46 protein-coding genes, 1 tRNA gene and 2 pseudogenes (2 of these 49 running past the window's edge) are annotated in these 57,671 nt (G+C 49.5%); 33 read left to right on the top strand and 16 right to left on the bottom strand.

Translation table 11 applies throughout. The annotated features are described in order from the left end of the window. A protein-coding gene (gene allD / locus SAQUA_RS17685; protein WP_380674851.1) for an ureidoglycolate dehydrogenase crosses the window boundary here: on the bottom strand, nt 1-174 show its 5' portion. It extends 876 nt beyond the left edge of the window; only the first 174 of its 1,050 coding nucleotides appear in the window; its start codon is at nt 172-174; its stop codon lies off the left edge, out of view. A gap of 377 nt (nt 175-551) precedes the next feature. Between allD and SAQUA_RS17680 the strand changes: the two genes are divergently transcribed. Genes SAQUA_RS17680 through SAQUA_RS17665 form a run of 4 tightly spaced genes read left to right on the top strand, consistent with a single transcriptional unit; the run spans nt 552 to nt 5,282 of the window. After that, the gene (locus tag SAQUA_RS17680) at nt 552-2,219 is read left to right on the top strand and encodes an acyl-CoA synthetase FdrA (protein WP_380674853.1); all 1,668 of its coding nucleotides are present in this window, start codon (nt 552-554) and stop codon (nt 2,217-2,219) included. Between the two features lie 9 nt (nt 2,220-2,228). Continuing rightward, nucleotides 2,229-3,494 (top strand): DUF1116 domain-containing protein, encoded by a 1,266-nt coding sequence (locus tag SAQUA_RS17675; RefSeq protein WP_380674855.1) that lies wholly within the window; start codon nt 2,229-2,231, stop codon nt 3,492-3,494. Between the two features lie 42 nt (nt 3,495-3,536). Next, entirely contained in the window at nt 3,537-4,355 is an 819-nt protein-coding gene (locus SAQUA_RS17670) for a DUF2877 domain-containing protein (RefSeq protein WP_380675065.1), read from the top strand. 24 nt (nt 4,356-4,379) lie between these two features. Beyond that, nucleotides 4,380-5,282, top strand: a complete 903-nt coding sequence (locus tag SAQUA_RS17665; RefSeq protein WP_380674857.1) for a carbamate kinase — start codon at nt 4,380-4,382, stop codon at nt 5,280-5,282. 50 nt (nt 5,283-5,332) lie between these two features. On the opposite strand, the gene SAQUA_RS17660 is transcribed toward SAQUA_RS17665, so the two are convergent. The 3 genes from SAQUA_RS17660 to tesA all read right to left on the bottom strand — a co-directional run bounded on the left by SAQUA_RS17660 (nt 5,333) and on the right by tesA (nt 7,710). Further along, on the bottom strand, nt 5,333-6,187 hold the full coding sequence (locus tag SAQUA_RS17660) for a co-chaperone YbbN (protein WP_380674859.1): 855 nt from the start codon (nt 6,185-6,187) through the stop codon (nt 5,333-5,335). Between the two features lie 82 nt (nt 6,188-6,269). Beyond that, complete coding sequence (locus SAQUA_RS17655) at nt 6,270-7,046, bottom strand: SDR family oxidoreductase (RefSeq protein ID WP_380674861.1); 777 nt, start codon at nt 7,044-7,046, stop codon at nt 6,270-6,272. 25 nt (nt 7,047-7,071) lie between these two features. Then, the gene (gene tesA / locus SAQUA_RS17650; protein WP_380675067.1) at nt 7,072-7,710 is read right to left on the bottom strand and encodes a multifunctional acyl-CoA thioesterase I/protease I/lysophospholipase L1; all 639 of its coding nucleotides are present in this window, start codon (nt 7,708-7,710) and stop codon (nt 7,072-7,074) included. On the opposite strand from tesA, the gene ybbA reads away from it, so the two are divergent. Next, nucleotides 7,681-8,367, top strand: a complete 687-nt coding sequence (gene ybbA / locus SAQUA_RS17645) for a putative ABC transporter ATP-binding protein YbbA (protein ID WP_380675069.1) — start codon at nt 7,681-7,683, stop codon at nt 8,365-8,367. The genes tesA and ybbA overlap by 30 nt on opposite strands. Next, a complete protein-coding gene (gene ybbP, locus SAQUA_RS17640) occupies nt 8,364-10,796 on the top strand; it encodes a putative ABC transporter permease subunit YbbP (RefSeq protein ID WP_380674863.1) in 2,433 nt (810 codons plus the stop codon). Before ybbA ends, ybbP begins: the two co-directional genes overlap by 4 nt. 57 nt (nt 10,797-10,853) lie before the next feature. On the opposite strand, the gene purK is transcribed toward ybbP, so the two are convergent. The 4 genes from purK to ppiB all read right to left on the bottom strand — a co-directional run bounded on the left by purK (nt 10,854) and on the right by ppiB (nt 13,825). Then, nucleotides 10,854-11,921: a 5-(carboxyamino)imidazole ribonucleotide synthase gene (gene purK, locus SAQUA_RS17635; protein ID WP_380674865.1), complete on the bottom strand. Its 1,068-nt coding sequence runs from the start codon at nt 11,919-11,921 to the stop codon at nt 10,854-10,856. Further along, on the bottom strand, nt 11,918-12,442 hold the full coding sequence (purE, locus tag SAQUA_RS17630) for a 5-(carboxyamino)imidazole ribonucleotide mutase (RefSeq protein ID WP_380674867.1): 525 nt from the start codon (nt 12,440-12,442) through the stop codon (nt 11,918-11,920). The genes purK and purE overlap by 4 nt, the downstream gene beginning before the upstream one ends. 155 nt (nt 12,443-12,597) lie before the next feature. Beyond that, complete coding sequence (locus SAQUA_RS17625; protein ID WP_380674869.1) at nt 12,598-13,320, bottom strand: UDP-2,3-diacylglucosamine diphosphatase; 723 nt, start codon at nt 13,318-13,320, stop codon at nt 12,598-12,600. Between the two features lie 10 nt (nt 13,321-13,330). Beyond that, nucleotides 13,331-13,825, bottom strand: coding sequence for a peptidylprolyl isomerase B (gene ppiB, locus SAQUA_RS17620; RefSeq protein ID WP_380674871.1), 495 nt, complete (start codon nt 13,823-13,825; stop codon nt 13,331-13,333). 298 nt (nt 13,826-14,123) lie between these two features. Here ppiB and cysS point away from each other — a divergent pair, with 298 nt between their 5' ends. Beyond that, complete coding sequence (gene cysS, locus SAQUA_RS17615) at nt 14,124-15,509, top strand: cysteine--tRNA ligase (RefSeq protein ID WP_380674873.1); 1,386 nt, start codon at nt 14,124-14,126, stop codon at nt 15,507-15,509. Nucleotides 15,510-15,557: 48 nt separating this feature from the next. On the opposite strand, the gene SAQUA_RS17610 is transcribed toward cysS, so the two are convergent. Further along, nucleotides 15,558-17,735: an extracellular solute-binding protein gene (locus SAQUA_RS17610; protein WP_380674875.1), complete on the bottom strand. Its 2,178-nt coding sequence runs from the start codon at nt 17,733-17,735 to the stop codon at nt 15,558-15,560. A 364-nt stretch (nt 17,736-18,099) separates the two neighbouring features. Here SAQUA_RS17610 and SAQUA_RS17605 point away from each other — a divergent pair, with 364 nt between their 5' ends. The 3 genes from SAQUA_RS17605 to SAQUA_RS17595 are packed head-to-tail and all read left to right on the top strand — an operon-like array spanning nt 18,100 to nt 20,908. Continuing rightward, a complete protein-coding gene (locus tag SAQUA_RS17605; protein WP_380674877.1) occupies nt 18,100-18,921 on the top strand; it encodes an MBL fold metallo-hydrolase in 822 nt (273 codons plus the stop codon). Between the two features lie 12 nt (nt 18,922-18,933). Further along, complete coding sequence (locus SAQUA_RS17600) at nt 18,934-20,169, top strand: MFS transporter (RefSeq protein WP_380674879.1); 1,236 nt, start codon at nt 18,934-18,936, stop codon at nt 20,167-20,169. A gap of 25 nt (nt 20,170-20,194) precedes the next feature. Further along, nucleotides 20,195-20,908, top strand: coding sequence for an MgtC/SapB family protein (locus tag SAQUA_RS17595; RefSeq protein WP_380674881.1), 714 nt, complete (start codon nt 20,195-20,197; stop codon nt 20,906-20,908). Nucleotides 20,909-20,974: 66 nt separating this feature from the next. Here the strand turns inward: SAQUA_RS17595 and ybcJ are convergent, their stop codons facing one another. The 3 genes from ybcJ to SAQUA_RS17580 all read right to left on the bottom strand — a co-directional run bounded on the left by ybcJ (nt 20,975) and on the right by SAQUA_RS17580 (nt 22,805). Continuing rightward, entirely contained in the window at nt 20,975-21,187 is a 213-nt protein-coding gene (ybcJ, locus tag SAQUA_RS17590; RefSeq protein WP_380674883.1) for a ribosome-associated protein YbcJ, read from the bottom strand. A gap of 11 nt (nt 21,188-21,198) precedes the next feature. Beyond that, entirely contained in the window at nt 21,199-22,065 is an 867-nt protein-coding gene (gene folD, locus SAQUA_RS17585) for a bifunctional methylenetetrahydrofolate dehydrogenase/methenyltetrahydrofolate cyclohydrolase FolD (protein WP_380674885.1), read from the bottom strand. A 491-nt stretch (nt 22,066-22,556) separates the two neighbouring features. Continuing rightward, entirely contained in the window at nt 22,557-22,805 is a 249-nt protein-coding gene (locus SAQUA_RS17580; protein WP_380674887.1) for a GlsB/YeaQ/YmgE family stress response membrane protein, read from the bottom strand. A 463-nt stretch (nt 22,806-23,268) separates the two neighbouring features. On the opposite strand from SAQUA_RS17580, the gene SAQUA_RS17575 reads away from it, so the two are divergent. Further along, a tRNA-Arg gene (locus SAQUA_RS17575) sits at nt 23,269-23,345 on the top strand. A 156-nt stretch (nt 23,346-23,501) separates the two neighbouring features. Then, a pseudogene (locus SAQUA_RS17570) lies at nt 23,502-24,190 on the top strand (tyrosine-type recombinase/integrase); the annotation flags it as partial. Here the strand turns inward: SAQUA_RS17570 and SAQUA_RS17565 are convergent. Then, nucleotides 24,155-24,570, bottom strand: a pseudogene (locus SAQUA_RS17565) (IS5 family transposase); the annotation flags it as partial. The pseudogenes SAQUA_RS17570 and SAQUA_RS17565 sit on opposite strands and share 36 nt — an antisense overlap. Nucleotides 24,571-24,767: 197 nt before the next feature. On the opposite strand from SAQUA_RS17565, the gene SAQUA_RS17560 reads away from it, so the two are divergent. Both SAQUA_RS17560 and SAQUA_RS17555 read left to right on the top strand, forming a co-directional pair. After that, nucleotides 24,768-25,475: a DUF1266 domain-containing protein gene (locus tag SAQUA_RS17560; protein WP_380674889.1), complete on the top strand. Its 708-nt coding sequence runs from the start codon at nt 24,768-24,770 to the stop codon at nt 25,473-25,475. Next, nucleotides 25,472-28,168, top strand: coding sequence for a hypothetical protein (locus SAQUA_RS17555; RefSeq protein ID WP_380674891.1), 2,697 nt, complete (start codon nt 25,472-25,474; stop codon nt 28,166-28,168). Before SAQUA_RS17560 ends, SAQUA_RS17555 begins: the two co-directional genes overlap by 4 nt. A 47-nt stretch (nt 28,169-28,215) precedes the next feature. On the opposite strand, the gene SAQUA_RS17550 is transcribed toward SAQUA_RS17555, so the two are convergent. Together SAQUA_RS17550 and SAQUA_RS17545 are read right to left on the bottom strand one after the other, a co-directional pair. Then, entirely contained in the window at nt 28,216-29,913 is a 1,698-nt protein-coding gene (locus SAQUA_RS17550) for an Hsp70 family protein (protein ID WP_380674893.1), read from the bottom strand. A 328-nt stretch (nt 29,914-30,241) separates the two neighbouring features. Continuing rightward, nucleotides 30,242-30,646 (bottom strand): hypothetical protein, encoded by a 405-nt coding sequence (locus SAQUA_RS17545; RefSeq protein WP_380674895.1) that lies wholly within the window; start codon nt 30,644-30,646, stop codon nt 30,242-30,244. Between the two features lie 415 nt (nt 30,647-31,061). On the opposite strand from SAQUA_RS17545, the gene evgA reads away from it, so the two are divergent. From evgA to SAQUA_RS17530, 3 genes are all read left to right on the top strand, one after another. After that, nucleotides 31,062-31,688: an acid-sensing system DNA-binding response regulator EvgA gene (gene evgA, locus SAQUA_RS17540; RefSeq protein WP_380675071.1), complete on the top strand. Its 627-nt coding sequence runs from the start codon at nt 31,062-31,064 to the stop codon at nt 31,686-31,688. Beyond that, nucleotides 31,685-35,263 (top strand): response regulator, encoded by a 3,579-nt coding sequence (locus SAQUA_RS17535; RefSeq protein ID WP_380674897.1) that lies wholly within the window; start codon nt 31,685-31,687, stop codon nt 35,261-35,263. The genes evgA and SAQUA_RS17535 overlap by 4 nt, the downstream gene beginning before the upstream one ends. 773 nt (nt 35,264-36,036) lie before the next feature. Then, nucleotides 36,037-36,570, top strand: coding sequence for a LuxR C-terminal-related transcriptional regulator (locus SAQUA_RS17530; RefSeq protein WP_380674899.1), 534 nt, complete (start codon nt 36,037-36,039; stop codon nt 36,568-36,570). 343 nt (nt 36,571-36,913) lie between these two features. Here the strand turns inward: SAQUA_RS17530 and SAQUA_RS17525 are convergent, their stop codons facing one another. Continuing rightward, nucleotides 36,914-39,532, bottom strand: a complete 2,619-nt coding sequence (locus SAQUA_RS17525; protein ID WP_380674901.1) for a YdbH family protein — start codon at nt 39,530-39,532, stop codon at nt 36,914-36,916. Nucleotides 39,533-40,152: 620 nt separating this feature from the next. Here SAQUA_RS17525 and hdeA point away from each other — a divergent pair. The 16 genes from hdeA to SAQUA_RS17445 all read left to right on the top strand — a co-directional run. Continuing rightward, nucleotides 40,153-40,470 carry an acid-activated periplasmic chaperone HdeA gene (hdeA, locus tag SAQUA_RS17520; protein WP_380674903.1) on the top strand — a complete coding sequence of 106 codons (318 nt, stop codon included), beginning with the start codon at nt 40,153-40,155 and terminating at the stop codon, nt 40,468-40,470. A 106-nt stretch (nt 40,471-40,576) separates the two neighbouring features. After that, nucleotides 40,577-40,879, top strand: a complete 303-nt coding sequence (locus tag SAQUA_RS17515; RefSeq protein ID WP_380674905.1) for an urease subunit gamma — start codon at nt 40,577-40,579, stop codon at nt 40,877-40,879. A gap of 36 nt (nt 40,880-40,915) precedes the next feature. Beyond that, on the top strand, nt 40,916-41,347 hold the full coding sequence (ureB, locus tag SAQUA_RS17510; protein WP_380674907.1) for an urease subunit beta: 432 nt from the start codon (nt 40,916-40,918) through the stop codon (nt 41,345-41,347). A 21-nt stretch (nt 41,348-41,368) separates the two neighbouring features. Beyond that, nucleotides 41,369-43,087 (top strand): urease subunit alpha, encoded by a 1,719-nt coding sequence (locus SAQUA_RS17505; protein WP_380674909.1) that lies wholly within the window; start codon nt 41,369-41,371, stop codon nt 43,085-43,087. Between the two features lie 36 nt (nt 43,088-43,123). Then, the gene (gene ureE, locus SAQUA_RS17500) at nt 43,124-43,744 is read left to right on the top strand and encodes an urease accessory protein UreE (RefSeq protein ID WP_380674911.1); all 621 of its coding nucleotides are present in this window, start codon (nt 43,124-43,126) and stop codon (nt 43,742-43,744) included. After that, nucleotides 43,728-44,429, top strand: coding sequence for an urease accessory protein UreF (locus SAQUA_RS17495; RefSeq protein WP_380674913.1), 702 nt, complete (start codon nt 43,728-43,730; stop codon nt 44,427-44,429). Before ureE ends, SAQUA_RS17495 begins: the two co-directional genes overlap by 17 nt. A 16-nt stretch (nt 44,430-44,445) precedes the next feature. Beyond that, complete coding sequence (gene ureG, locus SAQUA_RS17490) at nt 44,446-45,072, top strand: urease accessory protein UreG (protein ID WP_380674915.1); 627 nt, start codon at nt 44,446-44,448, stop codon at nt 45,070-45,072. Nucleotides 45,073-45,082: 10 nt separating this feature from the next. Continuing rightward, nucleotides 45,083-46,033: an urease accessory protein UreD gene (locus tag SAQUA_RS17485; RefSeq protein WP_380674917.1), complete on the top strand. Its 951-nt coding sequence runs from the start codon at nt 45,083-45,085 to the stop codon at nt 46,031-46,033. Nucleotides 46,034-46,126: 93 nt separating this feature from the next. Next, the gene (gene yut, locus SAQUA_RS17480; RefSeq protein ID WP_380674919.1) at nt 46,127-47,122 is read left to right on the top strand and encodes an urea transporter; all 996 of its coding nucleotides are present in this window, start codon (nt 46,127-46,129) and stop codon (nt 47,120-47,122) included. Between the two features lie 36 nt (nt 47,123-47,158). Beyond that, the gene (locus tag SAQUA_RS17475) at nt 47,159-48,217 is read left to right on the top strand and encodes a HoxN/HupN/NixA family nickel/cobalt transporter (protein WP_380674921.1); all 1,059 of its coding nucleotides are present in this window, start codon (nt 47,159-47,161) and stop codon (nt 48,215-48,217) included. A 155-nt stretch (nt 48,218-48,372) separates the two neighbouring features. Further along, nucleotides 48,373-49,557 carry a voltage-gated potassium channel protein gene (kch, locus tag SAQUA_RS17470; RefSeq protein WP_380674923.1) on the top strand — a complete coding sequence of 395 codons (1,185 nt, stop codon included), beginning with the start codon at nt 48,373-48,375 and terminating at the stop codon, nt 49,555-49,557. 1,854 nt (nt 49,558-51,411) lie between these two features. Continuing rightward, nucleotides 51,412-51,942 (top strand): fimbrial protein, encoded by a 531-nt coding sequence (locus SAQUA_RS17465; RefSeq protein ID WP_380674925.1) that lies wholly within the window; start codon nt 51,412-51,414, stop codon nt 51,940-51,942. A 268-nt stretch (nt 51,943-52,210) separates the two neighbouring features. Beyond that, on the top strand, nt 52,211-54,817 hold the full coding sequence (locus tag SAQUA_RS17460) for a fimbria/pilus outer membrane usher protein (protein ID WP_380674927.1): 2,607 nt from the start codon (nt 52,211-52,213) through the stop codon (nt 54,815-54,817). A gap of 143 nt (nt 54,818-54,960) precedes the next feature. Continuing rightward, complete coding sequence (locus tag SAQUA_RS17455) at nt 54,961-55,698, top strand: molecular chaperone (protein WP_380674929.1); 738 nt, start codon at nt 54,961-54,963, stop codon at nt 55,696-55,698. A 110-nt stretch (nt 55,699-55,808) separates the two neighbouring features. Continuing rightward, on the top strand, nt 55,809-56,921 hold the full coding sequence (locus SAQUA_RS17450) for a fimbrial protein (protein ID WP_380674931.1): 1,113 nt from the start codon (nt 55,809-55,811) through the stop codon (nt 56,919-56,921). 495 nt (nt 56,922-57,416) lie between these two features. Then, nucleotides 57,417-57,671, top strand: the 5' end (the start) of a protein-coding gene (locus SAQUA_RS17445; RefSeq protein ID WP_380674933.1) for a fimbrial protein. It continues 276 nt past the right edge of the window; the window shows 255 of its 531 coding nt (coding positions 1-255); the start codon lies at nt 57,417-57,419; its stop codon lies beyond the right edge, outside the window.

Here is a 57,671-nt window from a genome sequence, read left to right as displayed (position 1 = left end):
TTTGCTGATGCGCTCAGAGTAATACTCAACCCTCACCGCACCATGAGAATGGATGCCTCGGGCATCTGCGTGAACTAAAACGTCAGCAACAATCCCTGCGTGTTCCTGGCTGAGTCCTGCAGAATGAATTTTATTTTGAATGAGCTGATGTAATTGCTGCTTAGAGACTTTCATAGACAGTCCTTTCGTTACTACGGTTTATTTAAAGTCACCTTAGAAAGATAATGGTTAAAGTTTAGAGTAAATAATGTGATCCAGACAACCATTATTTTATTGGCATAAATTTTCGTTGAATGGCTTTAACATTATTAAAATGTTTCTAACAAAGGCCGAAAACATTTTTTATTGCTTTGATTAATAGTCGGGCGATTTAATGATTTTTTCTAAAAATGGGTAAAGTGTGATGAGACTCACCGTTAGTGCGGGTTTTTATTTGTAGCGTTTAAAAAGAATTAATAGGCAGAGTAAATAGCTTGCTGAAAATATCTCCAGTTGCCGTTTATGATCGATTAAAGATTATGACGTTCACATGTTGTTTTAAGGATATCGCTATGATCCATGCTTTTATAAAAAAAGGGAGCTTTCAGGACTCAGTCAGCCTGATGCTAATTTCCCGTAAACTCAGTGAATCACCCAACGTCGAAGAAATATCGGTCATGATGGGGACTCCAGCCAATAAATCCTTACTTGAAGTGACAGGCTTCTGGCACCCGCAGTTCAGCGACGCAACCCCCAATGATATTTGCGTGGCGATAAAAACGGACTCAACCGATAACACCATTACCGAACAGATCGGTGAAGCACTCGATAGCGCTCTGCAGGCTATTGCACAGGGGCAGCAGGGCGGCAAGCGTTTGCTGAAGGCTCGCAGTTGGCGTATGGCGCGGCAGAAATTGCCACAGGCCAATATGGTACTGATCTCCATTGCCGGGGAGTATGCCGCAGGTTTGGCCGATCAGGCGCTGGAAGACGGTTGTAACGTCATGATGTTCTCTGACAACGTCAGCGTGGAACAGGAAGTGGCGTTAAAAACCAAAGCACGTAGCAAGGGGCTGATCGTCATGGGGCCGGATTGCGGCACGGCTAATATTGCCGGAGCGCCAATGGCCTTTGCCAACGTTGCTCCCAACGGGAGTATCGGCATCATTGGTGCTTCGGGAACCGGTATTCAGGAGCTGACATCGCAAATTACCCTGGCTGGGCAGGGAATTTCACACGCGATCGGTCTTGGGGGGCGCGATTTATCCGCAGATGTTGGCGGTATCAGTGCTATCAGCGCATTGCAAATGCTGGCAGCCGATCCGCAAAGCCGGGTATTGGCGTTTGTCTCCAAGCCCCCGGCAGAAGCGGTACGCAAACGCATCATTGAAGAGATGAAAACCCTCGGTAAGCCAGTGGTCGCCTTGTTCCTTGGATCTAATGCGCCGTTGAAACAGGATGACAACATTACCTTCGCAACCACCCTGGACGAAGCCGCACGGCTTGCCGCGATGCTGGCACACGTGCAGCAAATGGCTGCCTTACAGCCGGCGGTATGCGGCAGCAAAATTTCTGGTTTGTATGCTGGCGGTACGCTGGCGGCGGAGTGTGCCATGTTGCTGGCCGAACGGCTTGGCGTGGAGGCCGACAGCACACATCAGCAGGGCTCGATGCTCAACGCCGGCGGGCACCGCATTATCGACATGGGGGATGATTTTTACACTCAGGGTAAACCGCACCCGATGATCGACCCTTCTACCCGCAATCAGGAAATTGTCCGCCTTGCCCATCAGCCGGAGGTGGGTGTCTTGCTGTTGGATGTAGTGATTGGCTATGGCGCACAGCAAGATCCGGCGGGCTCATTAGCTGATGCGGTGAAACGTGCGCGTGACAGTCGCGAACAGGCACGCCCACTGGCGGTTATTGCGACGGTAACCGGCACAGAGCAGGACCCACAGCAGCGTTCAAAACAGATTGCCACGCTGAATGAAGCGGGTATCGCGGTGATGCATTCACTACCCGAAGCGGTCGCGTTGGCCTGCCAGCTAATCAGCCCGCCACCCATTGGCATAACCACACCCCAACCCACGCTATTGGCCGGGCTTTCCGTGATTAATGCGGGCCTGCGTAGCTTTGCGGACGATCTGCAAACCAATGAAATTCCAGTGGTCCACTACCAATGGGCTCCGGTTGCCGGTGGCAATCAACGATTGGCTAACATACTGAAAAAATTAAAGTAAGGGATTGATATGTACGCATCTATTGAACAAGCAAATGCCGCTGTTATCGCCAGGATCCGTGAGGCTCGCCCGCACTGGCAGGATGTTGATTTAGCTAAAAATCTGATCCCGCAGTTGGCTCAGGGGAGAAAGTTGCTGCATGCCGGGCCACCGGTGACCTGGCAGGAAATGAGTGGCCCGGTTCGTGGCGCGTGTATTGGGGCCTGCCTGTTCGAGCAGTGGGCCGACAGCGAGCAGCAAGCGCTGGCGTTGCTGGAAAACGGTGAGGTCGAGTTTATCCCTTGCCATAACGTTAGCGCCGTTGGGCCAATGGGGGGCATTACCTCGGCCAATATGCCTTTGGTGGTGATAAAGAACATCGTTCACGGCAACTACGCCTACTGCAACATGAACGAAGGGATCGGTAAGGTGATGCGCTTTGGTGCCTATGGGCAAGATGTGCAGGAACGCTTACGCTGGATGCGTGACTCACTGGCACCGGTATTGAAAGACGTACTGGCAACATTCGAGCAAGGCGTCGATCTCACCGCGCTGATGGCACAGGCTATCACCATGGGGGATGAATTCCACCAGCGTAACATTGCGGCATCGGCACTGTTGATGCGCCAGTTAGCTCCAAGAATCAGCCTGCTCGAGCGGGACAAAGGTGAACTGGCCAAGGTTATGCAGTTCCTCAGTATCACCGACCAGTTTTTCCTCAATCTGGCAATGGCTTATTGCAAAGCGGCGATGGATGCTGGCGCAGAGATTAAGCAGGGCACCATTGTGACGGTTATGACCCGCAACGGCAAAAACTTCGGTATCAAAATCAGTGGTATGGGTGAACAGTGGTTTACTGCGCCGGTGAATACCCCGGAAGGTTTGTTCTTCTCCGGCTTTAGTCAGGCTGATGCTAACCCGGATATTGGCGACAGCGCCATCACCGAAACCTTCGGTATTGGCGGCGCGGCCATGGTTGCGGCACCCGGTGTGACCCGCTTTGTTGGCGCGGCTGGGGGGATGAGTGCTGCGACCGATATCTCGGAGGAAATGGCCGAGATTTATCTTGAACGCAACATGATGCTGCAGATCCCAACCTGGGATTTCCAGGGTGCTTGTCTGGGGTTGGATGCCCGGCGGGTAGTGGAAACGGGCATCACGCCGTTGATTAACACCGGCATTGCGCATCGGGAAGCCGGTGTCGGGCAAATCGGGGCAGGGACAGTGCGTGCGCCGTTGGGCTGTTTTGAAAAGGCCATTGAGGCACTGGCGGAAAAATTGGGCGTTAGCGCCTGACAGGCCTATGCGCCCGGTTAATACCGGGCGCAGGAGAGAGTGATGATCATTACCGCGTTAACCGTCAGCGACCATGCAACACAAGACTATGGCCCGTTACGCTGTGTTGGGCGTTTCAACAATGCGATCAATTTTCTTTCGCAGAACGATCGTCTGTTAACCCTACACCGTGAAGGGCATGGCCTCAGCCCAATGGGCTGGGAAATCGGTGATGATGATTTCGATGAAGTGTTTGATAGCCAGCCTTTAGCGGCACGTTGCCAACTTTCCCCGCTGGGGCTCGAACTGGATCATGCGCTTATCTATTGTCGAGTTAAACGGCTCAATCTACATCTGGCTCTGGGGGATGAAATTCCATTGCCTCCCTTGGTTAGTGCGCTGGCGGATGAAACAGCTCATACCGGTCTGTTTGGCCGTCTGGATCGGCTCGTTGAGCACGCTCTTTGTGGGGAAATCCGCGATATTCAGTCGCGCTTTACCCGTTGGCTGCAAGGAGAAAACGTTGATTGGAGTACGGTGCTTGGCAAGGGGCCGGGCTTGACACCAAGCAATGATGACACGCTGGTGGGTATGTTACTGACCGCTCATCTGGATAGCCGCGTGGACGTCACCCAATTACCGAATTTCTTCGCGGGCAGCCAGCCATTAAGCCAACTGACCACGTTGGTAAGCGTGTACTACCTGCAGTTTGCAGCGAAGGGGATCTTCTCCACGCCGTTACAGTTGTTGGCGCGAGCCTTGCTCAGGCCCAGCGAATTACCTGATGCGATTAGCGATCTGCTGGAGACTGGGCATTTTTCTGGTGCCGACACGCTATTGGGCATCTGGCTGGGTGTGCAGACCATCAATCGCCTTTATTAGGCACAGTTAACTACAGGAAGTTGAATGGAAACGTTAGTTATTGCTTTAGGGGGCAATGCCCTGCTACAGCGTGGAGCGCTGTTATCTGCGGAAAACCAGTACCAGAGTATTTCATTAATTGCCGATGCGATTGGCAAGCTGGCCAAAAAATACCGGATTGCCATTGTGCACGGCAATGGCCCTCAAGTGGGGTTGCTGGCCTTGCAAAACTTGGCCTACCGTGATGTTCCCCCTTATCCACTGGATATTCTGGTGGCTGAAAGCCAGGGCATGATCGGCTATATGCTGGCGCAGCAGCTCGGTGTTTTTCATCCTTCACAGCCGGTATCGACTCTGCTGACTCGTGTATTGGTCGACAGCCAGGATCCGGCCTATCAGCAGCCCAGCAAATTTATCGGCCCGGTCTATCAACCGCAGCAGCAGAAAGCGTTACAGCAGGAGTATGGCTGGAGCATGAAGCTGGACGGGAAATATCTGCGCCGTGTTGTCCCTTCACCGGAACCGAAAAAAATCCTCGATATTGAAGCTATCGAACTGCTGTTGGCCAAAAACCACATTGTGATTTGCAACGGTGGCGGCGGTATTCCGATGGTGGCTTCCCCCGAAGGAATGGTAGGCAGTGAGGCGGTGATTGATAAAGATCTGGCCTCGGCCCTGTTGGCAGAAGCGCTGTCTGCCGATCATCTGGTGATCCTCACCGACGCGGATGCGGTTTATCAACACTGGGGAACGCCGCAGCAGAAAGCCATTCGCGCTGCTACCGCCAAAGAACTGGCACCACTGGCAGTGGCTGATGGTGCCATGGGGCCGAAAATCATGGCGGTCAGCCGCTTTGTACAGCGGAGCGGGAAAGTCGCTCACATTGGTGCATTAAAGGATATCGAGTTGGTACTGGCAGGCAGCGCAGGCACATTAATTACGCCTTGAGCGGGAAACTCTGAGGCCCATTTATGGGCCTCAGAGGACTTGCGGGAATATTAATAAAGCAAAGAATAGAGCTGCCGACGGTACTTGGCAGCCAGCGCATCACCGGTACCCAGTGCGGCCAGAATGTCCATCATCGTTTTGCGCGCGTTGCCATTTGCTGCGGCCAAATCTTTCTTCAGATGCCCGATTAGCAGTTCCAGCGCCTCTTCGTTGCGGCCAACCTGATGCAGTTGCAGGGCTAACTGCACGGCCAGCTCAACGTTTTCCGGTTGTTGCTGAACTTGTTGCTGTAATTGCTGGATTTCTGGCGTATCGGCAGCCTGCTTCAACAACTCAATCTGAGCGACCAAACCTTGATAGCGGGTATCGCGATCCTGTAATGGGATCTTGCTCAACACCGCTTCAGCATCCTCTATTTTGTTCAGAGCAATTTGCGTTTCAGCAAGCAGCAGGCCGATATCGCTACGCTGGTCGCTGAGTTGCCAGGCCTCTTTCAACAGCGGTAATGCGTCGATTGCCCGCTCTTCTGCCAGCAGCTCAGTGGCCTCTGCCAGTTTCAGATCTTCGGCTTTAGGCAGGAAGCGTTGCAGGAATTCGCGGATCATCTCTTCCGGCTGCGGCCCTTGGAAACCATCAACCGGTTGCCCGTCTTTGAACATATACACGGTAGGGATCGAGCGTAACCCAAACTGGGAGGCGATCATCTGTTCCGCATCGCAGTCCACCTTCGCCAGGACGAACTGCCCAGCGTATTCTGCCGCCAGCTTATCCAGCACCGGGGTAAGCTGCAGACAGTGTTGGCTGCGATCGGACCAGAAATAGAACAGCACTGGGACCGACATGGACTGATCCAGTACCTGGTGCAGGTTAGTTTCGTTAATATCAACTACAGCTTGAGCTAGCATGATTTCTCTCTATCTGAACTTGCGGTGCAATTCATCATAAGTGGGGGCAAACTGGCATACTTCAACCCTTGTCCCGGCTTGCTTAACCATTACTGCGCATTAACCAGTCCAACATCCGGCCCGGTAACAGACGGCGCAAAATCCCCATTGCGTGGGCCAGCAAGGTTACCGGATAGCGCAGTTTAGCCCTCGGGCTTTCCAGCGCGTGCAGCAGTTTGGGCAACACCGCCTCGGCAGGCAACGTCAAACGCTTGGCGATGCTGGGGTTATGTACCGGTTTATCGCTCTGCGCCTGATCGACGTTTTGAGTGAAGTGGGTGGTCAGTGGACCGGGTTCGATCAGGCTGACTTGAATACCACTACCGTGCAACTCCATACGCAGCGCATCCGACCAGGCTTCCAGGGCAAACTTGCTGGCGGCGTAGGCACCGCGCCCGGCACTGGAGATTAACCCCATCACCGAACTGGTCTGAATGATCCGCCCTTCGCCGTGTGGCAGCATGGCGGGCAGCAGCAACTGGGTCAACTGATGGGTACCAAACAGATTAGCGGAGAACTGCCGCTCCAGCTGTTGGCGTGAAACAGAACTGAGCGGACCATAAACACCAAAACCGGCATTGTTGAACAGGCCATATAGACGCCCGTTGGTCAGCGCGATAACCTGCGCGGCGGCGCGCTCTACGCTGGTGCTGTCGTCTAAATCCAGTTCTATGCCTTCCAGCCCGAGTTGGTTCATGCGCTCTACATCTTCGGGTTTACGGCAGGCGGCCAGGACGCGATAGCCCCGGTTGCGCAGATCCTGCGCTGCAATCAATCCAATCCCGCTCGAACAGCCGGTTATTAATACCGCTTTTTGCATAACTTTACCTACTAGGCAGCCCTATTTAGTTAGACTCATGTTTTACTAGTGGCTCCAGCTGCTTTGCCATCCAGGTGGCAATGAACGGCTGGGCATCCTGATTGGGATGTAATCCGTCATCCTGCATCCATTCCGGTTTGATCACCACCTGTTCCATAAAGAACGGCAGCAGCGGAATGTTGAACTGCTTGGCCAGCGCCGGGTAGATTGCCCCGAAAGCCTCGGTGTAACGGCGGCCATAGTTTGGCGGAATATGGATTTGCATCAGCAGCGGTTTTGCACCGGCCTGCTGAATGAGGGTGATAATCTGGCTGAGATCGCGTTCAATGTCCGCAGCAGGAAAGCCGCGTAAGCCATCGTTGGCACCCAGTTCGACGACTACCCAGCGCGGCTGGTGCTGTTTCAGCAGTTCAGGCAGGCGTGCCAGCCCCTGCGCGGCGGTATCGCCACTGATACTGGCATTAATCACCTGTGGGCGATCGGGCTGCTTCAACCACTGATTGGCCAGCCGGGTTGGCCAGGCTTGTGCCACCGGTAACCGGTAACCAGCGCTTAAACTGTCGCCTAATATCAATAAGGTATCGGCTGCGACAGCACGTATACTGAATAATCCCAACAGCAAAAGGAAGGGAAGATACCAGTGGAAAACGTTCTTGAAGTTCATCATCTTAGTAAACACGTTGGTCAAGGTGAGCATCAGCTCACCATCCTTACCGGAGTCGAGCTGGTTGTCAAACCCGCACAGACAATTGCCTTGATTGGCGAATCAGGTTCGGGTAAATCGACGTTGCTGGGTATTCTTGCCGGATTGGACGACGGTAGTAAAGGGGAAGTGCGGTTGCTGGGGGAATCGCTGACGGAACTGGACGAAGAGGGGCGGGCGGCGCTCCGGGCGAAAAACGTCGGGTTTGTATTCCAGTCCTTTATGTTGGTCCCCACATTGAATGCGCTGGAGAATGTGCAGTTACCGGCGTTACTGCGTGGTGAAAGTGACCGGCAGAGCCGTGAACAGGCGGTGAAACTGCTGGAGCAGTTGGGGCTGGGTAAGCGCCTCCATCATCTGCCTGCCCAGCTTTCTGGCGGTGAACAGCAGCGGGTAGCACTGGCGCGCGCCTTCAGCGGCCGCCCACGCGTGCTGTTCGCCGATGAACCCACCGGTAACCTTGATCGCCAGACCGGGGAGCGGATTGCCGATCTGTTGTTCTCCCTTAACCGTGATTTTTCCACCACTCTGATCCTGGTGACTCATGACGAGACTCTCGCTGCACGCTGCCAGCGGCGTTTGCGGCTGCGTGAAGGCCAGCTTTGGGAGGAAGCATGATCTGGCGTTGGTTCTGGCGTGAATGGCGCTCGCCTTCGCTGCTGATTGTCTGGCTGGCCCTGACCCTATCGGTAGCCTGCGTCCTGGCTCTCGGCAGCATCAGCGATCGGATGGATAAAGGCTTGAGCCAGCAAAGCCGCGATTTTATTGCCGGTGACCGCGTATTGCGTTCTGCGCGACCGGTGCCGGAAGGTTGGCTTCTCGATGCGCAGCATCAAGGATTGCAGGTTAGCCGCCAGCTCGGTTTCACTACCATGACCTATGCGGGTGAGCGCCCGCAGTTGGCTAATGTCAAAGCCACTGATGTCGCCTACCCGCTGTATGGCAAACTGGAAACACGCCCGGCCAATCTCAAACCGCAGCCGGGCACCGTGCTGGTGGCACCGCGCTTGCTGGCGTTATTGGACAGTAAAGTCGGTGACAATCTGGATGTCGGGGATACCACGTTACGTATTGCTGGTGAGATCCTTCAGGAACCTGACTCCGGTTTCAACCCTTTCCAGACCGCGCCAACGATTATCATCAATCTGGCAGATGTGGACAAAACCGGGGCGGTGCAACCGGGTAGCCGTTTGACCTATCGCTATATGTTTGCCGGTGCGCCGGAAGACATTCAGCGTTTCGAGGAACGTTTGAAGCCACAGCTTAAACCCGATCAACGCTGGTACGGTTTGGAAGAGTCTGGCAGTGCGTTAGGTAAATCGCTGCAACGTTCGCAAAATTTCCTGCTGCTCTCGGCGTTGCTGACGCTGTTGCTGTCGATTGCCGCCGTGGCGGTGGCAATGAGCCACTATTGCCGCAGCCGTTATGATTTGATCGCGGTGTTGAAAACGCTGGGGGCTGGCAGAAAGGCACTCAGCCAACTGATCATCGGCCAGTGGCTAGCGGTGCTGCTGTTAGCAGGCGTCTGTGGCAGCCTGATCGGTCTGGGCTTTGAGGCTTTACTGATACGCTTGCTGGCACCGGTATTGCCTGGGGAATTACCCGCAGCCGGGGCCTGGCCATGGTTGTGGGCGATGGGCGCTTTGGTGATGATTTCGCTGTTGGTTGGCCTGCGCCCGTATCGGCAATTGTTAGCCACTCAGCCGTTACGCGTTTTGCGCCGCGATGTGGTTGCCAACGTATGGCCGTTGCGTTATTTCCTGCCTACCACACTAGTGATTGTGGTGCTGTTACTGACCGTGCTGATGGGGGCCAGTACGCTGCTGTGGGCCATTCTTGCCGGTATGGTGGTGTTGGCACTGCTCTTGGCAGGGATTGGCTGGGGCAGCCTGCTGCTATTACGGCGTATCACGCTGAAAAACCTGGCGCTACGGCTGGCGGTAAATCGCCTGCTGCATCAGCCCTGGGTCACGATCAGCCAACTGTCAGCGTTCTCTTTATCCTTCATGTTACTGGCGCTGTTGCTGGTGCTACGGGGCGATCTGCTCGATCGCTGGCAACAGCAATTACCGCCGGGCAGCCCGAACTATTTCCTGCTGAATATCACCACCGCACAGGTGCCGGAGGTAAAAACCTTCTTGCAGCAGCACCAGTTGAAGCAGGAAACCTTCTACCCGATTATTCGCGTTCGCCTGACGGAAATTAACCAACAGCTGGCGACGGAACGTGTTCATGAGGACGATCCCGGTGGTGAAGCGGTTAACCGGGAGTTGAATCTGACCTGGCAAGCGGATCTGCCGGATCACAACCCACTGACTGCAGGCACCTGGCCGCCGAAAAGCGGTGAAGTCTCCATGGATGAAGGGATCGCCGGGCGGCTCAAGATCAAGCTGGGGGATACGCTGACGTTCAGTGGTGATACTCAATCGTTTAGCGCCAAAGTCACCAGTCTGCGGCAGGTGGATTGGGAGAGCCTAAAACCGAACTTCTATTTTATCTTCCCGCCGGGTGCACTAGACGGCCAACCGCAAACCTGGCTGACCAGTTTCCGTTACGATGGCGATGGCAAAGTGCTGACGCAGCTTAACCGTCAGTTCCCAACGCTGAGCCTGCTGGATATTGGCTCCATTCTGAAGCAGGTGGGCGGCGTGTTACAGCAGGTGAGTAAAGCACTAGAAGTCATGGTGGTGCTGGTGGTGGTCTGCGGTGGCCTGTTGCTGATGGCTCAGGTGCAGGTAGGGATGCGCCAGCGTCGGCAAGAGTTGGTGGTTTACCGCACACTGGGTGCGGGCAAACGCCTGCTGCGTGGCACGTTATGGTGTGAGTTCGCTTTGTTGGGGCTGGTCGCTGGTATTGCGGCGGCGGTGGGAGCCGAGGCGGCATTATGGTTGTTGCAGACCAAGGTGTTTGACTTCCCGTGGTCACCAACGCCGGTACTGTGGTGGGCGTTACCGTTGCTGAGTGCCTTGTTGCTCTCGCTGTGTGGCGGTTGGTTGGGAGTACGTCTGCTGCGTGGGCAGGCACTGTTCCGCAGCTACGAAGGTTAACGAGGTAGAGAATGGGTTCAGTGTTGCTGAACCCATAGTTTTATCGCTGTAAGCCTGTTACCCGAGCTTCTGCTGCGCCCAGGCTAAACCTGTTTGGTATTCAGTGGGCAGCAAGGGGACCAGTGCCAGCAAGGTTTGCTGTAAATAGGCGGCATCCGGATCATTGAGGTTCAGGTGCCCAACCTTGCGGCCTTCACGCACTTCTTTTTCATACCAGTGTAAGTGCACCAGCGGCAGGGACAGCCATTGCTGCTTAACCGGCGTACCAATCAGGTTGACCATTACGGAAGGCGTATTTACCACCGGTTTTGGCAGTGGTAACCCAAGGATGGCACGCAGATGCAGTTCAAACTGGCTGATGGAAGCCCCATTTTGCGTCCAATGGCCGCTGTTGTGAACGCGCGGTGCCAGTTCGTTGATCAACAGATGATTGCCAACGATAAAGCACTCCATCGCCATCACGCCCACGTAGTTCAGTTCGTTGAGAATGGCTGCCAGCATATGTTCCGCCTGCTGTTGCAGAGCCTGATCTGGCTGCGGCAAGGCGACGCTGGTGCGCAGAATACCTTCTTCATGCAGGTTATGCGTCAGCGGGTAGAACACCGATTGCCCATCATGACCACGCGCACCGATCAGCGACACTTCACCCGAGAAGTTGATGCCCTGTTCCACGATGCATTCGCCATAGGCATCTGCCGGTAATTCGTTTTGCTGGCCGGGGCGTATACGCCATTGACCACGACCGTCGTAACCGCCAACGCGACGTTTAACAATCGCTAGTTCACCCAATGTGGCAAATACCTGCGGCCATTCGTTTGGATTGGCCAGCAGTTGCCAGGGGGCGGTGGCCAACTGAAGTTGGTCGAGTAGTTGTTTTTGCGTCAGGCGGTCGGCCAGGCGCGGGAAGATATCGCGGTTAACAAAATTGCTGTGCGTGGCTAACTCGCGTGTTAACGCCGTCTCTGGCCAACGTTCGATCTCTGCGGTGATCACCGCTTGCTGGTAAGGGACGGCTTCCGGTTCGGCATCAAGACCTACCGGATAAACCGCAATACCTAATGGCTCGCCAGCCTGACGCAACATACGTCCTAACTGACCATTACCCAATACGCAAACCGGCTTCATGCTTCCTCCCGCGGATCTGGATTGTTCAAGACCTCATCGGTTTGCGCTTGACGCCACTCGGCCAAACGCTGTGCCAAGGCGGCGTCATGCAGTGCCAAGATCTGCGCGGCCAGCAGCCCCGCATTTGCCGCACCGGCTTTACCGATGGCGAGCGTACCCACTGGAATGCCACGCGGCATCTGCACAATGGAATAGAGGCTATCGACACCGTTCAAGGCAGCACTTTGTACTGGCACGCCGAGAACTGGAACCAGCGTCTTCGCCGCTAACATGCCGGGCAGGTGTGCCGCTCCGCCAGCGCCAGCAATGATCACGTCCAAACCCTTGGCGCTCGCCTGTTCAGCAAAACTGAACAGTTTATCTGGCGTTCGGTGGGCGGAGACGACTTCGACATGAAACGGGACTTCGAGCAGGGTTAAGACTTCAGCCGCGAACTGCATGGTGGCCCAGTCACTTTTTGATCCCATTACGATTGCGATTTTAGCCTCAGCATTGGTAGCTGAAGAAGCGTTTGCTCCCATGAGGGTATGGCTCCTGTGATTGGACAAACGTCGGCCAGTTGCCTGCAACGGCATGCCGAATGAGGGCGTAGAGCATATCATGGGTACACGGCGAGGAAAACGGTTGCGTAGACGGTTTTCCTCGTCAAAAGGGGGAATGTTTGTTTAGCCGTAAATCAGAAAGGGAATTGAATCAGCTCGACGGCATCTGCCGAGACTTTAATCATTGAGCCTTCGCGATGCCAGGCTCCCAACACGGCACGATGGGCTTCACCGCGACTTAAAGCCAGTTTATGCACTGCCGGGCGATGGGTATGGCCGTGGATCAGCCAATGGACATCGTGGCGCAATAAGGCTTGCTCAACGGCTTCTGGATTGACGTCCATAATCGCTGCGGATTTGTAGCGGTTGGTTTGCTGACTGCGTTCACGCATCTTGGCAGCAATCTTCAGGCGCCAGCGTAAGGGAAGGGCAAGAAACACTCGTTGGATCCAGGTGTTATGCACTTTTTGGCGGAACTCCTGGTAAGCCTGATCGTCGGTACACAGCGTATCGCCGTGCATGATCAGCATCCTGCGGCCATAGAGTTCGACAACTTGTTCTTCCGGCAACAGCGTCAAACCGCTGATGGCGGCAAAACGCTTGCCTAACAGGAAATCGCGGTTGCCGTGAATAAAGTAACAAGGTACACCGGCATTCTGTAGTGCCTGCAGCGCGGCGGCAATCTCGCCATGCAAAGGGGCCGGGTCATCATCACCAATCCAGGCTTCGAATAGATCGCCCAGAATATATAGCGCGTCTGCGTGAACGGCTTCACGCTGCAAAAAACGCAGAAAACCGGCAGTGATTGCCGGTTCCTGTTCGCATAAATGCAGGTCCGCGATGAACAACGTGTTCATGCAGTTGCGTTTACTCGCTGACGGTAACGCTGTTGATGACAACGTCTTCAACCGGAACGTCCTGATGCATGCCGCTACGGCCAGTTTTCACCGCTTTAATCTTGTCTACTACATCCATGCCTTCAGCCACTTCAGCGAACACACAGTAACCCCAACCTTGGGCATTCTCGCCACGGAAGTTCAGGAAATCGTTGTCAACAACGTTAATGAAGAACTGTGCGGTTGCGGAGTGCGGATCGTTGGTACGCGCCATCGCCAGAGTACCACGGGTGTTTTTCAGCCCGTTGTTGGCTTCGTTTTTGATGGTTGCTTTGGTGTCTTTCTGACGCATTCCTGGCTCAAAACCGCCGCCCTGAACCATAAAGCCATTGATAACACGGTGGAAAATCGTATTGTTGTAGAAGCCTTCACGGCAATAGCTCAGGAAGTTTTCAACGGTAACTGGCGCTTTATCAGCAAAAGTTTTGATCACGATGTCGCCGTGATTGGTGTGGAAAGTAACCATAGTTTTAGTCCTAACAAGATGAAGTGAAATGTCACACAAGGGAGGCGCGTGAGCAATCAGACCGCCTTTATAACATATCTCTATTAACGAGTCAGCAGCGGTTGGAGTGCAGCGCTGCAGAACTAGAAACGGACGTTGTCACATTAACCTGAAAGACTTAACGCTGATTTTAAGCAACTTTTAGCCAGTGAAATTGGCAATCCATGGGCTTGACCTTGCAATAGAATAGTCTTCGGGTTTCAATACGCGCAGTTAACCCGAAAAATATTGTTATCACGCACACAGACGGAATATCCCGATGCTAAAGATTTTTAATACCCTGAGTCGTCAAAAAGAGGAATTCAAACCAATTCATGCCGGTAAAGTTGGTATGTATGTGTGCGGGGTAACCATTTATGACCTGTGTCACATTGGCCATGGGCGTACCTTTGTTTCTTTTGACGTGGTGGCTCGCTACCTGCGTTATCTCGGTTATTCGCTGAACTATGTACGTAACGTGACCGATGTGGATGATAAAATCATCCGTCGTGCGGCAGAGAACGGCGAAACTTGCGATCAACTGACCACGCGCATGCTGGCAGAGATGCACGCTGATTTCGATGCGTTGCTGATCGAACGACCGGATTTAGAACCGCGTGCCACCCACCATATCAGTGAGATCATTGAGATCACTCAGCGTCTGCTTGAGCGCGAGCATGCCTACGTGGCCAGCAACGGTGACGTGATGTTCTCTATCGATAGCGATCCAGACTATGGGCTGCTCTCGCGCCAGGATCTGGAGCAACTGCAGGCCGGTGCGCGTGTAGAAATTGACGATGTAAAACGTAACCCGATGGATTTTGTATTGTGGAAGATGTCCAAACCGGGCGAACCAAGCTGGGAATCGCCGTGGGGCCCTGGCCGCCCAGGTTGGCACATTGAGTGTTCGGCGATGAACAGCAAACAGCTCGGCACCCATTTCGATATCCACGGTGGTGGCTCGGATCTGATGTTCCCGCACCACGAGAACGAGATCGCCCAATCCTCCTGTGCGCATGATGGCCCTTACGTCAATTACTGGATGCACTCCGGGATGGTGATGATCGATAAGGAGAAGATGTCCAAATCATTGAACAACTTCTTTACCATCCGCGACGTGTTGGGCTATTACGACGCCGAAACCGTGCGTTATTTCCTGATGTCGGGCCACTACCGCAGCCAACTGAACTATAGCGAAGAGAACCTGAAGCAGGCGCGAGCCTCGCTGGAACGCCTTTACATCGCGCTGCGTGGTACCGATGCCAATGCCAAACCCGCTGGTGGAGAAGCCTTTGAAACTCGTTTCCGCGAAGCGATGGATGATGACTTCAACACGCCGGAAGCCTATTCTGCGCTGTTCGATCTGGCACGTGAAATTAACCGCCTCAAGAGCGAGGATCTGGCTGCGGCAAACGGGTTGGCGGCAGAACTGCGCAAGTTGGCCAAGGTGTTGGGCTTACTGCAGCAAGAACCTGAACAGTTCCTGCAAAGCGGTGCGCAAGCGGATGATGCGGAAGTGGCAGAGATTGAAGCATTGATCAAACAGCGTAACGATGCGCGTAAGGCCAAAGATTGGGCGTTGGCAGATGCTGCCCGCGACCGGTTGAACGAAATGAATATCGTGCTGGAAGATGGCCCACAAGGGACCATCTGGCGCCGCAAGTAAGTTTACATAATAACCAAAAAGCCGGGGAGTGAGAGCAACCCGGCTTTTTTATGTCTGAGCCTCGTTGAGCAAGCGCTGGTTGACGTAATAAATTGCCTGTTCCGCATCCATTATCTTATTTACCACGTTAGTCACACCCTGACCGATAATAATCTCCGCGTGACGAAGATTGAACAATTCCCCCTGTAATCCACGGGATTCGCGGATGCCGGTCGCCGGATTATCCCGCAATAGGTTGAACCACGGATAGAGGTGCAGAATACGCTGGTTTTGGTAGATGCTGTGATGAGCACTGTTACCGCCCAGTAGCACCAAGTGCTCGGTAATTTCTGCTGAATATAGCCAATGGAAGAACTGTTCGGCCTGCACTTTCTTATTGCTAAAACGGGACATCCCCAACAAACCGCCGCCCATTTGTGGGAGATTACCCGGCACAGGCGCATAGCCAATAGCGGTTGATAAAGGGCTATGAGCGACGTCGTTAAACAGGTTCATATACATGATTAACATCGCCAGTTGGCCCTGCTCAAATTGAGTTACTGAGGCGTTCCACCATTCACTTTTCAGATTTATGGTGACGCTAAGTTGCTGCAAATATTGCTGCAAGGCCTGAATGGCAACCGAGGGCTCAAGCTGTATTGGCTTATCCTGATGAACCAACCGTCCCCCCAAAGCGTAGTAACGCAGTAGATATTCGCTGGCAATCAACCCTGAACTGCCGAGGGTGGTAGATGAGCCAATTGGACGCAGCGGATTATCTGGTTGGTGAGTAGCAGTGAAAAAGGCAGTAATAGCATCAAATTCTTCGAAATTAGTTGGGATTTTCAGCTCGTTACCTGATTTTTCATAGAACATGCGTTTGAGTGTGGGGTCTTCAAACAGATCTCGGCGATAGAACAGGAGCTGTGTGCTGGCATCAAAGGGTAATGCGTAGGCTTTTCCTTCTATCAGACTGAAATGGTGGTTGATTTCGGCAGAGAAGTTATCCAGTAATGCGGGTAATTGAGGCGCAATTTCCGCTAATGGCATCAGCATTTTTTCCGCGAACCACGGGAAGCAGGCGATATCGATACGCAACAAATCGTAATACGGATGCAGATGCAGATTGGATAGGATTTCGAACACTTCGTCATACGGATACACGGCGAGGTTAACCTTGATACCCGTTTGGCGATAAAAGTGTGGTAACAGTTTCTTTAGTGCGTCGGTTGAAGGGCTTGGCAGGATCAGCATGTTCAAGGTTTCATCCCGACCAGATACGGTTGCTGTGGGGCGAATATCGAGGGCAAATCCGTGGTTAGCGATAATCTGTTCCGTGGGTTGTGGCTCTGTGGCACAGATAAAACGGGCTATTTCCGCTCCCAATCGGGTGTAGTTCATTTGATAGCTATATTGATTGGCTATAACCGCCGGATTGTTATCGCTCAATTGCCAGATCGCAGGGCAGGGTTCAGTGCTGCCCAGATAGGCTGCTTGGGTCAAGCAACGGCTTTTATCACTGTCTTGGGCTACCAATACTTGTGGTGGCTGACCATCAAAAAAGTCGAAAGCTGCGGTATGGCACTCGCTGGCTGGCGAAGGGATGACACGCAACTGGGTCGATGGACTTAACCGAGTCAGGGTATCCGTTAATGTTGCGACAAAAAGTTGGCTGTTGGTGTAAGCGAGAGGTTCGCAAAGTACGCCAACTTGTTGGGGGTGCTCGCGAGCGATCTCTATGGCGATCGCCTCGGCAGCTTGGGCATAATCGAGACTAAATCTGGCCTGAGCCTGCAATGGGTGGCGATAGACAAACAGGATCCTCTCTTTGGGCAAGCGCAGAGTCTGGTAATAGATCTCACTGTCTGCAAGACAGGATACTGTAATAACCGTTTGGTAGGATTTAGCGGCCAGTGTTTGTAAGATATCTGTTTCCGCAGAGGGAATATCGTTGGTGATGTATAGATCCAGATCGTCAGCAAAAGAAGCCCGTAACGACTGCCGCAATCCGCAGTAGAGTTGATGATACTGCTCGGTGTTGATATGGGGGAGTATCAGCGCGGCACCACTGTTTTTGCTGGTGCGCAAGGATTGCGCCTGGGCGTTGATCTGATAACCCATTTGCTGGGCTGCCTTTTTGACCGCTTCAATTTTCTCAACACTGACATTGCCGCGTCCGTTCAGCACGTTGGAAACTGTACCGTGTGAAACCCCTGCCAACTTTGCTATATCCTTGATAGTCGCCATTTTTCTCATCACGTTGACCAGCCTGTTTTGATGCTACCACTGGTGTGGATACATCGCTATCTCGATTTTCCTTTAGCTCAAGAGATTGGATCGTTCCATAAATTAGTGGTCATTTAACGCTCTTTATTTGAAGTAGACATCAATCATCTTCAATATTTCCATTAGGATGATTATTATTTTTAATTAATTGATAATTATTGATTTAATTTAAATATTTTGAAGGGGCTCACCAAAGTGACTTGAACCAGTTGTGCATTTTTTATTCCCATTCATATTATTGACACGTTCCAAAATTAAAATAACTACGCTAGACAAAGTGTTTCGGAACGAAAAATCAATGAGTTAATAAATAAAAGGATAAAAAATGAAACTGCACTTCCTAGGATCGGCAGCCTCTGAGGGGATCCCTAATCCGTTTTGCCGCTGTGAGCACTGTCAACAGGCCCGATTTCTGAAAGGGAAAGATATACGTACCCACTCTTCCGCGATTATTGATGACGTGATGTTGATCGATGTGGCCCCAGAGTTTAGCCAGCAACTGTTGCGTGATGGCCTGGATGCCAGTGGGTTTACCGATCTGCTGTTTACCCATACTCATCCCGACCATTTCAACGTAGGCGAGTTGTTCAGCCGGATGGAGGGTTATGGGTTCAATATCGATCATCCGTTGGAGATCTTTGGTAATGACCGAGCCATTAATGGCTGTGCAGCGGTGTTGCCGGGCTACAGCAAGCAGCGATTTGCCTTCCATTGCCTGGTGCCTTTCGTCACCGTTGAAAGCCATGGCTATAAGATCACGCCGTTGCTGGCCAACCATGCAAAATGGGAGCTGTGCTACCTGTATGTGATCGAAAAAGCTGGCAAAGCAATCCTATACGGTCATGACTCGGGCTGGTTTCCTGAGCTCACCTGGCAATGGCTGCAAGGGAAGGTGTTGGATTTGGTAGTGCTGGAATGTACCTATGGCTTTAACGGTGACGCTCGTACCGACAACCACATGAGCCTGGAAACGGTTTTTGCTGCTCAGGAAAAACTGCATGCCATGAAATGCTTACGTGCCAGCAGCCAGATCGTGGTGTCCCACATTTCTCACAGCGGTAAGTTGCTGCATGAAGAATTGGTGGCAGCTTGCCGGGGAAAAAACATTACTGTTGCGTATGACGGCCTGACAGTTAGCGCTGAATAGAGGAGATAGCCAATGGACTATAACAAAACACCTCGGCTGCTGATCATGATGTTTGTGCAGTATTTCATGCAGGGTGCCTGGAACATGACGATGGGACTGGTGCTAAGCACCTACGGCATGGCCACCATTATCGGTTCTTCTTATGCGTTACTGGGATTGGCAACCATACTCTCGCCGTTGTTTATCGGTATGGTAGCGGACCGTTTCTTCGCTTCACAGAAAGTGATGGGGGTCCTGCATTTGATTAACGCAGCAGTGATCCTCTGTGTACCGCAGTTTATCGAAGCACATGATACTACCATGACTTTGATGATGATCTTCCTGGTGGGACTGTTGTTCTATCCTACAACGGCGTTGGCTAATAGTATCAGCTTTAGTCATATCAACGGTGTGAAGTATTTTCCGGTTATCCGCGTATTTGGCACATTCGGCTTTATGGCGATTGGTTTTATCATCGGGCAGATGGGGTTCTCAGGCGATACTATGACTTGGTATATCGCTTCTGCTGCCGGGATTGTACTGGGTCTGTATTGTTTTACTTTGCCAGATACCCCACCGAAGGCCAAAGGCAGCAAATTCACCCTGCGTGATTTATTGTGTCTGGATGCGTTGTCGTTATTTAAAGATCGCAACTTCTCCATTCTGATGTTAAGCATCTTTGTGTTGATGATCCCCAAGACTGCCTATTCCGCCTATATTCCGGTATTCCTCAAGGCACTGGGTTTTGATAACGCAGCTTCAATGATGCAGGTGGGGATTGCTTGCGAAGTGATCTTTATGTTCCTGCTTTCTTTCTTCCTGCTTAAAGCGGGTTTCAAAATCACTCTGATGATGGGGGCGGTGTGTTGGATCATCCGTTCGATATTCTTCTCCCAGGCAGCGATTGACGGTAACGTGATGTTTGTCCTGATCGGTTTGATGTTGCAGGGTTTCTGCTGGGACTTCTTTTTTACAGTTGGCGATATCTATGTTGACCGTAAAGCACGGCCAGAAATCAAAGCTCAAGCCCAGAGCCTGCGCTTTATTGTCTCTAACGGTTTTGGTTTGCTATTCGCCTCAACCATTTGTGGGAAGATTTTTAATAACACAGTGACGGAACAGGGCTCGCAAGCATTGCCGCAATGGGAAAGTTTCTGGTTATTCTCCGCGATTATCGCGGCGGTTGTTTCGGTATTCTTCTTTATATTCTTCAAGGACGACCTTTCCAAAGAGAAAACATCGGTGGCACTAAAACCCGCCAAGCAATAGCGCTGCGGTAACAAAGGGGAGCAATATGGACGGCTGGTTATCGGTGCTCGGCGGGGTAGGGCCACTGCATTTGGCGACGGTAGCCAAGATAGTTGCGGCGTTTGTGCTGGGCGGCGTGATTGGGTTGGAACGTGAATCCAAGGGCAAGCCTGTCGGGTTTAAAACCTGCGTGATTATTGCCGTTGCCAGCTGTGTTTTAACGGTGGTGTCTATTCAGTCTGCAGAGTATTACGCTGAGATCTCGGCCAATATTCGCAGTGATCCTATGCGTTTGGCGGCACAGATTATAAGTGGGGTAGGTTTCCTGGGGGCTGGAGTGATATTGCACCGTCGTGACGATGCTATTTCAGGCCTGACAACCGCCGCTATAGTCTGGGCATCAGCTGGGGTTGGCATAGCTTGCGGGGCCAGTTTCTATCTGCATGCGTTACTGGCGACGGCACTGTTCCTACTGGCAATAAAGCTAAGCCCGCAAATTGTCCTGCTGCAATCAAGACACCAGCAGTTGGGTAAGGTCAAAGTCCGTTTGATACTCGATGGGCAGGAAGGGCTGCCGTCGCTGATGGCCGGGCTTAACCAGCAGAAAAACGTCATTGACGCGATAACGATACGCGACATCAAGAAAGATAAAATAGAAGTGAATCTTAAACTAACGGTAAGGAGACGGACGACATTGCATGAACTATATGGCACGTTACACGGTATAGAGCATGTTTGCTCTGTCGCCTTGGAGCATTAAGCCGTTTTACAAGAACCAAAAAGCCGGGAAGCGAGAGCAACCCGGCTTTTTAATGGCGCTGTAGGATCAGGCTTTAACGGTAACGCTCATGCCTTTATAGCTGACTTTCTGGCCATCAACAATTTTGCAGCGCTTACGCGTTTCGACCTGACCATTAACTTTCACCAGCCCTTCGGCGATGACTTCTTTGGCGGCACCACCGCTCTCACACCAGCCCTGAAACTTCAGCAGATCGCACAGTTCGACGTGGGGGTGATTTTCCAGATTAAAAATTTCCATACTGCCTTAACTTAGTTAGGTTGAACGTCGTGATATTCCTCGCAGGCCTGCAAGGTATTCTGGATCAGTGTAGCAACGGTCATTGGGCCAACGCCACCAGGAACCGGAGTTATGTAGGCCGCGCGTTCGCTCGCGGCTTCAAAATCTACGTCGCCGACCACTTTACCACTTTCCAGACGGTTGATGCCGACATCCATCACGATCGCGCCGGGTTTAATCCAATCACCGGGAATAAAGCCCGGTTTGCCCACTGCCACGATCAGCAGATCGGCATGCTCGATATGGTGGCGAAGATCCTTGGTAAAGCGGTGTGTGACGGTTGTGGTGCACCCGGCCAGCAGTAACTCCATGCTCATCGGGCGGCCAACAATGTTAGAAGCACCCACCACTACGGCATTAAGGCCATAGGTATCAATGTTATAACGCTCAAGCAGAGTGACAATGCCTCGTGGGGTGCAAGGGCGCAGTTTGGGAGCGCGTTGGCACAGACGGCCAACATTGTAAGGGTGGAAACCATCAACATCCTTATCCGGAAGGATGCGCTCCAGTACCTTGACGTTATCAATACCTGCTGGCAACGGCAGTTGTACCAAGATGCCGTCAATTTCGCTGTCGGCATTCAGTTTATCGATCAGAGCCAACAACTCAGGCTCGGTGGTAGCGGCAGGTAGATCGTAAGAGCGAGAAATAAAACCCACTTCCTCGCAGGCTTTACGCTTACTGGCGACATAAATCTGTGAGGCCGGATTCTCGCCCACCAGCACCACCGCTAGACCAGGCGCACGTTTGCCTGCCGCCAGACGTTGCTTAACTTGCTCAGCCACTTCGTTTCTAACCTGCTGCGCAATCGTTTTACCATCAATAATCTTTGCTGCCATCAGTGAGGAAATCCATCATTTGAGAAAAGCGGGGATGACGCTATTTTGTCAGAAGAGAGGCGCGCTGTCAGGCCTTGAATCAGGGTTATGTTGAGATTCGGCTGATGATTGCGTTGCGATTCATACTTTTCCCTTAGAGATTGCTGGTATTTCACATGATGCGCGCCTTTTAGACTTAATCTGGCTGTGAGGATTTGTAAGTCTGATGACAAAGAGAGTTTCAACCCGAGATACTCGGGCGTAAATTGTTTCGCGCTTGGTAGGCCAACAAAAATTTGCGTTTGGCAAATTAGTTGGCAATTTATACTCTAAATAATTCAAGTTGCATGTAGGCGGCAAGACCGAGAGTTGCCAGGAGCATAGCCCACTATGTGACTGGTGCGAACGGACGTAGCCAACACCCATGCAGCTTGAAGTATGACGAGTATATACAGCTAACTCCATCTGCACTCACTGCCAGCAGCCTGAGGGGCGCGACAGTGGCACAGCGATTAGCTTTTAACTTTTCTGTAGATCAGCAGTACCACCAAAGCGCCGATTACGGCCACGACAAAGCTTCCCAAGTTGAAGCCATCCACTCGGCCCATACCAAAGAATGTACTGATATAGCCACCGACCAGCGCCCCCACAATCCCCAACAGAATGGTCATGATTATTCCGCCACCATCTTTTCCGGGCATGATCCACTTGGCCAGAATACCGGCAATTAAACCAAAGATGATCCAAGAAATGATACCCATTGTTGTTTCCCCCTTCTTGCCCGTTGTTAGATATGACCAATTTATCGCTACGTTACTCGGCCCAAGTCTGTGCTTCGCTATTTCAGGGCCAGCGCAAGCGCTGTTAAAAAGCGCATTGCGCTTTTGTCATATAACCCGAAATATTCTGAGTATAGTCATCTATTTTGTCATAGATGCTAGGCAGTGCACCTTAATTGCCTGCGGTGCAGCCACAACCCCATAGGCAGGGACAGTTTACGCGCAAATGACCGCCAGCAACGAAGCGTAATGTAGGTAACTAAACGAAGTAATTCGGTATAAGTAGTGTTATTGCAATCATTGTGTTACGCCGTCTATTTACTGCTGTTATGTGCGAAAAATCGCCATAAAACACGCTTGGTGCTGTTCCCACAAGAAAAGGCATTGACTCGATGACCTCTGACCGTATAATCCAAACCCGCAACCTTGGTTGCCGCATCCCAATGCGCCCTTAGCTCAGTTGGATAGAGCAACGGCCTTCTAAGCCGTAGGTCACAGGTTCGAGCCCTGTAGGGCGTACCATTTTTACTTCTCCCAACGTCTTCTACCAAACCCCCTTATAATGCAGGCTACAGCCTTTCTAAAGTCCACTATGGTGTACTGAGTTATCTCAAAATCTACTCTCATCAGGGGGCATAATAGGGGGCATTATGTGTTCGATCTTTGAGGTGCCCCCAAATGAAGTTGAATGCAAGGCAGGTAGACTCAGCCAAGCCTAAAGAGAAAACATACAAGCTCGCTGATGGCGGCGGTTTGTATTTGGAGGTTTCAACTAGCGGTTCTCGTTACTGGCGCCTCAAATATCGATTTGACGGGAAAGAAAAACGTCTTGCGTTCGGAGTCTATCCTGATGTTTCTCTTGCTGGTGCTCGAATCAAACGAGAAGAAGCAAAAAAGCTTTTGGCTGCAGGAATTGACCCTTCAGAAGAGAAAAACAAGCCAGAAAAGTCAATGTAGAAAACACCTTTGAAGCACTGGCCAGAGAGTGGCACGCCTACAAAGTGCCGAACTGGTCTAAGGGCTATGCCGAAGATCTGATGGAGTCTTTCGAAAAAGATATTTTCCCCTTCATCGGCAAGCGGCCCGTTGCTGATATCAAACCCCTTGAGGTTCTGGAGGCGCTGCGCAAGTTAGAGAAGCGCGGCGTTCTCGACAAGATGCGCAAAATTCGTCAGGCCTGCAGCCAGACGTTCCGTTATGCGATCGTTACCGGCAGGGCAGAGAATAACCCGGCCAGCGAGTTAGCGGGGGCGCTCGCGATCCAAAAGCATAAGCATTATCCGCACCTGGTAGCGGCAGAGTTCCCTGATTTTCTTCAATCCCTCAATGAGTACACCGGTACCAAAGCCGCCTCGAGAGCGACCCAACCCATGACAACTGAGTTCATCGGGGTGTTTTTTTTAGCTCCTGCAGCGGCTTTCAGTGCCCGAATGTTACTGCCATCCAACGCGATAGCATCCCAGTCAACCAACATTTTCGCATCAAGTATCTGAAGTAATTTATTGAAAATACCGTTTATTATTCCAGCCTTGGACCACTGATTAAACCGGTTGTAAATTGTTTTCCAGTGACCATAACGTTCAGGCAGGTCCCGCCAGGGAGCACCTGAACACAGCACCCAAAATATGCCATTCATCACTTGCCTGTGCTCAAGATAAGGACGACCGGCCTTAGAAATGCTTCGTTCAGGCGGCAACAAGGGGAAAATCAACGTCCAAGCGTCATCGGGAAAATCGTAACGAGCCACGTAAAAGACTTCTTCTGGTTAAAATAGGTGTTGGATTGTACAAAAAATAATTACGGGACACAGCCTAATCAACGGGGTGCAGGACAGACTTGCAAAGCTACTGACTTGTATATATTTTGTTGGCGGAATACCGGGTCCTCATATTAATGAGCTTTTATTTTTGCCGGTAAAAACAAGGATTGATTGGAGCTTGATTGATGGAACAACAGTATTGCCATTGGCTGATGGCTCTTTCCGCTCCTATGGTGGCGCTTAATGCGGATAACGGCGCAACCTTCGACACACCAACATTTTATCCCTTTGCTACAACTGTCGATTTAAAGTCCAGTTGGGGGATCACTTCGCGTGTTGAATTGATCAACATGGTGATACGCATGGCGGATGAAGGGCATGCACGGCACTTGGCACGCTACTATTTTCTCTGGCATCGTATCAGCCCTAAACAATGGCAGGAACATTTAGAACAACAGCCAGCCGAAGAACAAGTGTTGATGCAGATAGTGGCTGATACTGCGGCTATTTGCGGTGATGGTGGGATCCGCTCCTGGGATCTGGGGCGGTTGGGATTTCTTTGTCGTATTGCTCATTGTAATGGTTGGTTTACTGCTGAAGAGAATCTGTGGTTCCATTCACGGTTGGCACTTCGGGCACGCCACTTTTATGCTAACTGGGAAAGCTATTATGCCGCCTTTCTCGTAGGTCGCGCTTATTGGCAATCACTAAATCAAGATACTCCAGAACAGCAGCAATATGCTTTTTGCCACTTCAGCGGAAAGCAAGTCGATATTAACCTGCTTCGGCAACTCTATTGTCATACAGATAGCCCAGTTAAACACTTACCCTGGCACATCGATTGCCATGAAATCGATAAACCTGCATCTCTGGAAGAGGTTGATTGGTCATGAATCAACAATGTTGGCAAATATTAGGCATTGAGCCGACGGATGATCAACAAGCTATCCGCTCTGCCTATCGTAGTAAACTCCCTGATTATCATCCCGAAATTGATCCCGATGGCTTTCAGTTATTACGCCAGGCTTTTGAGAATGCACGTAAATTGGCCGAGTCTCCGTTTATTTTGCATTCTACTCATCATGCTGCTAGTAACGGCACTCAAGATGACTACCAAAATGCCGTTGTAGATATTCAGAGAGAGGAGCAATCTGAATCGTTGTTATCAGCTACGCATCAAGAGCAATTATTCGAAAACATGCTGGCTGAATTCGACTCTCTATTGAATACCCCAGAGACACGTTATCAAGCGCAAAGCTGGCATCGCTATATTTATCAGTTGGGTCAGCACGATATTGAACTTATTGATCGGCTACGCTGGCCGCTGCTAGAACGGGTATATAACGCATCATGTGTTTCTACTGACTGTGTAAGATTATTAGCCGAACGTTTTAACTGGCGGCAACGCTTACAAGAACTGGAGCAAGATGATGCTGCCCGCCTGGATGACTATTTAGACTATATTGCTCGCGCAGATATATTCGATCTTTCCACACTGTCGTCAATCAGTCTGCCAGCCCAAATAGAAACCGTTGCCTACTTTCGCTATGCGTATCATCTTTACTGGAATGAGCCGATCTGGGTATTGCGCTCGTTGTTGACCGATCAAGCAGTGCTTTATTGGCCAAACTGCCCGCGGCTAATGAAACAGTTGGCCAACTGGTACAGTCTGGCTGAGGTTCCCAGTGAAATTCTGCGGGATTACTGTTTGGAGCAACTCGCCCTGGACACCGAGGATCGCGATTGGCTGTATCTGACAGCCCGCCATTGTGCATTGTTGCACGACGAGCAGCGGGCTTTCGATTATTGGCTTAGGCTATATCAGTTAGAAGGACATGCGCAGGCTGAGCAATGGTTATTGAACTGGTGTCGTGAAAAGTATCCTGCCTACTTACCTCTACTGATCCAGTCGTTTGATCGACCAGTTTATCCTGCAGTGGAGGGGGGGCTGGCAGATGATGAAATGCAGAGCTATCTGACCCCAACCCAAACGGTGCAGACCTTTGTGCGTTGGGGGGAGGCTGCACAGCTAAGCTGGGATTCGCTACCGATCGCACGGGCTTACATCAATTGGAAATCCGGTGGTTATAAGGCCGGTGTGATGTACGAACACCTAGTGCTTGATGATGGCAGCGACCCCCTGAGATTACTCTACCGCCATGCCTCTATGTTAACCTTGGGTAATGAGGGCTTACTGCAGCAAATCATTGACCAGCCTACACTGGCTGATCCTCTTCAGGCACTGATCCTGCAAGGGTTGCAATCACAGGCGGCGCAACGGCTGGTATGGTTGAGTAATTCGAGCGCCATTACCAGCTTTACGCAGTGGCTGGATGGCCCAACCGACCATGAGCTGCCAGAGCTATTCACAGATACTGATTCTGTATTCAGGCAGCAAGTCATTATTTGGCTACAACAATGGCGCTACATGTCGCCAGCACGATTGAACCGCTTGTACTATGTTCCTGAGCTTTACTCCGAGCTTGAGACGATTAAACACTGGTTGAGCTATTTAGCCGTGGAAGACCAGATTGAAATCCCAGTGTTTGATGATGCTACCGCTACCTGGGATCAATACCGACAAACTTGCTTACTGGCTCTGTTGCTTAATGGAAAAGTCGAGCAGATCGATATTGCCTGCCAGATAAACAACCTAACGCCCAGCGAACAGCATCCTGTCTACGATCTGTATCAGTTAATTCGGCAACTTGACCCATCGCAGGGGAACCTCGCGTGGCAATTCGAGCAACAATTGCAGTTGGATAATCGTCTGCACTATTTATGTTGGGGGCACTTGCCGATATCAATTAGCCAGTTTTTGCAACGCGTGCAGAGCCATGTAGAGCAATGCGATGTCGCTAATGTTGACTTTTTTTATCGGAACGCTGCCAACTGGCGAGATGAGATTCTGCAGGCTTCGTTGACTGAGCAAAGGTGGTTTTATACGTTTTTACTGCATAATGGTTATGAGGAGTCTTATGCTGCAATCCGGCTGGAACTTGACCGTGTAATGAAGGAATTGGAACTACAACAGCCATTATCTGAAGATAGTGATACAGGTAATTACAGGCTATTACAACAAGCAACTCTCTGCTTAAACAAGGCCCCTCATGCAATATTGGATGAGAAAATACATCAACAATTGATGGCCCGTTTTGCAGATACCAGTCTACCAAATATATCCAGATTGAATGCAGGGCTATTAGCACAGCTATCGAATCAGCGCGGTATTGAATTACAACGTATTCAGGAACAAATGCCAGACAGCCGCTTCTGGCAGTTTTGGCAATTTAACCGGCGGATCGACCGCATGGGCCTGTTGGCGCAGCTAACTTTGGTACCGATAGCAATGTTTTTGGTTTACATTTTGCTAAAAAGCGTGCTTTCAGCCTGGGTGCTTATAGGATTTATTCTGATCAATACATACAGCGCACTGCTTCGGCGTGGTCATGATTTGGACCGTCGGTACCCAGCCATTGAAGCTGGAGTGTTGATGTGCATGCCTTATCTGATCCCTCTGTATTTGCTGATACCGGGAGTGAAGCACAGGAACAAGCATGGCCGTCCACCGGGTGAAAAAGGTTGAAAAGTGTAGGCTGATGAGTTGCCCGTGTAGCAACTCATCAGGGATGCTTAGTAATTTATTTCATCCAGAAATCGTTCCAGTTGAAGGCGTATGGGCTGAATTTTTTGCTCCTGCTGGCTCGCCAGCAGCATCTCAAAATCCTGTAACCACAAACCGATCTGCCTGCGCTCATCACCCAGCGATTGAGCCCAGGCTTTTTCCAGCCTAGCCTGCAAAGTACGATTAGGCAGCGTATCGCGCGGGTGAACTTTTAATGCTCGCAAACGTTGTTGACTCTGCTGCTGCTGCTGCTGCTCCGGGCTCAGGCCAATGGGACTGTGGTCGATCACTTTAGTGAATGAATCCCCACTATCAGGCAAAAAAACATCAACCTCTAACAACCCATTGATATCATAGCTGAAACGAACGTCCAGTGATTGGATATTGCCGTTGGGTTTTACCGGTACGGTAAATTCATCCACCAAGATGTTGTTGTCAACATGCGGGCTTTCTCCCTGGTAGATTGCGAGCCGGATCGAGGTTTGCTCCACATGCGTCGTTGAGTAGCTTTCTACGCGTGAAGTGGGTACCACGGTATTGCGTTCCAGTATCGGTGAAAAAATACCGCAGCGCCCCTCGTTTGAGGTAGCAATGCCCAGTGTATAGGGGCAGACATCTGTCAGGATCACTTCCTCTATATTCTGAGCTCGCAGGCGACAGGCTGCATGCACTGCGGCACCCAGCGCTACGATTGTTTTGGGATCAAGATGCTGATGTGGTAATTGACCGAATAGCTTAACCACCATTTTCTGAATAGTGTTCAGCTTCGATGCGCCCCCAACCAATACCAGATGGTCCAACTGCTGCGGTTGTAAACGAGCATCGTGCAGTACCTGCTCAATTGGTGCTCGTAGGCGATTGAGCAACGGCAGCCAGATCTCCGCCGCCCTATGCTCATCCAAGTCCATCACCCATTGCCGATCCTGCCATTGCCAACATAACTGCTGTGAGCTTCCTTGTTGATTAAGTTGGCATTTCCACTGTTCGACACAATCATATAGCCGGGCCATGTCATGGGCTGCTATCTGCGAGCCATCTACTTTCCATTCGTTGATACACGCCTTAATGATTGCCTGAGTGAAATCTTCGCCGCCAAGGTAGTTATCCCCCGCAGAAGCGTGTACCTCAATCAGCGGTAAATCATATTCCAATACAGTAACGTCAAAAGTCCCTCCACCCAAATCAAACACCAACGTGCGGCCAAATCCCTGAGTGTGAAGGCCATAGGCCATTGAAGCAGCTGTTGGTTCATTAATCAGCCGCACAGCATTCAAACCTGCCAGTTCTGCAGCAAAACGGGTTTGCTTACGCTGCTCATCACTAAAATAAGCAGGAACTGAAATTACGACATCGCGGATTGATTGGCCGAGAAAACTCTCCGCATCTGATTTCAAGGACTTCAATACTATTGCCGACAATTCCGTGGCATCAAAAGTCTTTTGATCCAGCTTGAATTTCTTTTTACTGCCCATGTAACGCTTAAATAGCGCGGCCGTTTTTTGCGGGTGAGTTGTCAGGCGAGATAAAGCAGAACGACCTACTAATATGGCCCCGTCTTCATCGATGCTGACGATCGAAGGGGTAAGATATTCATTGAGAGCGTTGGGGATTAAGCGAGACTCACCGTTTTGCCAGACGCTGATCAGACTATTAGTAGTGCCTAAATCGATGCCGATCGCCGGGGTAGCATCATGCTGTTGTAACATCTTCCTAGCCTCATAAATAAGGATCTTTGCTGCGCCGGATGGTACTGCTGGAGGAGCAGAATTAAGCATAGTTATTGCTGCGGATCAAGTTTGATTAGCATCAGATATTCGTGCCAGTGTTAGGGCTTTGCACATCCAAAAACCATGTTGCTGGCAGCTTTCAGGCAGTAGGATGAAGTAGCACGATAATCCCAACGTCTACTACGTTCTACCGAAATCTTCGTGCGTGTGGGGGATGTTGGGTGGTATGTCCAGGTTCAATAAAGTGCGGCGCTCCCAATGAAGCTAAATACCAGTAGTGCGCCGCACCGCACGAAAGCTGAATCGGTTATGGGCCCACTGATTTTTCAGGCGCGTCTTCTTCGCCGTCAGTTTGAGGCGCTTCTCCGTGATCCTCTTTACTGAAGGCTTCGACCTGCTGTTTGGCTGAATCAAGCAACGATTGTGCCTGGTTGCTGGCCTCCCCTTTCAGTGCCTCAGTATGTTCAAGCATATCTTCCTTCAAGCTTTGTGTATGTTCAGTCGCTTCTGCTTTTAACGCGTCTGCATTCTCTTGCAATTCCTTGACCTGAGTGGTTCCGGCTTCTTTAAGAGCACCGAGCTCACTTTGAACTTTTTCGCTCAGCGTGTTGGTTTTTTCTTTGGTCTCTTCACTGTTTGAACTGTCGTCGCACCCTGCAAGCAGTAAACCAACTAGGCAGGCTAGCAGAACTTTGTGTAATGCTCTGATCATTTTTCATCTCACTTCTGGTTCTAAGGGCTGTGCTTACGCACCGTTATTAACATATTTTAGTATAAATCGACGTTGATAATGTCAGCTAAGTAACTTGCTGTTCCAGCGAGAACGCAAAAACCTACCCTTTTGTTAAACCATCAAACCACGCACTTCAAATTGCCCATCACCATCGTTAGGTTCTAAATTCCCTAAGATATAGCTGACCATGTAACAGAGATGAAGAAGCGTAGCCAGCACGGCAGCTCAAATACTTCCTACTTTTCTAGAGTAAAAAACGAATAATAACAATGAATTATATGTTATTAATCCGAATATTATCGCCGAGTTTACTCACTCCTGGCAGTTCTGCGCTATGCTGAGTAACATATTGTTCTACTTGAAAACAAAGCTTCTGTGACGGTGGGTAACCATGATGAATGCAGCTAAAAGAGCAATAATTGTTGACGATCACCCCCTTGCCAGAATGGCGATTCGCAGTTTGCTGGAAACGCATGGTTTCTCAGTTATTGCAGAAGCTGAAGAGGGGATGACGGCATTAAAAATCCTAGTGAAGAACATGCCAGAAATTGCCATTATTGATGTAGACATACCTGGCATCAACGGCGTTGAGCTTGTCGAAAAACTCAGAAGTAAGCTGTACCCGGGTATCATCGTGGTGGTGTCGGCTAAAAACGATCGATTCTATGGCAAGCGAAGCGCAGATGCTGGGGCCAATGCCTTTATCAGTAAAAAAGAGGGGATGGAGAATATTATTGCGGCGATTAATGCTGCGCAAAATGGTTACAGCTATTTCCCATTTATTATCAACAATTTTGTTGGTGCGCACTCGTCTGAACATGAGAAATTGGAGACACTCTCTTCTCAGGAAACAAAGGTTTTAAGACATATTTTGGCGGGATATGACAATAGCCGAATTGGTGACGAAATGCATATCAGTAGCAAAACTGTCAGCACCTACAAGACACGATTAATGGAAAAGTTGGGGTGCAATTCCTTAATCGAGCTCATCTCTTTTGCTAACCGTAATAAAATAGTATGAAAATTATCATTGTCCTTCTCATTCTCTTCAGCATTAAAACTACAGCGGCCTCCTCTATGGCGCCTATATCGCTGGATTTGTCTGGGTATAACCATATTCCTGCGGTGTCTGTTTACCTCAGTGAGGATGACACGAAATGGCTAAAGCAAAAGAAAAAAATCAGAATAGCAGTCACCTTGCCAGATAGCCCCCCGCTTTCATTAAATTCAGTAACAGGTCGGTATCGTGGCATCAATGCTGATTATCTTGTTCTGATGCAACGTTCGCTAAATGTACCTATTGAGGTTATTCGTTTTGCCAATAAGGGGGAAGCGACTGCTTCGCTGAAAGCTGGAGGTGTAGATTTACTGTTGACGAACTTGCTCTACAAACCACAAGTTCACGACAGTCTAATGTCTACACTGCCGGTTTTTTACTCCTGGCCAACATTGATCACCACCTTATCGAATGTGATGGAGCCTTTGCGTAGTGAGGAGTTCGCTACGGTTGCGATTGCGAATAACTATCCTTCTGACTCATTTATCAAACAATCCTTTCCTAATGCTCAAATTATCCATTTTACCAGTGTTCATGATGCACTTTCTGCCGTAGCTAATGGCGACTATGACTATTACATAGGTGATAATTTAACCAGTAGTGCAACTATTTCCCAAGACTTCAATATGGAATTGAGCATGGTAAGATTCTGGGGGCAGGAACGAAAGGAGAGTGTATTTCTGCTTACCCCGCGGCAGGAAAGGTTAAAAAATGTCATAAATCAATTTATTTCCGCAGTGGATGAGAAAACGCATAATCAGATTACTCAGGGGTGGATAGAAAAAGGTAATTTGTCATTTATGAATGACAAGCTTGATCTGACAGCTGCGGAGAAGCGTTGGTTAAGTGAAAATAAGAAAATGAAGATCCTGATTAACCCTTACTTCGTCCCTTTTACTATGGCTGATAGTAATCTGGAAGTTCGTGGGATGATTGGGGACATACTCAATCTGATCAGCCTGCAGACTGGCCTGGAGTTTGAACCAGTTATTACCAAATCGAACGATGAGATGCTCAAAGAGCTGGATAAAGGTGCTTGGTATCTGGTTCAGGCGGAAACCTATAATTTAAGCCGTGGCAATCAATTTGCTTTTACGCATCCATTTATTACAACGCCATTTGTGGTGGTGGTTAGAAATAATATTGATAACCGGGCGGAGTTGGCATCAGGCATGAAGGTTGCCATTGCATCAAATCATCCGCTATTAATGCCACTGCGAGCAAAGTATCCCAATATCAATTGGACCATCGTGGAGAATTCCAGTGTTGCCGTGAATCTGGTAGTAAATGAACGGGTAGATGCTGGTATTGCGAACCAGCTAACCGCGCGCTATTTGAGTGAGCACTATTACCCTGATCAACTGAAGTATTCTCCGATTCAGGGCAGTGATCCTGCAGCGGTTGTCTTCGCTGTACCGCGTGCGGCACCGGAACTACGCCAGATCTTGGACAAAGCGCTGGATAATATCCCGCAGAAAGAGATACTCCAACTGACGGGAAAATGGCTCAAGATGCCAGCGATCACTATTGATACCTGGGATCTTTATAGCAAGCAATTTTACCTGGTAGCGATATTTGCTGCGTTGTTGGTGATCAGTAGCCTGATCTGGGGGGGATATCTTTCGAGAGAGATGCGTAAAAGGAAGCACTCGCAGCTGCAACTTAAAGCACAATTGCAGTTTATAAAACAGCTGTCAGATGCTATCCCCATGCCGATCTATGTAGTGACGTTGGCAGGGGAGTTGCAAAACTATAATAAAGCTTTTCTCGCCTTTTTCCCTGAGCAGGATAAAGAAAGGATCCTCAATTCTCTTTACGACAACAGACACCCTTTTGCTGCGCTATTTTTAACCGTCAATAATGAGATCCAGCGGGGGCTAGATCCGGCTAAAATTATTGCTCACGACTTCATGCTCAATAATGGCAGCGAAGAGCGGCAGATCCGTCACTGGATGACTTTATGTACTATGCCTGACGACAAATCTTCAGTGGTTATCTGTGGCTGGCAAGATGTCACAGAAACAAAAATCCTGCTGACAGCTTTGCAAGATGAAAAAGATAAAGCGTTGCAAGCCAATGCTGAGAAAAGGCTGTTTCTTGCCCGTATGAGCCATGAAATTCGCACGCCGGTTAACGGTATTGTAGGTTTTCTTGAACTCTTACAACGATCGTCCGAGATCGTTTCACCACAGGATAAAACCGCTGTCCAGCAGGCTTGGAATGCCTCCCAATCCTTACTTGCGCTAATTGGTGAAACCTTGGATCTGGAAAAGATCGAGTCGGGTAAATACGAATTTGTACCACAGTGGGTGGATATCAACGCGATAATTAGCGAAAAAGTCAGTCTGTTCGATGGCATTGCCGTGCAGAAAGGGTTATCTCTGGGCTGGACAAGTCTCTTGGATGCTGGGGCGCTATTTTGGCTGGATCCACAGCCATTTGGGCAGGTATTAACCAATCTTATCGGCAATGCTGTCAAATTTACCCAGACGGGAAGCGTGACGGTTTCTGCCTCCTCGCAAGCGTCTGGAGCAGGGCAAAGTGAAGTGGTCATTACTATCGAGGATACGGGGCCTGGTATTGCGCCTGAACAGCAGGGGCGACTGTTTCAGCCCTTTATTCAGGCTGACTCGGGGCATAGGCAGGCGGGTTCTGGATTGGGGTTAGTGATCAGCAAAGAGCTGTTTTCTCTGATGGGAGGTAGCATTGGTCTGCAAAGCGAATTAGGGAAAGGGACGATATTTACGTTAACGATGACAGTCACGGTAACCTACGATCGGATCGAGCAGCGGCAAATTGAACCACTACAATCCAACGAAACCGTTGCTCCATTAGGCCAGTTTTCTATTCTTATCGTCGACGATCACTCTTCCAACCGCTTATTGTTACAACGGCAATTGCAGGTTCTTGGAGCCCACGCAGATGAAGCGGAAAACGGTGTTCAGGCGTTAATCGCCCTTAAGAACAAACGATATGATGCGGTCATTACCGATCTTAACATGCCTGAAATGGACGGTATCGATCTGACTAAGGCGATTCGGAAAACTGATAATCAGATAACAATTTGGGGGCTGACGGCATCCGCGCAGTCAGAGGAGCATCAGCGCTGTCTTGATGCTGGGATGAATGCTTGTCTGTTCAAACCATTAAACTTGCAGCAGCTAGAGTCGTTGCTGAACTCACTTTGTCAAAACAACATTGGCATTGGCTATGACCCTGAAAAGCTGACTGCGTTAGCTATGGGAAATAGAGCTCTGATGAAAGCTGCCCTTGAGGATGCACAAAGAGAGAATCGGCGTGACCTTATGATGGCGTTTAAGACTGTTGAAACAGCTGATGTTGCGGCGTTGAGGCATCATTTACATCGTATAAACGGGACTGCGCAGCTACTGGGAGCATATAAGCTCCATGAGCAAGTAGAAAAACTGGAGGAGCAGCTTTTATCTGTATTCGAGGCCACTTATATAGAAACTGAATTACAAAAGATTAGTCAATTAATTGACGATTTGGATAAAGGTATTGAGCAATTTGAAATATGAAGAGTATGTTTTAAAGTGGTGTTATGTGAGTCAATATGTACCCCGAAGAATTAGAAGCATTGGTGTGGGTTGATCTGCCTAGCGAGTACTTGAATGTACCTCGGTACTCAGAAAGGCTATACCCTTCATACTTCAAGTTGCATGGGTATTGGCTTCGTCCAACTACTCGGCACGTCCATGGGCTTCACCCCTGCGGGGCCAGCGCAAGCGCTGTTCAAAAACGCATTGCGTTTTTGTCATGCAACTCGAATTATTTTGGGTATAAATATCTCATTATAATTGCTGCATTTTGGCAAGATCATATGCACCTTACCATTATTCCTACTCGCGTAGGGAGGGGATGGCATAAAGATCAGGTACGGCTGATTCCCTCTCATTGCTGTTAATGAAAGAATGCGCCTGAATTGAATGACTGGTCAATTCGAAGTTTATGATTGGAATGGTTACTAAGAAAGATCTTATTTTTGTGTTTTTTACAAATGAAGACCATTGAAACTGCGTTTTAATCCGTTTTGTCATCATGCTATCGATTGGTTTTTGATTCTTTTTTTATGATTTTTTTTGAAGTTAAATGTTGATTTATTGTTTCGATATTAAATTTATGTCTTTTTTTAATTTATGATTCAGTGTAAATGCTTACCCTGAAAATGTTAAATTAATGGCTTAAATTTTGTGATGTCATGACTTTTCATTTGATGTAGATTTGAATCAGGGAAGCAAGAACGGTAGCAAGAATTTATTGAGCAAGAAGAGATACCGATACAGGGAATCTTATGCATTTGTCAAAATCTGTTTTTTCAGACAACTACTTCTTTATAGTAGGTGTCTGCGCACTATTAACACCTGAGTTGATTGATGATTATTACTATATTATTGATGTTGATAATAGTAACTATAACGGAATCGACTTCAGCGCTGACGAGAATAAGCGTGTAATAGCGTTCATTTCCAATGATCTTGATTACTACGCGTTGAAAGATATGGGCAATATATCTTTTATGGATAAGAGGAGTGATATAAGCGAAATTCTGTCATTTATGATTGTGAATGACTCTAGGTATAAATATCGAGTAAAGCACCATCTTTCAAGCAGAGAATGCGAGATATTGAGCTGTATGCAGGAAGGAATGACAGTTCCTGATATTGTTGATAAGTTGGGGGTTAAAATGAAAACATTTTATGCCCACCGCAGGAATATCATGCTTAAGCTAAAAATAGATAATCGCATTTCACTGTATAGCAAGATGTTTTCGAGCGAGAGAAACAGAAAAGAGGACGATGCCTTTATGTGCGAGTCAGTGCTATAAGCACTGGCCGGTACAAAATGTAAATAGTGAACAAAAGATGATTCTCAGAGCTAAGTAGCCTGATTAAGGCTATGTTCAGACCACGCCAAACGATAGCGTCACTATTTAGCAGGGATTGTCATGAACAAGATTGCTCGTACTTCTGCCATCATTGGTCTGTCGTAGGCATGTTGACAGGTTTTCCATTGTTTGAACAACGTGCCATGGCAGCATTTCGCTGACTCGCCTTACCCGTCAGTCAGCGATTATTTTATGGTTATCATTCCTTTATAGGCTACCTGAACACGTAAGCAACCACTAAGCGTTAGCGTTGTTGCAACTATCAGGAAAAAAGAAGGGTACTTCATTTTCTCGACCTGGTAGGCAGGAGAAGGGCTTGCTCTAATTGCTCTTGCAAGTTATCACCAAAACGTAGACTGCGCCAAAGATGAAGTATATTTTCCTGATGACGATGTTTCAGTATCACCGATCTCGGATTGCTTATCTGCGTGTTGACGCCATGGGTCTCAGTCTGCATCTGTAGCATTCCCAAATTATCGAGGTTAATGTTTATTCGTGATTGACTGATTTCCAAGTAACTAAACCATTTGAGTGCCGTTCCAGCTACCACGTCCCGCTTGGTGATCTCCTTAAGCATATCGGGCTCTAGCCGCAACGTCAGCGGCCCGCTACTTTCTAGCCATCCTTCCTTGATCAACCATTGCGCATCGTAAAGGTATACTGGCAACTCACCGTTAACCTTGCCAGATAAAGCAAACTGCTTGATTTTTAACACATAGAGCAGTTCACTCAGATCGATTTTCCTCAATGTAAGCACCGTAGGTTGGCGAGCAGGTAGAGTTAATCCAGACAGGCCCAGATACCCCCGTAGCAATTCGACGCCAATGTTGCTCAGCTTCAGCGGCTGCGCATCGCTATAGGGATAGAAACCCTGCAGATTCGCGCTGATATTTTGCATATCGAACAAGTTTTGTAGCGACTTGATGCGCAGTATTACCGGTTGCTGTACCCCCAACTGCCAGATCTGATCCTTAAGTCGATAGGAAAGTAAAAAGTCCAATCCATTGAGCTTACCTTCACTGAGCCACATGTCGCCATTACGAACCACCCAGTGCCCACCGGCCTTTAAGCCTTGTTTGCGTGTAACGGAGAAGGCGCTTTGCGCATAGAATTCGCCATCACGTAGCTTGACTTTCAAATCCGCAGGGAGAAACGGCTGGAGTACGGTCAACGGCTGCTTTGGCCACCAACCCGATCCACGTAGACGTTCACCATCCCAACGGCCATTTAAACGGACAGGGCCAATGTTTCCGGCATGGAACTCACCGTTCAACGTGAAATTGTCAATACTTGGTCCCTGTAATTGCACGTCAAGCTGTGACTGAGGCAGGTAGCTTCCATTGCTAAAGCGTGTTTTATCTGCGTTTAGTCGCAGTGAACCACTGAAATGGCTCTTTTCTGCCGAGCGTCGCCATAACAAGGGGCGGCTAAGTATCATTTTTGGTGACTCTACGGTGACCGGGCCATAATTTAGCCGATCAAAATTGGCGGTAAACTGGTCCATCGCGATAACCTTGTCCCGCCAGTAGCCTTTACCGCTAACATCCCAGCGAGCCTGCAGTGGTGATAATCCGCCATTTCCCCAATAGTGCCACTGCCAGTTGCCTCGGTCTGGCCAGAAGTCTTGCGCTTGACCATCAAGGTGAAGCTGAAATTGCCCCCAATAACTGTCGCTTGCACGCAAAATGGCTTGTAAACGACCGTTAACACCCGCCATGCTGACGCGGACCCCAGCCAGCGGCCAGCGCACTTCATTCAGTTTAAGCTTGGGTATGATATTGCCATAGGCGCGAAGTATCGCCCCGGACTTCAACGTCACGGAAGGATTATCGAATGGTTCATGGAGCCGACCGGGCAGAGTGCCGGTAAAAGAGAGGTCGGCCAAATTGGCTCGGCCATTTAGCTGGAAATCAATCGGGTTGTTGTTCTGGCCAATCTTAGCGGGGCCAAGTATCAGAACCGCATTAGCCTTACCGATCTTGCCCGCAGTTATCACATTGAGGCGGGCACTGAATTCGGCTTCATCCCAATCACTGTTCCAGTGCTGTAATGTCAGGTTGATTCCCCCATTTAACGGCTGCTGGGCATAGGGCCAACGCCACTCTCCTTCCTCAATGTGAAATTGCCTGTCAGCAATCCGCCAGGGAAGATGAGCCAGGAGCTGTTCTCCTCCCTTTTCTCGGATATCAAGTTTCCCTTGCAGCTGTTTCCAGCTAAGGTCAAAAATGAGCGGCAGAGGCGTATATAGCGTATTGAGTTCCCCCTTTAGGACACCATCAAACGGCAGGCTACCGAGTATAGGTGGCAGGTTAAGGGTACCGCTAAGCCGCAATGGTTCGGGTAACTCGGGGATCTGCAGCGAAAAATTTTGCAAATCGAGGCGCTGTCCATGATCCAAAACAGCATTGAAAGAGAGAGCTTCACCAGCATAGTGCACTGAAAGGCTACCTTTTTCTGCAACCCAATCTGCTCGGCCTGCATACTTTTGCCAGGGTGCGACAACAAACTGTGCCACCGAAATTTGAACGTTGGGCAAGTGCCGCTGCAAGTCTGCCAAGGGTAGTGCTATTGCATTACCGTTCTGCGAGACAGGTAGGTGGGAAAGGCAAAGGCTATCCAGTTCGAAGCGTTGGAGTTGCAGCTCCCAACGTTCATGACGATAACCGATATGGGGATTGACGACATTTAACAACCTACATCCATGAACGGAAAGCTGCACATTGGGTAGGGTTAATGCCTCACCACGCCAATTGGGCGAGCTAGTGAGGCTTATAGCTGTTCCAGTAGGAAGTATGCGGTTTACCAGTAATGGTAACCAGTGTGGCAGTGCCTGCCAAATTAGGATCAGCAAGGCGAACAGCAAAAGCAAGATACCGCCGCAAAATTTCAATAGCTTGGCCATTTAACACCTTGTTTTTCATAACCCATCGTAATAAGTACTCTAGAAAATTCGAGTGGTATGAATACGGCTGGTTTACTATCCCCCTTAACACACTGATAACTCTATGTGGCTGAAGGCTGTGAGCATGGCAACCACTTATATAACGAGTATATACGCTAGTTTCTTCGAGGTGCAGCTAGATGGCAACTAAATGAAAAATAGTCCTTTCACTGGATTAGAAACTTTAATTTGTTATTTATTCGAGTGATTAATGTATTTTTATAAGAAACTTCTTATTTTAAAGTGTTTCGTTTTTATGTTTGGGGGTTTAATAGGTTGTGATTAATTCTTTTTTTTGTTTTATTAATGTAATCAATAGGTTATTTAAATTTGTTTGAGTTAATTAGGTACATTGTTATTGTTGGTTGATTTGAAAAATACTATATTTAACATAGTGATGATATAAATTTATGGGAAAAAATTTGTCACTCTCCAGAAAACTTACCTACACTGATAGTGCTTTGAGGTAAAGGTGGATCTGTATATTTATCTGCACCTCTAGGCAATTTATACACAATTTAATCAGCTGTTAACTTCTCGTTTAATAATATTTTTTATTAGACTTTAAAGAGGTTTTTTATATGAAAAAACAGTTAGTAACGCTTGGTGCGGCTTGTTTGTTAACACTCTCATCCAGCACTCTGGCGGCTGAAAATTCAAAGCCAGTTGCAATGTGGACCTGTGAGGACTTTCTATCATTAGATGAAAGTTACCGACCAACGGCGATTGGTTTTGCAGAGGCACTGAATAAGAAAGGACAAGCGGAGGATTCAGTACTTGATGTTGATGGGCTCGAAAAGATAACGCCAATATTAATAGAAGTTTGTAAAAAAGATCCGCAGTCAAAATTCTTAACAGAACTAGAGGCTGCATGGAAGGACATTAAAAAAGATATGTAGCCTTTAAATTTTGACAAATCTGGGGATGCGTAAACAGGATGCTGTTCCCCAGATTAAGAGAGACTTGAACCTGACAGATTCAATTCTGTATGCAGACGGAGGAGTCATGCTATTAACCCCGAGAGAAATAGAGAAGCTGATGGTTTATACCTTGGCAGATCTCGCGACCAAAAGAAAAAATAAAGGTCTGAAACTTAATCATCCTGAGGCCGTTTCCATTATTACCGCAACGGCGATGGAAGGTGCTCGAGAGGGGAAAACCCTTGAAGAAGTTATGAAAGAAGCCCGTTCGGTATTAACCAAAGATGATGTCATGGACGGTGTTGCCGATTTGATCCCGCATGTTCAGGTTGAAGCTATTTTTACCGATGGCAGCCGGTTGGTAACCGTTCACGATCCTATCCAGTGAGTGACTAAAATCCGCCCCGGCGCCGAGGATATCGCTATGAAGAAGAAGTTGAATAAAACCGACGATGTGCAAGTTGCTATTGGCGGTTACGTTCTTGCCGATACACCCATCACTTTCAATACCAACAAACCCGTCACCAAAATCAAAGTCAAAAATACCGGCGATCGGCCAATCCAGGTTGGATCGCACTTCCACTTTTTCGAAGTCAATAAGCTGCTGGAATTTGAGCGAAGCCAAGCCTTTGGTAAACGTTTGAATATTACGTCTACTACGGCGATCCGTTTTGAACCAGGCGATGAAACGTCGGTTGAATTAGTGCCTTTCGGCGGCAAACAGACCATCTATGGGTTTAACAATTTGGTTGATGGTTGGGTGGGAAGTGCTGGTGGTGGTCAAAGTACCGGTAAGGTACCGGATGATGTTTTACAGAATGCCATCAAACGCGGTTTTAAATCCTCTGATAAATGATTCAGCGTTTTGGAGAAGACAATGCCTACAATTTCCAGAAAAGAGTATGCCAGCCTGTTTGGACCAACGGTCGGAGACAAGATCCGCCTGGGAGATTCTGACTTATACATCGAAATAGAAAAAGATCTCAGGGGGTATGGTGAAGAGTCGGTTTACGGTGGTGGTAAATCATTACGTGACGGCATGGGGGCCAATAATACGCTAACACGTGATAACGGCGTGCTCGACCTGGTGATCACCAATGCCACTATTTTGGATGCCAAACTGGGCGTGGTTAAGGCCGATGTGGGCATCAAAAATGGCCTGATCGTCGGTATTGGTAAGAGCGGTAATCCAGACACCATGGACGGTGTAACCTCGAATATGATTGTAGGTGTCAGTACCGACGCGATTTCTGGCGAACACCTGATCCTCACCGCTGCGGGTATCGATACCCATATTCACCTTATTTCGCCGCAACAGGCGTATGCTGCACTGTCTAACGGCGTCGCCACCTTTTTTGGCGGAGGCATTGGGCCAACAGACGGTAGCAATGGCACCACGGTCACACCTGGTCCGTGGAACATCCGGGCCATGTTACGGGCTTTTGAAGGGATCCCGGTCAATATCGGCCTACTGGGCAAAGGCAACTCCTTCAGTAGGGAGCCGCTGGCAGAACAGATCGTCGCCGGTGTTTGTGGGCTGAAAGTGCATGAAGACTGGGGGGCCACGCCAAATTCCCTGCGTTATGCACTGCGCATCGCTGACGAGATGGACATTCAGGTTTCGGTACATACCGATAGCCTTAATGAAGCCGGTTATGTTGAAAATACCATTGAAGCATTTGAAGGCAGGACTATCCACACCTTCCATACTGAAGGGGCTGGCGGTGGCCATGCGCCGGATATTATCAAAGTGGCGAGTCAGATTAACGTCTTGCCAAGCTCGACTAATCCGACACTGCCTTTTGGCATTAATAGCCAGGCAGAACTCTTCGATATGATCATGGTATGCCATAACCTTAACCCCAACGTGGCAGCCGACGTCTCTTTTGCTGAAAGCCGTGTGCGCCCGGAAACCATCGCGGCGGAAAACGTGTTGCACGATATGGGCGTGATCTCCATGTTCTCCAGTGACTCGCAGGCGATGGGGCGAGTGGGGGAAAACTGGTTACGTCTGGTCCAGACCGCACATGCCATGAAGGCCGCTCGTGGCAAATTGCCTGAAGATAGCGACGGCAATGATAACTTCCGGGTACTGCGCTATGTGGCCAAATTGACCATCAATCCGGCCATAGCTCAAGGCGTGAGTCACGTGATCGGCTCAGTCGAAGTGGGCAAAATGGCAGATTTGGTGTTGTGGGACCCTCGCTTCTTCGGCGCTAAACCCAAGATGATCATCAAAGGCGGCATGATTAACTGGGCATTGATGGGCGATCCTAACGCCTCTTTACCTACCCCTGAACCGGTATTCTACCGGCCAATGTATGGTGCAATGGGGAAAACCCTGCAGGACACCTGCGTGACCTTTGTGTCACGGGCGGCATTGGATGACGGTGTTAAAGAGAAAGCCCAGTTGGAACGCCAGGTCGTCGCGATCAATAACTGCCGCTCTATCACCAAACACGACATGGTTCGTAATTCTGAAACACCGCATATTGACGTCGATCCAGAAACCTTTGCCGTGAAAGTCGATGGCAAGCACGCAACCTGTGAGCCCATCAAGAGTGCGGTTATGAACCAGAAGTTCTTCTTTGGTTGAGCACGGCGTTTACAGCATCAATAGGAGGTGAGTGACATGATCCTGATTGAAAATATCATCGGAAATATCAAAACCGAGCCGCATTGGGCAAGTAAGGCCGCCGGTTTTAAGCATGATGTTTTAGTGTTGGAACAGTGGGAAGCACAAAAGAGCCGTTGCCGCAAAAAGAGCGAACAGGGGGCAGACATTGGCCTCGCGCTGGATCGCCATGTGCGCCTTTCTGATGGTGATGTGCTGCTGTTTGATGAAGAAAAGCAATACCTGTTAACGGTGACAATACACCTTCGAGACGTGATGGTGATCCATTTGGATAAATTCGCCACGGCCGGTTTTGAAGCGGCGATCAGACACGTTTTCGAGCTTGGGCATGCGCTGGGTAATCAGCATTGGAAGGCGGTGATTAAAGGTAGCAAGGTGTATGTGCCTTTGACCGTGGAAGTAAAAATGATGAACTCGGTGATGAAAACCCATGGTTATGATGCGGAGGAATATCAGTTTGTTGAGGGGAGCACCGTCTTGCCGTTGCTCACACCTTCAGAATCGCGCTTGCTGTTTGGTGGAGCCGAAGATTCACATGTCCACGTGCACGTCCACGATGACCACTCACATTCACATCATGAACACCATCATGGAAAAGACCATGAGCACAAACACTGAAGGGCTGGCTCGGCTCGCCAGAGTGCTGCAATTTGGTGATTCGATGTTACCCGTCGGAGCATTCTCGTTCTCCTGCGGGGTTGAGTCGGCAATTCAGGTTGGCTTGGTTAAGGACGTGGAGACATTGCAAGCGTTTGTCAAAACGTCACAAAACCAGGCTGCGCACTGCGACGCTATCGGGCTTGCGCACGCCCACCGAGCCTTAAAGCAAGGCTGTTATGACGATATTCTGGCGATCGACCGGGAAGTTATTAACCGCAAGCTCAATGAAGAGTCTCGTACGATGACCACTCGAATGGGCAAAAAACTGGCGGAAATGACTTCGCATGTCTTTGAAGCCCCAGAGCTTGGCTGGTGGCTGGGGAAGATAAAGACGGGGGAAACGGCGGGTACGCTTCCCGTAACTCAGGCTCTGGTGATGGGGCTACAAGGTATCAGCGTAGAAGAAGCCATCGTTATGCATCAGTACGGTGTCGCCATGACCATTCTCAGCGCAGCGCAAAGGCTGATGAGGATCACGCACCTCGACAGTCAGCGCATTCTGTTCGAAGTGAATAAAGACATACCACATTTTTGTCAACTGGCGGCAAATGCCAGCATCAGTGAAATGGCCTCTTATACGCCGCTCATTGATATTTTGGCCGCCGTGCATGTTGATGCACACGTGCGCTTATTTATGAATTAATTGACTGGGAACTCAAATGAAAAAAATTACTCGGATCGGCATAGGCGGCCCGGTTGGCTCAGGGAAAACCGCTATTATCGAAGTGATTACCCCCAAACTTATTGAACGCGGATTTAAGCCGCTGATTATTACTAATGACGTAGTGACTACGGAAGATGCCAAGCAGGTCAAGAGAACCTTGAAAGGGATCCTGGATGAAGACAAGATCCTGGGGGTGGAAACCGGAGCTTGCCCACATACCGCAGTAAGAGAAGACCCCAGTATGAATATCGCCGCGGTTGAAGAGATGGAAGCGAAATATCCCGACAGCGACCTGATAATGATTGAGAGTGGCGGCGACAATTTAACCCTCACTTTCAGCCCAGCGCTGGCCGACTTTTATATTTATGTTATTGACGTGGCTGAAGGTGAAAAAATCCCGCGCAAAAATGGGCCAGGATTGGTCCAGGCCGATATTCTGGTGATTAACAAGATCGATCTGGCTCCGTATGTCGGTGCCAGTCTTGCCGTTATGGAACACGATACACAAATTGTCCGCAGTGGACGCCCTTATATTTTAACCAATTGCAAAACAGGCGAAGGTGTAGATGCGCTGGTGGATATGATCGAGAAGGATTTCTTGTTTACATATTCTAAAGCGTAAGGATACCGATATGCTAACAGATGAGAAATCAGCGGCTGAATTGGCTGCGCTCGCGCTGGGAACGCTATCGACAGAACTGGCTCAGTATCAGCAAGAACCCCAGCAAATGGCCAGTGCTGCTGTGGGTAAGAGTGGCTATCTGCGGCTGAGATTTACCAAAAAAGGGAACAGGAGTGTGCTGCATGAAATGGAGCGCAAAGTCCCTTTATTGGTTCAGAAAGCACTTTACTGGGACGAGGAAATGCCGTTTTTGCCTTGTGTGCTCATCATTTCAACGTCGGGATGTATTCTGCAGGGCGACAGGTTATCTTCGGTAATTGAAGTGGCAGAAGGCGCGAGTGCGCATGTTACTACCCAGTCAGCAACCAAGATCCACTCCATGGATAGCAATTATGCGGCGCAAACCCAGTTCATCCATGTTGAAGAGGGGGCTTATCTGGAGTTTATGCCCGACCCGGTAATACCCCATCGAAACTCACGCTTTATTAATGAAACCGTTATCGAGTGTGCCCACAATGCAACGGTGATCTATTCGGAAATACTGATGTCTGGGCGTAAGTATCATCACCATGACGAGCGTTTTGGTTTTGATGTCTATTCCTCCAGAATGACGGTGAAAAATTTACAGGGTGAAACACTATTTACCGAAAAGCTGGTGCTTGAACCGAAAGAACACCCGCTAGATGTGGTTGGGGTGATGGGAACATTTGATACCTATGGCAATGTAATTGTTATTACAGATAAAACGTTTCAGGACGAAATTCTAGAACAGTCTCCCTCATTTTATAGCTCAGAACTTTGCCATGGTGTCAGCCGGCTTCCCAATGGTTGCGGGCTGATTTTCAAGGCACTTTCCTGCGACAGCCCGAAAGTAAAACAATGTATTCGCGAGTTCTGGCAAATTGTTCGGCAAGTAACGACCGGATATTCGCTGCCTGCGCCATTTCTCTGGAAAACGTGAATTACCGGTTTTATCCAGCACTGTCAGCATCCCCAATTAACGGCGGTTATTTGATATCTCGTGGTTCAGTAAACATTATCAGGAGTCTATCTTATGAATGCTCCAGCAGAGGTTTCATCCCAATGGCAGCGTATGTCGCAATCAAATGCCTTAATCGGCTTTATCGATGTGACGTTGCGCGGTTGTGCTCAGGTGATGTTTCAGAATAATCCGCTGACTGGCTTGATATTTTTTATTGCCATTTTTTGGGCTGCTTATGGCGAAGGTAATCCGGCAGCGGCATATGGTTGCGTGCTTGGAACCGTTGTGGCGACATTAACCGGGCTGGGCTTACCGGACCGCACCTCATGGCGGGCAGGGCTTTATGGGTATAACGGTTGCCTGGTTGGCGTTGCGTTACCCACGTTTCTCGCCATGACCCCACTGGTTTGGGGTTGTATCGTTCTTGGCAGTATTGTTTCTGTTATTGCTACCGTTTGCATCGCTGACGTATTAAAGACATGGAAGATTGCGGCGCTGACGGCCCCTTTTGTACTGACGACCTGGGTCATTTTACTGGGTAGCTACATGTTTTCTGGCTTGCACGGTACTGGCTTGTCTACACCAAAACTGCCAGTAGCGGTAAGTGTGGAAACCGCAGAGACTTTGTTTAATGCCTCACTGTTCACGGCGTTATTTCAAGGTATTTCTCAGGTTTATCTATTCAGCAGTGTGATAGCAGGGGTTTTATTTATTATCGGTCTGGCGGTGAGCTCACTATGGGCTGCTGTCTTCGCTTTGGTAGGCTCATTACTGGCGATGGTAACCGCGTCAATATTGAGTGCTGATAATAGCGATATCACCAGCGGTTTATATTCCTTCAGCGCAGTACTAACAGCGATTGCATTAGGTTCCACCTTTAATAAACCTAGTTGGCGCATTCTAGCCTATACGCTTGTCGGCATCGTTTTTACCGTTTTTGTGCAAGGCGCAATGAACGCGCTGATGTTACCGATAGGAATACCGACATTAACCATGCCATTTGTCTTGGCATCCTGGCTGTTTCTGGTACCAAACCAGGATGTGATGCCAGCGCATCGTCAGGTATAAGACAATATCCGCTTAACCCAGATTAAGGAGTGAACAATGACGATAAACCATGAAAAACGGGGCTTACTTGGCGAGGAAGGGGTTAAACGCCGTGCATTCTATCTATTAGGCGGATTAATCGCCGTTAACGTATTTGCCTGGATTTGGGCTCTGGTAGAGTTCAGCGATAACACGGTATTAATGGGAATGGCTTTTTTGGCCTATAGTTTTGGGCTGCGCCATGCGGTTGATGCTGACCATATTGCCGCTATCGATAATGTCACCCGCAAATTGATGCAACAAGGGAAAACACCCATTGCGGTTGGTACCTTTTTCTCTTTGGGGCATTCTACTATTGTCATTCTGGCAACATTGGCGATAGTCGCCACCACCATGGCTTTCAAAGATAACATGGCGTTTTTCAAAGAGACCGGTGGCTTGATTGGCACTATGGTTTCGGCTGTTTTTCTACTGCTTTTTGGTCTACTCAATTTTGCCATACTGGTCTCTGTGTATAAGAAATTCAGACAGGTCAAGGCTGGACGAACCTATAATGCAGAGGAGCTGGACTTACTGGTGACCAATAATGGCGGCTTTTTAGCCAGAATTTTTCGCCGTGTATTCAACATGGTCAATAAGAGCTGGCATATGTATCCGGTCGGTTTTTTGTTTGGCCTAGGGTTTGATACAGCCACTGAAATTGGTGTATTAGGCATCTCCGCTGCCAGCGCATCGAATGGGATGAATCTATGGGCCATTATGATATTCCCGGTGTTATTTGCTGCCGGTATGGCTTTGATCGACTCATTGGATAACTTTGTCATGATCGGTGCCTATGGTTGGGCATTTTCTAAACCTGTGCGCAAGCTTTATTACAATATCACTATTACTGCAGCCTCTGTCGTGATTGCCCTGTTTATTGGCGGTATTGAAGCGCTCGGGCTCATTGCCGAGAAGCTGGATCTAACCGGGGGATTTTGGACATTTATCAATAACATTAGTGAGAACCTGGGGGAAATGGGCTATTGGATCATCGGGATGTTCATCCTATGTTGGATAATTTCCGCAATTAACTATTATGTGCGTGGGTACGATAAGCTGAGCGTCACCCGCTAAAGAGGCATGTGTCAATCCAGCATGGCGTTTATTGATCGCCCTTCAAGTTGCAGGTGGTTGCGTTGCTCAGTTTGTCTGCGGGCCTCGCTCTGTTGCTGCCTATCTGCAACTTGAAGTAACTTGGTTAGAGATGATGTGGATAGCTGGTGGGTTTAATGAAAATTCTGAAAAAGATTGAACGCCTCATACCTGTAACTTTTATTATTGCGTTAATGGTTGCGCATAATGGGTATTTGATACTCAGCCCGATCCTTTGGCAGTTGTGGCAACACTCTCATGATTTGTTGAATAGCGTCACGTCTTGGCACGAGGCGATGGGGTTTCTCGATACTATGGATATTCCCCGTCTTATGATTGGCGTAGTGCTGATCTTTATGGCGGTTATTTTGCTTTTGAGGACCCGTATAGCTTGGTTTTTCTCATTGGTTTTGTTTAGTTGCATCATCGTCGTCGATATCTTTATCTTCAAACAAGTTACCGCCTTGGTGTGGTACTCGCTGGTCACTGTCGTCGCGCTGATCATCTTCTGGCGTCGTTTCGATCACCACAGTCTGGGGAGCACCAGCTTTTTTGCTGTTGCCAGTATGGCTTCGCTGATTGTTTATAGCATGCTGGGGACGCTATACATTGGCGAACAGTTCACTCCCAAGATAACCGACCTGCCCACGGCGTTCTATTTTGCCATTGTCTGCATGTCTACCGTCGGCTTCGGCGATATCATTCCACATACCACCTTAGCGCGCATGTTTACGCTGACGGTGATTATCTTTGGTATCACCATCTTTGCCGCCTCGGTCGCCTCTATTGCTGGCACGCTAATCAGTCAAAATCTTCAGCACATTATGAAAGGGCGATTTTCCCATATGACACGTAAAAACCACTATATTATTGTTGGTATCTCTTCACTGGCACAAAATGTCTATAAAGGGCTGACTGAAAGCGGCGGCAACGTCACAATAGTTTGCGAGCAGGGGAACAAGCAACTTTTTCCCGATCACGCCGATGTAGTTGAAGGCGATCCCTCTTCCGTGGCGACGTTAACATTGGCAGGGGCTGAAAAGGCAAAATATATTGTTGCCTTGACCGAAAGCGATGCGGTTAACGCTTTTATTATATTGGCAGCCAAAGAAGTCGGTGGGGAAGAGACCAAAACGATCACATTGGTTAATGAAAGCCAGAATATGAGCAAGATAAAGCGTGTAAAACCCGATGCGGTTCTCTCACTCCAGCTATTAGGCAGTGAGCTGCTGGTGCGTTCTCTGAATGGGGAAGTGATTAATCGAGATCTAAATCTTGATACATTTTTCAGCCATGAGCAGGAGGATAGCAAGGGCCAGTGATCTTTGTTACTCACGCCGCTATTCGCACCATAACTTCTACCCTCATCGTACCGCCCCCGCTGCACTTGCAGCGAGGGCGGTGGCAAAGTGAATTTCAAGGTTTCAGGCGTCGATGCACTTTGCTAAACCGCAGCGAAAAGTTTGGACCAGATTGTTGACCTGAAGCGGTAGTTAACGCCGTCCTGGTTAACGCTGACATATCAGCGATATAAAATTTTGGCATCAGGTCGCTCAATGACGATCTCAGCGTAATCCCGCCTAAATCTAAAGCTCTGGCAACTTACGCAGATGCTTGAATGATGCTATTTCAGCCTACCGAGTGACGAATGCTAACTTTGCACTATCCCAGCTATCACGGGGAATGGCGGCCATTTTATGCTCTTTGGCTGGTTTGATTTTAGGTAATGGTAATACTATTTTTTACTAATTGAATTATTTAATGGGATTTTTCTATAAATTTATTCACATGAGATTGCTATTTAATCATCAGTAAGGGGTCGCTGGAATGCTGAAAATCAATATTCCCAGGCCTTATCTCGCTTTTATGGCTCTTTATATATACACAAAATAATTTGAGTTGCTTGTAGGCGGCATGCACTGGAGACCCCAGGAGCATAGCCCACTATGTGACTGGGGCAACAGGGCGCAGCCAACACCCAAGCAACTTGAAGTATGAAGTGTATAGTGGTTGTGCATGATCGTGTTGCATACATAATAGTGACACATAGTTATTTTTTTACGGTATTACTGTTGATTATTTTATAATAAAAATCTTATTTAAAATTAAAATGGTTTAGTTTAAATTGTCAATTAGAATAAATAACTGAAAATTGATGTTTAGCGACCGATAAACAGATGGCAAGATTGGTCTTGTTAATGATTAGGGTTTTTTTATGGTGAAATTAAGTTTTTATTTTAAAGTTGCTTTTCAATAACAATCTTTTTTGCAACAATTTTTAGCGCTCAAGGAGAGGGACGTAATGGATTATTACTTGGTGAAAGTAGGCTCTTAATTCCCCTGCGTTAGAACAAAACTAGATTATTCGTCACAGTAGTTTTATGTATACTTTAAACACTTCGAGTATAGTGGCGGTTTTTAGCTAACAACAATCCTTAGTATTATTCTTGAACATATCAATAATTAAATTGGCTTTTGGTTTATCAAATATGACGAGTATATACCCAGGTTACGTCTGGATACGCTTAGGCTGCAACAGAGGGATAAACCAGTCAGCAACAGACTTTGTTGCCCACAGAGTTCGAGAAGCGCCGTGGAGTACTGTACGTGCAGCAGCCTCTTCACGCCGCCGTTTTCATCATCACCATTCCTACACATGTAGGAAGATGATGTCATTAGAATAAGGTACCGCCGATTTCTTCTTTGGGTTCGGAATGCAAGAATATTCTCATGTTGAACGGGGGAGGGTAATTTTCCTCATAATGATAACCAGAAGGTGTATTACTCGCCGATTCTGGTTATCAAAGGCAATACCCAAGTAGCATCAAAAAGCAGGTAGGCATTAAATAACAAATAAATCGGATTTTTGATTGATTTCAATTGCTCTATATATACTCTAAATAATTCGAGTTGCATGTAGGCGGCAAGTCCGAGAGTCGCCAGGAGCATAGACAACTCTATGTGACTGGTGTGAACGGACGTAGCCAACACCCATGCAACTTGAAGTATGACGAGTATAAAACCTATTTATTAATGGGGGGAAGTACGGTTCTTGTAATTAACTCTGGCGAGTGAAAATACCAGCTGTCGCAAGTTGAATTAATTTTTTAACCAAAAATACAGTAAATAATTTCACTGTATTAACTCATATCAAGTCAAACTTAGGAAATATAAACATGAAAGCATTATCTATCAAAACCACTCTGGCTTCCCTGATCCTGGCCGGTCTTTCAAGCAACGCTTTTGCCTACGATGCGCAGATCAACATCACGGGTGAACTGACCGAAAGCACCTGTCTGATCAATGGTGGCAGCAGCCCAGCGGTGAAGAACGTGACTCTGCCAACCCTGTCCAAGTCTTCACTGACCAACCCAGGTGCCTGGTCTGGCCGCGTACCTGTCAGCTTCGAACTGACTAACTGTGATGTGGCTACCACCGGTGCTACCGCTACGTTCGAGAACGGCCCGAACATCACTGCCGATGGCAACATGAAAAACCTGGCCACCGTTAACCCGGCGAGCAACGTAGAAGTTCAGCTGCTGGATGCGAATGCGCAGGCAATCAACCTGGCGACCGATACCGTGGTCACCAATATCACTAACCAGGAAGGTACTCTGCAGTTCTACGCACAGTATTTCTCTAAAGACGGTAACGCGTCTGCCGGTCAGGTCAGCTCACACGTTGAGTTCTCCATGAACTACAACTAATTCCTTTTCGGGTATCCCCTCTGACTGCTGACAAAGCCTGTTATTAGGGAGAGCGTGCCGATGGGGTCGTAACGACGTAAGCCGTCGGAGTGCCTCACGGTGCGCTAGGCCCGGGTATCTCGGGCTAGAAGGCAATTTTTTTCATCAGCCAGGGGGGGTACCCGGTTTTCGGGTACCCCCTTTACTTGTTTAAGGGCATTGGCCATACAGTGCCCTTAAACAAGGAAGTCATCACGTTCAATACCTACGTTCTATTGGAGAAATGCCCATGTTTGCAGGTCTGTTAAATGTACTCACTCCTCGTCAGCCCCGTCGCACCTTTATGACGAGCCTGTTGGCGATGACGGTCAGTACCGCGGCCTCTGCCGCAGACTCGGCGTCTCCAGAAGTTGCACAGTTCGACCCCGGTTTTTTCCGAGGCCTCAGCGGCCAGGCGGCGGATCTTTCTCGCTTCAGCAAAGGCAACGCGCTCACGCCAGGGCACTATCGCTTCGATGTCTACGTCAATGAGCTGTGGGTCGGGCGGCAGGAAGTTGCGGTAACGCATACGGTTCCCGAGGCCAAGGCGTCCTATTGCTTTACGCCAGAGCAGGTACTGCAATGGGGGCTGGATGCCAGCAAGCTTCCTGACGCCCCCAAAGCCCAGAAGGTGTTGAGAGACGCGGCCTGCTTTGACGCCGAGACATTCATTCCCGGCTTTCAGCTCAGTGCCAACACCGGTGAACTGATGCTGAACCTGACCGTGCCCCAGGCCTTTCTCGGTTCTCGCCGTGGCGTTGTGGCCCCTGAACTCTGGGATCATGGTGTCACTGCCGGTTTCGTTGGCTACAACCTGAACGCTTTTCATTCTCATACCGCTGACGCTGGCGACACGACCCAGTATTTTGGGGGCTTCAACAGCGGCGTGAACCTGGGGAGCTGGCGTCTGCGTCACAACAGCAGCTATACCGGCAGCAACCGCGGGGACAGTCGTTATCAGTCCATCAGTACCTATGCGCAACGTGCGGTGGCACCGCTCAGGGCCAATCTCTCCATAGGGCAGTATTTCACCCCCGGCGAGCAGTTTGACAGCGTGCCGTTCACCGGCGTGCAGTTGACCAGCGACACGCGCATGAACCCGGATACCGAGAACGGTTTTGCCCCGGTCATCCGGGGGATCGCCAACTCCAATGCCAAGGTGACCGTGCGCCAGGGCAGCAACGTGATTTACGAAACCAGCGTGCCGCCGGGCCCGTTTGCCATTGACGACCTGCACAGCACCGGGTACTCCGGCGATCTGCAGGTGACCATCACCGAGGCTAATGGCCAGACCCGCATTTTTACCGAGAGCTACGCCTCGGTTCCTCAGTTGCTGCGGCCGGGTGTCTCACGCTTCAACGTCACCGCAGGGCGCTATCGCGACAGCTATCTTGACGACACCCCGAGCTTTCTCCTGGGGACGTGGCAGCACGGGGTGTCTAATTTGGTGAGCGTCAACACCGGCGGTATCGTTGCCGAACACTATCAGTCACTGCAGGGGGGCTTGGCATTCAATACGCCCGTGGGGGCGTTGGCACTGGACATCACACAATCCCGCGCCACCGGCCTGAAAGCCAATGGCAGCGGGATCGACGAGCAGATGCAGGGGCAGAGCTATCGTGCCACCTACAGCACGTTGCTGCCGGAGACGCGCACCAACTTTACCCTGGCGGCCTACCGTTTCTCCAGTGAAGGTTACCTGAGTTTTGCTGACTTCGCGCAGGCCCACAGCACACGGGCACCGGCGTTCAATGAAGCGAGTGCACTTCCGGGGATCAGCGGTAAGCGTGCCGGATCTGCTCGGCCACGCAACCGCTACCAGTTGAACATTAATCAGCCGTTGGGAGTAGGCTACGGCAACCTGTTCTTCAGCGGTTCGGCACAGAACTACTGGAACAACGAGGGCGGTACCAGCACCACGTTCCAGGCCGGCTATGGCAACAGCTACCGTTGGGGCAGCTTCAATCTGGGTGTCAGCCGGACGCTAGGATCTACAGGGCGGTCGGATACACAGTATCTGGCCAGCGTGAGTATCCCGTTGGGTAGCCAGTCGCGGGCACCGATGCTGACCACCGCGCTGAACTACAGCGACAAGAACAACACTACGGCGCAGACCACGTTGAGTGGCACCGCCGGAGACAACAATCAACTGAGTTACAACGTTTACGGCAGCAGCTCACGCGCTGACAGCAACAGTGTCAATAGTGTGGGAGGAAATACACAATACAGTTCACCGTATGCGGTGATGAATGCTGGGGTCAGCAGTGGTAGCAACAACCGGCAGTTGAATCTGGGGCTGAGTGGCAGTGTGCTTGCGCACCCGGGGGGTGTCAACCTGACGCAATACCAGGGGGAAACCATGGCGATTGTGCAGGCCAAGGGGGCCGAAGGGGCAACCATCAGCAACAACGTGGGGGCCGCTATCCAGAAGAACGGCTACGGGGTGGTCTCCGGGCTGATGCCTTACCGCCAGAATGAAATCGCGCTGGACCCGAAAGGGACGTCACAAAATGTGGAGATCCTCGGCAGTTCACAGCAGGTGGCACCCAGCTATGGGGCTATCACCATGCTGAAATACGAAACCGAAACCGGCGCGCCGGTGATGCTGCAGGCCACCCGCACGGATGGCAAGCCGATCCCGGTGGGTGCCGAGGTGCTGGGTGATAAAGGGAAATACCTGACCATGGTAGGGCAGGGTGACCTGATATTTGCCCGTGGTTTGGCACCGCAGGGGCAACTGATGGTGAAGTGGGGGCAAGGAGCTGGCCAGAGCTGTTCACTGCAGTACCGCCTGCCTGCAGCACCGGTCAAACCGCAAAACTATCAAAAGGTCACCACTCAGTGCGCATTGCAGTAAAGCATTGGCGCAATCAGGAGCAGCATATGGCAATTCTACATACTGCTCCTGAGCCTGAATGACAAGTGAAGTTGCCACGGCGGCATAGGCTCTAAGTCGCCAGCCACCATGCTTTTATTCCACTTTTTTGGATGAGATCAATCATGAACAGAACGCGGATTATTACCTTTCTCTCTGTCTTGTTGTGCAGTTGGGTGTTCCAGGTACAGGCCAACATCGTTATCTCCGGCACTCGGGTGATTTACCCCGCCAAAGAGCGGGAAGTTACGGTTAAAACCACCAACATGGGTAAAGAACCGTCGCTGGCTCAGGTGTGGGTTGACCGGGGCGATCCGAACGCCCGGGCAGACAACGCCAATGCGCCGTTCCTGGTCACGCCACCGCTGGTGCGCATTGAGCCGGGCAAAGGGCAGGCATTTCGCGTGGTGTTTACCGGTGAATCGTTGCCGAAAGATCGCGAGTCCCTGTTCTGGTTTAATCTGCTCGATGTGCCACCGTTACCGAAGGACGCGGATGCCAACGTGATGCAGGTGGCTTATCGTTCACGCATCAAGCTGTTCTATCGCCCAGACGGACTCGCGGGGAACCCGGTGAAAGCGGCGGAGTCGCTGACCTGGACACGGGGCGCGGCGAGCAAGGGCGGTACGGTGTTGCAGGTGCGCAATAACAGCGCGTTTTATGTTTCGCTGGCGTCGGTGAGCCTGAAGAGCGGCACAACCAGTGTTAAAACGGACGGGGGGTATACCCTGGCCCCGTTCAGCACGCAGGACGTGACGCTGAAAGGGCCAGGAACGCTGCCCGCGGGGCAGGCTGACCTGACCTACAGCTGGGTTAACGACTATGGTGCTGCGGTATCGCAAACCTCAACGCTAACGCCCTGAAATATTTTCGCCAAACCCGGCCCCTATTCGCACCGACGATAAAGACCAGATAAAAAAGCAGGGTCCGCCATCACAGGTTCTGGCTAATAGTTTAAGAAGGATATCCGATTATGAATAAAAAAAACTCAGTGATGATAAAGCAGAAAAAATGGGCAAGTTGGGCACTGGCGCTGTGTGGTCTGATGCTAACGGGGCTGTATGCTCCCCGAACACTTGCAGACATTATAACTGTCTGTACCCATCCGAGCGACAGTTACATCACTATTCCGCCAATGAGCTATTCGGAAGTCGATCTCCCTGCTATAGGACAACCTATCAGCCAAGCAGGGATTATCAATAAAGTAAACCTTATTTCCGACTGTTATATTAAAGGGGCCCTTTACGACGGAGGCTATCTGAGAAACTCTCTCATTTCTGGCCGTACCTATACCGAGGATGGCGTCACCTACCCAATTTATTCAACCAACGTACCGGGTATCGGCGTAATTGTCGGGGTAAAAGAGTTGTCACAAGCACGTTATACGCCAGCTTATTCTGAAAGTAGTGGGTTAGGGAATACCTATTTTTACACTCGATCAACATCACTTAATCCCCTCTCGCTGGGTGGCATGGCTAGATTGATTGTAACCGGCAAGCTATCGCCAGGCGTTTATACTATCGCCCAGAAAAATTTAATCGACGTATTTGCTAACTTGGATGAACTTTATTATCCTCCGAGTACTGTCAACCCGCTAGACCGTGCCTTTATCCTCAGCCCTACCACGTTGACGATTACCGCCAGAACCTGCCAGATGACCAGCGACGCGGTGCAGAATGTTGCGCTGCCCAAGGTGACCAAGAGCCAGTTCTCGGGCGTGGGGTCCTCGCCTAACGTTGGGCAGAATTTTATCGTATCGACCCAATGTGAAGAGGGGGTAAACCTGTATGCCACCATGACGGATGCCACCAATCCCGCCAACAGCGGGAATATCCTCACCCCTGGCGAGGGCACCACGGCCTCTGGCGTGGGGGTGCAAATCCTGCGCAACGACATCCCCGTCGCCTTTGGCCCAGACTCTTCGGCGGCGGGAAATATGAATCAGTGGTATATCGGTTCTGCCGACAGCGGGCCGGGTATCCATCCCTTTATCATCCCGCTGAAGGCCCGATACGTACAGACAGCCGCGAGCATGACCGCCGGCGCGGTGAAGGCGAGAACCACCATTACGTTCTCTTACCAGTAACGGAGAAGCAACCCGGATAACAGCCAGCTTAATAGGGCGGCTGTTATCCGTCGTCCCCCCATACCCCTAAAAATCATTACCCCCATGCCTACACCTGTAGGACGGCGACGACGCAAGAATAAGGTGTGGCCGATTTCTTCTTCGGGTTCAGAATGCAAGAATATTCTCATGTTGAACGGGGGGATGGATAGCCCTCCTCGTCATGATAACCAGAGAAGGCATTATTCGCCGATTCTGGTTATCAACGACAATACCCAAATGACATTAAAAAGCAGGTAAGCATTAAATAATAAATAAATCGGCTGTTGACTGATTTAATCCATTATTACATTAACCATTTATTAATGCGTGGTTAATAACGGAATACGGAATTAAATAAGTCACTCGGGTAAATGAAAAACCGCTATCGAAAATTGAATAAATTTTTAATCAATATATACCGTAAACAATTTCACTGTATTAACTCATATCAAGTCAAACTTAGGAAATATAAACATGAACGCATTATCTATCAAAACTACTCTGGTTTCCCTGATCCTGGCTGGTCTTTCAAGCAACGCTTTTGCTTACGACGCGCAGATCAACATCACGGGCGAACTGACCGAAAGCACCTGTCTGATCAACGGTGGTAGCAGCCCAGCGGTGAAGAACGTGACTCTGCCAACTCTGTCCAAGTCTTCACTGACCAACCCAGGTGCCTGGTCTGGCCGCGTTCCTGTCAGCTTCGAACTGACTAACTGTGATGTGGCT

Source organism: Serratia aquatilis, from assembly GCF_044865145.1.
GTDB lineage: Bacteria > Pseudomonadota > Gammaproteobacteria > Enterobacterales > Enterobacteriaceae > Chania > Chania aquatilis.
Note: the sequence above shows the minus strand (reverse complement) of the source record. Positions and strands in the feature narration are given on the sequence as shown.

What these genes read in the sequence shown, in the direction of transcription:
- SAQUA_RS17550 (WP_380674893.1), bottom strand. Translation starts at nt 29,913, where the DNA reads ATGTTACAACAGCATGATGCTACCCCGGCGATCGGCATCGATTTAGGC.
- SAQUA_RS17560 (WP_380674889.1), top strand. Translation starts at nt 24,768, where the DNA reads ATGGAACAACAGTATTGCCATTGGCTGATGGCTCTTTCCGCTCCTATG.
- ybbP (WP_380674863.1), top strand. Translation starts at nt 8,364, where the DNA reads ATGATCTGGCGTTGGTTCTGGCGTGAATGGCGCTCGCCTTCGCTGCTG.
- purK (WP_380674865.1), bottom strand. Translation starts at nt 11,921, where the DNA reads ATGAAGCCGGTTTGCGTATTGGGTAATGGTCAGTTAGGACGTATGTTG.
- SAQUA_RS17680 (WP_380674853.1), top strand. Translation starts at nt 552, where the DNA reads ATGATCCATGCTTTTATAAAAAAAGGGAGCTTTCAGGACTCAGTCAGC.
- hdeA (WP_380674903.1), top strand. Translation starts at nt 40,153, where the DNA reads ATGAAAAAACAGTTAGTAACGCTTGGTGCGGCTTGTTTGTTAACACTC.
- SAQUA_RS17455 (WP_380674929.1), top strand. Translation starts at nt 54,961, where the DNA reads ATGAACAGAACGCGGATTATTACCTTTCTCTCTGTCTTGTTGTGCAGT.
- SAQUA_RS17505 (WP_380674909.1), top strand. Translation starts at nt 41,369, where the DNA reads ATGCCTACAATTTCCAGAAAAGAGTATGCCAGCCTGTTTGGACCAACG.
- SAQUA_RS17670 (WP_380675065.1), top strand. Translation starts at nt 3,537, where the DNA reads ATGATCATTACCGCGTTAACCGTCAGCGACCATGCAACACAAGACTAT.
- SAQUA_RS17555 (WP_380674891.1), top strand. Translation starts at nt 25,472, where the DNA reads ATGAATCAACAATGTTGGCAAATATTAGGCATTGAGCCGACGGATGAT.
- ureB (WP_380674907.1), top strand. Translation starts at nt 40,916, where the DNA reads ATGAAGAAGAAGTTGAATAAAACCGACGATGTGCAAGTTGCTATTGGC.
- SAQUA_RS17450 (WP_380674931.1), top strand. Translation starts at nt 55,809, where the DNA reads ATGAATAAAAAAAACTCAGTGATGATAAAGCAGAAAAAATGGGCAAGT.
- SAQUA_RS17665 (WP_380674857.1), top strand. Translation starts at nt 4,380, where the DNA reads ATGGAAACGTTAGTTATTGCTTTAGGGGGCAATGCCCTGCTACAGCGT.
- yut (WP_380674919.1), top strand. Translation starts at nt 46,127, where the DNA reads ATGAATGCTCCAGCAGAGGTTTCATCCCAATGGCAGCGTATGTCGCAA.
- tesA (WP_380675067.1), bottom strand. Translation starts at nt 7,710, where the DNA reads ATGAACTTCAAGAACGTTTTCCACTGGTATCTTCCCTTCCTTTTGCTG.
- SAQUA_RS17495 (WP_380674913.1), top strand. Translation starts at nt 43,728, where the DNA reads ATGAGCACAAACACTGAAGGGCTGGCTCGGCTCGCCAGAGTGCTGCAA.
- ppiB (WP_380674871.1), bottom strand. Translation starts at nt 13,825, where the DNA reads ATGGTTACTTTCCACACCAATCACGGCGACATCGTGATCAAAACTTTT.
- folD (WP_380674885.1), bottom strand. Translation starts at nt 22,065, where the DNA reads ATGGCAGCAAAGATTATTGATGGTAAAACGATTGCGCAGCAGGTTAGA.
- ybcJ (WP_380674883.1), bottom strand. Translation starts at nt 21,187, where the DNA reads ATGGAAATTTTTAATCTGGAAAATCACCCCCACGTCGAACTGTGCGAT.
- SAQUA_RS17625 (WP_380674869.1), bottom strand. Translation starts at nt 13,320, where the DNA reads ATGAACACGTTGTTCATCGCGGACCTGCATTTATGCGAACAGGAACCG.
- ureG (WP_380674915.1), top strand. Translation starts at nt 44,446, where the DNA reads ATGAAAAAAATTACTCGGATCGGCATAGGCGGCCCGGTTGGCTCAGGG.
- kch (WP_380674923.1), top strand. Translation starts at nt 48,373, where the DNA reads ATGAAAATTCTGAAAAAGATTGAACGCCTCATACCTGTAACTTTTATT.
- SAQUA_RS17475 (WP_380674921.1), top strand. Translation starts at nt 47,159, where the DNA reads ATGACGATAAACCATGAAAAACGGGGCTTACTTGGCGAGGAAGGGGTT.
- SAQUA_RS17465 (WP_380674925.1), top strand. Translation starts at nt 51,412, where the DNA reads ATGAAAGCATTATCTATCAAAACCACTCTGGCTTCCCTGATCCTGGCC.
- SAQUA_RS17460 (WP_380674927.1), top strand. Translation starts at nt 52,211, where the DNA reads ATGTTTGCAGGTCTGTTAAATGTACTCACTCCTCGTCAGCCCCGTCGC.
- ureE (WP_380674911.1), top strand. Translation starts at nt 43,124, where the DNA reads ATGATCCTGATTGAAAATATCATCGGAAATATCAAAACCGAGCCGCAT.
- SAQUA_RS17580 (WP_380674887.1), bottom strand. Translation starts at nt 22,805, where the DNA reads ATGGGTATCATTTCTTGGATCATCTTTGGTTTAATTGCCGGTATTCTG.
- evgA (WP_380675071.1), top strand. Translation starts at nt 31,062, where the DNA reads ATGAATGCAGCTAAAAGAGCAATAATTGTTGACGATCACCCCCTTGCC.
- SAQUA_RS17530 (WP_380674899.1), top strand. Translation starts at nt 36,037, where the DNA reads ATGCATTTGTCAAAATCTGTTTTTTCAGACAACTACTTCTTTATAGTA.
- SAQUA_RS17485 (WP_380674917.1), top strand. Translation starts at nt 45,083, where the DNA reads ATGCTAACAGATGAGAAATCAGCGGCTGAATTGGCTGCGCTCGCGCTG.
- SAQUA_RS17605 (WP_380674877.1), top strand. Translation starts at nt 18,100, where the DNA reads ATGAAACTGCACTTCCTAGGATCGGCAGCCTCTGAGGGGATCCCTAAT.
- SAQUA_RS17535 (WP_380674897.1), top strand. Translation starts at nt 31,685, where the DNA reads ATGAAAATTATCATTGTCCTTCTCATTCTCTTCAGCATTAAAACTACA.
- SAQUA_RS17525 (WP_380674901.1), bottom strand. Translation starts at nt 39,532, where the DNA reads ATGGCCAAGCTATTGAAATTTTGCGGCGGTATCTTGCTTTTGCTGTTC.
- cysS (WP_380674873.1), top strand. Translation starts at nt 14,124, where the DNA reads ATGCTAAAGATTTTTAATACCCTGAGTCGTCAAAAAGAGGAATTCAAA.
- purE (WP_380674867.1), bottom strand. Translation starts at nt 12,442, where the DNA reads ATGGGAGCAAACGCTTCTTCAGCTACCAATGCTGAGGCTAAAATCGCA.
- SAQUA_RS17610 (WP_380674875.1), bottom strand. Translation starts at nt 17,735, where the DNA reads ATGGCGACTATCAAGGATATAGCAAAGTTGGCAGGGGTTTCACACGGT.
- SAQUA_RS17655 (WP_380674861.1), bottom strand. Translation starts at nt 7,046, where the DNA reads ATGCAAAAAGCGGTATTAATAACCGGCTGTTCGAGCGGGATTGGATTG.
- SAQUA_RS17675 (WP_380674855.1), top strand. Translation starts at nt 2,229, where the DNA reads ATGTACGCATCTATTGAACAAGCAAATGCCGCTGTTATCGCCAGGATC.
- SAQUA_RS17600 (WP_380674879.1), top strand. Translation starts at nt 18,934, where the DNA reads ATGGACTATAACAAAACACCTCGGCTGCTGATCATGATGTTTGTGCAG.
- SAQUA_RS17515 (WP_380674905.1), top strand. Translation starts at nt 40,577, where the DNA reads ATGCTATTAACCCCGAGAGAAATAGAGAAGCTGATGGTTTATACCTTG.
- SAQUA_RS17660 (WP_380674859.1), bottom strand. Translation starts at nt 6,187, where the DNA reads ATGCTAGCTCAAGCTGTAGTTGATATTAACGAAACTAACCTGCACCAG.
- SAQUA_RS17545 (WP_380674895.1), bottom strand. Translation starts at nt 30,646, where the DNA reads ATGATCAGAGCATTACACAAAGTTCTGCTAGCCTGCCTAGTTGGTTTA.
- SAQUA_RS17595 (WP_380674881.1), top strand. Translation starts at nt 20,195, where the DNA reads ATGGACGGCTGGTTATCGGTGCTCGGCGGGGTAGGGCCACTGCATTTG.